General features: G+C 60.9%; 48 protein-coding genes (1 of these 48 running past the window's edge). 34 read left to right on the forward strand and 14 right to left on the reverse strand.

The window, feature by feature from the left end:
* On the reverse strand, positions 1-403 hold a 403-nt coding region (locus BZK31_RS15855; RefSeq protein ID WP_083183966.1), incomplete at its 3' end, for a TadE/TadG family type IV pilus assembly protein.
* A gap of 74 nt (positions 404-477) precedes the next feature.
* Here BZK31_RS15855 and BZK31_RS15860 point away from each other — a divergent pair.
* Positions 478-948, forward strand: coding sequence for a prepilin peptidase (locus BZK31_RS15860; protein ID WP_083183907.1), 471 nt, complete (start codon positions 478-480; stop codon positions 946-948).
* A gap of 158 nt (positions 949-1,106) precedes the next feature.
* A complete protein-coding gene (locus BZK31_RS15865; protein ID WP_083183908.1) occupies positions 1,107-1,877 on the forward strand; it encodes a response regulator transcription factor in 771 nt (256 codons plus the stop codon).
* 2 nt (positions 1,878-1,879) lie between these two features.
* Here BZK31_RS15865 and BZK31_RS15870 read toward each other — a convergent pair whose 3' ends face one another.
* Entirely contained in the window at positions 1,880-3,535 is a 1,656-nt protein-coding gene (locus BZK31_RS15870; RefSeq protein ID WP_083183909.1) for a response regulator, read from the reverse strand.
* A 334-nt stretch (positions 3,536-3,869) separates the two neighbouring features.
* On the opposite strand from BZK31_RS15870, the gene BZK31_RS15875 reads away from it, so the two are divergent.
* The 6 genes from BZK31_RS15875 (at position 3,870) to BZK31_RS15900 (ending at position 10,654) form a co-directional block, all read left to right on the forward strand.
* Positions 3,870-4,949 (forward strand): DUF2333 family protein, encoded by a 1,080-nt coding sequence (locus tag BZK31_RS15875; protein ID WP_083183910.1) that lies wholly within the window; start codon positions 3,870-3,872, stop codon positions 4,947-4,949.
* Positions 4,949-5,494, forward strand: a complete 546-nt coding sequence (locus BZK31_RS15880; protein WP_083183911.1) for an NUDIX hydrolase — start codon at positions 4,949-4,951, stop codon at positions 5,492-5,494. Before BZK31_RS15875 ends, BZK31_RS15880 begins: the two co-directional genes overlap by 1 nt.
* 172 nt (positions 5,495-5,666) lie before the next feature.
* A complete protein-coding gene (locus tag BZK31_RS15885; RefSeq protein ID WP_083183912.1) occupies positions 5,667-6,038 on the forward strand; it encodes a translation initiation factor Sui1 in 372 nt (123 codons plus the stop codon).
* A gap of 87 nt (positions 6,039-6,125) precedes the next feature.
* Positions 6,126-8,039 carry an arginine decarboxylase gene (gene speA, locus BZK31_RS15890; RefSeq protein WP_083183913.1) on the forward strand — a complete coding sequence of 638 codons (1,914 nt, stop codon included), beginning with the start codon at positions 6,126-6,128 and terminating at the stop codon, positions 8,037-8,039.
* A gap of 202 nt (positions 8,040-8,241) precedes the next feature.
* The gene (locus tag BZK31_RS15895) at positions 8,242-9,678 is read left to right on the forward strand and encodes a type VI secretion system Vgr family protein (protein ID WP_083183914.1); all 1,437 of its coding nucleotides are present in this window, start codon (positions 8,242-8,244) and stop codon (positions 9,676-9,678) included.
* 91 nt (positions 9,679-9,769) lie between these two features.
* On the forward strand, positions 9,770-10,654 hold the full coding sequence (locus BZK31_RS15900; protein ID WP_083183915.1) for an alpha/beta hydrolase: 885 nt from the start codon (positions 9,770-9,772) through the stop codon (positions 10,652-10,654).
* A 7-nt stretch (positions 10,655-10,661) separates the two neighbouring features.
* Here BZK31_RS15900 and BZK31_RS15905 read toward each other — a convergent pair whose 3' ends face one another.
* The gene (locus tag BZK31_RS15905) at positions 10,662-12,002 is read right to left on the reverse strand and encodes an MATE family efflux transporter (protein ID WP_083183916.1); all 1,341 of its coding nucleotides are present in this window, start codon (positions 12,000-12,002) and stop codon (positions 10,662-10,664) included.
* A gap of 861 nt (positions 12,003-12,863) precedes the next feature.
* Here BZK31_RS15905 and BZK31_RS15910 point away from each other — a divergent pair.
* The 3 genes from BZK31_RS15910 (at position 12,864) to BZK31_RS15920 (ending at position 21,075) form a co-directional block, all read left to right on the forward strand.
* The gene (locus tag BZK31_RS15910) at positions 12,864-14,552 is read left to right on the forward strand and encodes an NAD(P)/FAD-dependent oxidoreductase (RefSeq protein ID WP_083183917.1); all 1,689 of its coding nucleotides are present in this window, start codon (positions 12,864-12,866) and stop codon (positions 14,550-14,552) included.
* Between the two features lie 34 nt (positions 14,553-14,586).
* Entirely contained in the window at positions 14,587-15,927 is a 1,341-nt protein-coding gene (locus BZK31_RS15915; RefSeq protein WP_083183918.1) for an amidase family protein, read from the forward strand.
* A gap of 198 nt (positions 15,928-16,125) precedes the next feature.
* The gene (locus tag BZK31_RS15920) at positions 16,126-21,075 is read left to right on the forward strand and encodes an alpha-2-macroglobulin family protein (protein WP_083183919.1); all 4,950 of its coding nucleotides are present in this window, start codon (positions 16,126-16,128) and stop codon (positions 21,073-21,075) included.
* Positions 21,076-21,128: 53 nt separating this feature from the next.
* Here the strand turns inward: BZK31_RS15920 and BZK31_RS15925 are convergent, their stop codons facing one another.
* A complete protein-coding gene (locus tag BZK31_RS15925; protein WP_083183920.1) occupies positions 21,129-21,422 on the reverse strand; it encodes a hypothetical protein in 294 nt (97 codons plus the stop codon).
* Between the two features lie 212 nt (positions 21,423-21,634).
* On the opposite strand from BZK31_RS15925, the gene pbpC reads away from it, so the two are divergent.
* The gene (gene pbpC / locus BZK31_RS15930) at positions 21,635-23,947 is read left to right on the forward strand and encodes a peptidoglycan glycosyltransferase PbpC (protein WP_083183921.1); all 2,313 of its coding nucleotides are present in this window, start codon (positions 21,635-21,637) and stop codon (positions 23,945-23,947) included.
* Positions 23,948-23,965: 18 nt separating this feature from the next.
* Here pbpC and BZK31_RS15935 read toward each other — a convergent pair whose 3' ends face one another.
* Positions 23,966-24,373 carry a response regulator gene (locus BZK31_RS15935; protein WP_083183922.1) on the reverse strand — a complete coding sequence of 136 codons (408 nt, stop codon included), beginning with the start codon at positions 24,371-24,373 and terminating at the stop codon, positions 23,966-23,968.
* An 85-nt stretch (positions 24,374-24,458) separates the two neighbouring features.
* Complete coding sequence (locus BZK31_RS15940) at positions 24,459-24,647, reverse strand: Flp family type IVb pilin (RefSeq protein WP_083183923.1); 189 nt, start codon at positions 24,645-24,647, stop codon at positions 24,459-24,461.
* A 359-nt stretch (positions 24,648-25,006) separates the two neighbouring features.
* Between BZK31_RS15940 and cpaB the strand changes: the two genes are divergently transcribed.
* From cpaB to BZK31_RS16040, 20 genes are all read left to right on the forward strand, one after another.
* Complete coding sequence (gene cpaB, locus BZK31_RS15945) at positions 25,007-25,975, forward strand: Flp pilus assembly protein CpaB (protein WP_083183967.1); 969 nt, start codon at positions 25,007-25,009, stop codon at positions 25,973-25,975.
* Between the two features lie 20 nt (positions 25,976-25,995).
* Positions 25,996-27,246: a type II and III secretion system protein family protein gene (locus BZK31_RS15950; protein WP_083183924.1), complete on the forward strand. Its 1,251-nt coding sequence runs from the start codon at positions 25,996-25,998 to the stop codon at positions 27,244-27,246.
* The gene (locus BZK31_RS15955; protein WP_083183925.1) at positions 27,243-28,433 is read left to right on the forward strand and encodes a CpaE/TadZ family protein; all 1,191 of its coding nucleotides are present in this window, start codon (positions 27,243-27,245) and stop codon (positions 28,431-28,433) included. Before BZK31_RS15950 ends, BZK31_RS15955 begins: the two co-directional genes overlap by 4 nt.
* Positions 28,433-29,689, forward strand: a complete 1,257-nt coding sequence (locus tag BZK31_RS15960) for a TadA family conjugal transfer-associated ATPase (protein ID WP_083183926.1) — start codon at positions 28,433-28,435, stop codon at positions 29,687-29,689. The genes BZK31_RS15955 and BZK31_RS15960 overlap by 1 nt, the downstream gene beginning before the upstream one ends.
* An 18-nt stretch (positions 29,690-29,707) precedes the next feature.
* Positions 29,708-30,592, forward strand: a complete 885-nt coding sequence (locus BZK31_RS15965) for a type II secretion system F family protein (protein ID WP_083183927.1) — start codon at positions 29,708-29,710, stop codon at positions 30,590-30,592.
* A gap of 1 nt (position 30,593) precedes the next feature.
* Positions 30,594-31,478 carry a type II secretion system F family protein gene (locus BZK31_RS15970; RefSeq protein WP_083183928.1) on the forward strand — a complete coding sequence of 295 codons (885 nt, stop codon included), beginning with the start codon at positions 30,594-30,596 and terminating at the stop codon, positions 31,476-31,478.
* A 28-nt stretch (positions 31,479-31,506) separates the two neighbouring features.
* The gene (locus BZK31_RS15975; RefSeq protein WP_083183929.1) at positions 31,507-32,247 is read left to right on the forward strand and encodes a tetratricopeptide repeat protein; all 741 of its coding nucleotides are present in this window, start codon (positions 31,507-31,509) and stop codon (positions 32,245-32,247) included.
* Positions 32,244-32,519 (forward strand): DUF3613 domain-containing protein, encoded by a 276-nt coding sequence (locus BZK31_RS15980; RefSeq protein WP_083183930.1) that lies wholly within the window; start codon positions 32,244-32,246, stop codon positions 32,517-32,519. Before BZK31_RS15975 ends, BZK31_RS15980 begins: the two co-directional genes overlap by 4 nt.
* Positions 32,520-32,632: 113 nt before the next feature.
* Positions 32,633-34,417, forward strand: coding sequence for a protein-disulfide reductase DsbD (locus BZK31_RS15985; protein WP_083183931.1), 1,785 nt, complete (start codon positions 32,633-32,635; stop codon positions 34,415-34,417).
* Between the two features lie 128 nt (positions 34,418-34,545).
* Positions 34,546-34,998 (forward strand): type II 3-dehydroquinate dehydratase, encoded by a 453-nt coding sequence (aroQ, locus tag BZK31_RS15990; RefSeq protein ID WP_083183932.1) that lies wholly within the window; start codon positions 34,546-34,548, stop codon positions 34,996-34,998.
* 80 nt (positions 34,999-35,078) lie between these two features.
* Positions 35,079-35,540, forward strand: a complete 462-nt coding sequence (accB, locus tag BZK31_RS15995) for an acetyl-CoA carboxylase biotin carboxyl carrier protein (RefSeq protein ID WP_083183933.1) — start codon at positions 35,079-35,081, stop codon at positions 35,538-35,540.
* Positions 35,541-35,557: 17 nt separating this feature from the next.
* Positions 35,558-36,901, forward strand: coding sequence for an acetyl-CoA carboxylase biotin carboxylase subunit (accC, locus tag BZK31_RS16000; RefSeq protein ID WP_083183934.1), 1,344 nt, complete (start codon positions 35,558-35,560; stop codon positions 36,899-36,901).
* A 125-nt stretch (positions 36,902-37,026) separates the two neighbouring features.
* Positions 37,027-37,905, forward strand: a complete 879-nt coding sequence (gene prmA / locus BZK31_RS16005; RefSeq protein WP_083183935.1) for a 50S ribosomal protein L11 methyltransferase — start codon at positions 37,027-37,029, stop codon at positions 37,903-37,905.
* A 24-nt stretch (positions 37,906-37,929) separates the two neighbouring features.
* Complete coding sequence (locus BZK31_RS16010; RefSeq protein ID WP_083183936.1) at positions 37,930-39,279, forward strand: DUF3426 domain-containing protein; 1,350 nt, start codon at positions 37,930-37,932, stop codon at positions 39,277-39,279.
* Between the two features lie 317 nt (positions 39,280-39,596).
* Positions 39,597-40,610, forward strand: a complete 1,014-nt coding sequence (dusB, locus tag BZK31_RS16015) for a tRNA dihydrouridine synthase DusB (RefSeq protein WP_083183937.1) — start codon at positions 39,597-39,599, stop codon at positions 40,608-40,610.
* Positions 40,607-40,927, forward strand: a complete 321-nt coding sequence (gene fis, locus BZK31_RS16020; protein WP_002555375.1) for a DNA-binding transcriptional regulator Fis — start codon at positions 40,607-40,609, stop codon at positions 40,925-40,927. Before dusB ends, fis begins: the two co-directional genes overlap by 4 nt.
* A gap of 81 nt (positions 40,928-41,008) precedes the next feature.
* A complete protein-coding gene (gene purH, locus BZK31_RS16025) occupies positions 41,009-42,613 on the forward strand; it encodes a bifunctional phosphoribosylaminoimidazolecarboxamide formyltransferase/IMP cyclohydrolase (protein WP_083183938.1) in 1,605 nt (534 codons plus the stop codon).
* A gap of 149 nt (positions 42,614-42,762) precedes the next feature.
* Positions 42,763-44,058: a phosphoribosylamine--glycine ligase gene (gene purD, locus BZK31_RS16030; protein WP_083183939.1), complete on the forward strand. Its 1,296-nt coding sequence runs from the start codon at positions 42,763-42,765 to the stop codon at positions 44,056-44,058.
* Between the two features lie 91 nt (positions 44,059-44,149).
* Complete coding sequence (gene retS / locus BZK31_RS16035) at positions 44,150-46,939, forward strand: hybrid sensor histidine kinase/response regulator RetS (protein ID WP_083183968.1); 2,790 nt, start codon at positions 44,150-44,152, stop codon at positions 46,937-46,939.
* Positions 46,940-47,010: 71 nt separating this feature from the next.
* Entirely contained in the window at positions 47,011-47,607 is a 597-nt protein-coding gene (locus BZK31_RS16040) for a MarC family protein (protein ID WP_083183940.1), read from the forward strand.
* Positions 47,608-47,612: 5 nt separating this feature from the next.
* Here the strand turns inward: BZK31_RS16040 and BZK31_RS16045 are convergent, their stop codons facing one another.
* The 8 genes from BZK31_RS16045 to cobG all read right to left on the reverse strand — a co-directional run bounded on the left by BZK31_RS16045 (position 47,613) and on the right by cobG (position 55,259).
* Positions 47,613-48,248 carry a hypothetical protein gene (locus BZK31_RS16045; protein WP_083183941.1) on the reverse strand — a complete coding sequence of 212 codons (636 nt, stop codon included), beginning with the start codon at positions 48,246-48,248 and terminating at the stop codon, positions 47,613-47,615.
* 24 nt (positions 48,249-48,272) lie between these two features.
* The gene (locus BZK31_RS16050; protein ID WP_083183942.1) at positions 48,273-48,908 is read right to left on the reverse strand and encodes a hypothetical protein; all 636 of its coding nucleotides are present in this window, start codon (positions 48,906-48,908) and stop codon (positions 48,273-48,275) included.
* Positions 48,898-49,626 carry a hypothetical protein gene (locus BZK31_RS16055; RefSeq protein ID WP_083183943.1) on the reverse strand — a complete coding sequence of 243 codons (729 nt, stop codon included), beginning with the start codon at positions 49,624-49,626 and terminating at the stop codon, positions 48,898-48,900. The genes BZK31_RS16050 and BZK31_RS16055 overlap by 11 nt, the downstream gene beginning before the upstream one ends.
* A 58-nt stretch (positions 49,627-49,684) precedes the next feature.
* Positions 49,685-50,518 (reverse strand): hypothetical protein, encoded by an 834-nt coding sequence (locus tag BZK31_RS16060; protein WP_083183944.1) that lies wholly within the window; start codon positions 50,516-50,518, stop codon positions 49,685-49,687.
* Positions 50,519-50,864: 346 nt separating this feature from the next.
* Positions 50,865-52,565, reverse strand: coding sequence for a precorrin-3B C(17)-methyltransferase (gene cobJ / locus BZK31_RS16065; RefSeq protein ID WP_083183945.1), 1,701 nt, complete (start codon positions 52,563-52,565; stop codon positions 50,865-50,867).
* A complete protein-coding gene (locus BZK31_RS16070; protein ID WP_083183969.1) occupies positions 52,565-53,296 on the reverse strand; it encodes a precorrin-2 C(20)-methyltransferase in 732 nt (243 codons plus the stop codon). Before BZK31_RS16070 ends, cobJ begins: the two co-directional genes overlap by 1 nt.
* Positions 53,296-53,922: a precorrin-8X methylmutase gene (locus tag BZK31_RS16075; RefSeq protein ID WP_083183946.1), complete on the reverse strand. Its 627-nt coding sequence runs from the start codon at positions 53,920-53,922 to the stop codon at positions 53,296-53,298. The genes BZK31_RS16070 and BZK31_RS16075 overlap by 1 nt, the downstream gene beginning before the upstream one ends.
* Positions 53,919-55,259, reverse strand: a complete 1,341-nt coding sequence (gene cobG / locus BZK31_RS16080) for a precorrin-3B synthase (protein ID WP_083183947.1) — start codon at positions 55,257-55,259, stop codon at positions 53,919-53,921. Before cobG ends, BZK31_RS16075 begins: the two co-directional genes overlap by 4 nt.
* A gap of 135 nt (positions 55,260-55,394) precedes the next feature.
* Here cobG and cbiE point away from each other — a divergent pair, with 135 nt between their 5' ends.
* Together cbiE and BZK31_RS16090 are read left to right on the forward strand one after the other, a co-directional pair.
* A complete protein-coding gene (cbiE, locus tag BZK31_RS16085) occupies positions 55,395-56,597 on the forward strand; it encodes a precorrin-6y C5,15-methyltransferase (decarboxylating) subunit CbiE (RefSeq protein WP_083183948.1) in 1,203 nt (400 codons plus the stop codon).
* A protein-coding gene (locus BZK31_RS16090) for a cobalt-precorrin-5B (C(1))-methyltransferase (RefSeq protein ID WP_083183949.1) crosses the window boundary here: on the forward strand, positions 56,597-57,671 show its 5' portion. Its footprint extends 38 nt past the window's final position; only the first 1,075 of its 1,113 coding nucleotides appear in the window; it begins with the start codon at positions 56,597-56,599; its stop codon lies off the right edge, out of view. Before cbiE ends, BZK31_RS16090 begins: the two co-directional genes overlap by 1 nt.

Below are 57,671 nucleotides of genomic sequence, written 5' to 3' on the forward strand. Positions count from 1 at the left end.
GTATCTGGCCGATACCCGGCAGCGTCAGGAACGGCAGAACCTGGGCCAGTCTGGACTTGGGGTAACTGATGTTGGCCGTCAGCACCCCGGCTGTGTAGGTCACGCGAACGTTGGAGCTGTTGAACCCCAGCGATGCGGGCATCCATGCCAACTGGTTCATGACCACGCTTTCAGCCTGCGTCACGATCAACTGGTTGTAGTTGGCCGCCGTCGGGCTGAGCGCAACACTGCGACGCACCGCTTCACTGGCAGCCGCGTTGAAAGACTGCACCATCAGCAGCGGCAGGCTATAACTTACAACGCCATAGAACACCGCAAAAAAGATAACGAACACCGCCGCAAACTCAATGGCTGCGGCGCCTCGTTGTCTACGTGGCGAACGAAGATGCGGGATGACGGGCATGTCAACGTCTACTCTGACAGTACGACCTGACAACAGCATAGTTTCTTTCAGGAAAACAGGACGCTTTTTACCGAATGGATTTATTTTTTCTACTGGTATGGTTCGCGGCCTGCGCCGAACAGGATGCACGACAGCGGGAAATTTCCAACTGGCTGACCATGGGCGTCGCCTTATTGGCTGGCGGCTACCTGGCTTATTCGGGTCACACCTGGCTGGGCGCTGCCCCCGACGAAGCCGGCTGGGCGTTGTTGATCGCTCTGGCACTGACGTTGCCGGGCTATGCACTGGGCAGGCTGGGAGCCGGCGATGTCAAACTTTTGGTGGCACTTGCGCTCGCGACTGACAGTGTCTACTTGCTGGGTACTTTTATTGGCGCAGGCCTCGCCATTGCGCTGTGGAGCCTGTCGGACACTAAAGTCTGGCCCCTTGTAAACCAGCACTTTACGCGCCGTTACTTGTACTTGGGGCCGCCGATGACAAATAAATACCCCTTCTCGCCGTTCCTGTTTATCGGACTTCTGTTAACCGTGTTAATTATCCACTGATCGAAGCGCGCACTATGGCCATGTACATAATCACAAAGTACGACTACGGTAAGTATCAGGCGCGTATCGGCTTCAAAGAGCATTGCGTGCCGCACCTTATTGGCTGAATGGATTCAGGCTTCAGTTTTTAAAAGTTGCCGACCAGCATGGAGTAGCGCGTGAATACATATTCTTCGGTAAAAATCCTGGTGGTGGACGACCAGCCTCTCGTTGTCGAAGAACTGAGCGAGTTTCTCGAAAACAGCGGTTATCCCTGCATACCCTGCCTGTCCAGTGGCGAAGCCATGGAGCATTTCACTCAGGATGACAGCATCGGCATTGTTCTGTGTGACCTGGACATGCCGGACATGAACGGCATCGAGATGGTCGAAGCCATGAAACGCATCGGCGGCAGAAAGCATCTGTTCGAAGCCATCATGCTGACCGGCAAGGCCGAGAAAAAGGACGTCATCAAGGCGTTGCGCGCAGGCGTCGCCGATTACTATCAGAAGCCCGTCGATCTGGACGAAGTGCTGGAAGGCGTGCAGCGTCAGATCGAAGCGCTGAGCGAGCGACGCAGAAATCTTCAGCAACTGGGCCTGCTCAACGAAAAGCTCCAGTACCTCGCCGCGTCCATCGACGACCTGTATCAGAATCTCGATCAGACCCGAGGCACGCCGCCCGAGCGCAAGGCCGAGACGACGGTCGATAACGATCACATGCCCGAAGTGTTCGCCAAGCTGTCGCCGCGCCAACTCGACGTGGCCAGGCTGGTCAGCACCGGGCAGACCAATTACCAGATCGCGTGCGAACTGGGCATCACTGAAAACACCGTCAAACTGTACGTTTCGCAAGTGCTGCGTCTGACGCGCATGCACAACCGCACGCAGCTGGCGCTGGCCCTGTCACCCGGCAACCTCGGCGGACGGCAGCGCGCAACAGCGACCTGAGGTCAGCTTTGTGTTTCCGGCAGAACAACGTGATACGGCGCTTCAACCAGCGCCGAATGCACCTGATTGCGGCCGGCATGCTTGGCGCGGTACAGCGCACTGTCAGCCTGGGACGCCAGACTCAGGCTGTCATCGTTCGCCCCCAGCGATACCACGCCTGCGCTGAACGTGCAGAACAGGTCCGCGGGCTGGGCCGGATAATGAATCTCCGCGAAGCGGTAACGGATTTCCTCGAGCACTTTATGCGCACTCTGGATGTCGGTGTCCGGCATGACGATGGCAAATTCTTCACCACCGTAACGACCGATGAAGTCGGTCTTGCGCAGCCGTTGTTTGAGAAACAGCGCCAGGCTCTTGATCACCCGGTCGCCCATCGGATGCCCGTGGCTGTCGTTGACCCGCTTGAAATGGTCGATATCGAGCATGGCGAAGCATAACGGCTTGCCTTCGCGACGCGAGCGAAAGCTGCAGTCTTCCAGCAGTTGCAGGATGTGGGTGTGGTTATAAAGGCCGGTCAGACTGTCGCGAACCATGCGCGCCTTGAGGTTGCGCGCCCGTGCGGCGCGGTTGCGCACCGTGGTGATCAGGTGGCGCGGCTTGATCGGCTTGGTCAGAAAGTCATCGCCGCCCTCACTCATGGCGTCCAGTTGCTTGTCCTGATCGTCTTCGGCAGACAGGTAGATGATCGGCACGCTGACATAACGGTCGTTGTGGCGGATGACTTTGGCCAGTTCCGTCCCGGTGCAGCCCGGCATATACATGTCGAGAATGATCAGGTCCGGCTGAAAGTCAGCCAGTTCGGACATCGCCTGGATTGGGTCGAGCAAGGTGCGCGTGACGATCCCGGCCGCGTTGAGCACGCGCTCGGTGTGCGTGGCCTGTGCCCGTGAGTCATCGATGATCAGCACCTTGTAAGGCTCGTATTGCGCCACACAGGTCAGTATCTCGATCTTCTCCAGCAGGCTCGACGCCTCCAGCGCGCCGGTCAGAAACTCCTGACCTCCCGCGCGCACCGCCGCCAGCCGGGTCGGGGTGTCGGTTTCGTGCAGGCTGAAAAATAACAGCGGCAACTTCTGCTCCAGCCCTTCCTGAGCCTGTGAGGCCAGCTTCAGGCCTTGCCCGGGGCCGCTGAAATCGACGTCCATGACAATCGCCGCCGGGTGGCGTTGGGTCATGGCAGTCTGAAATTCCAGAACACTGTGCAGCGACAGCGCGGACAGACCGAAGAATTCCAGCTGCTTGGCCAGTCGCTCGGCACGGTCATGATCCTGCAGGACCACATACACCGGCTTGCGCAACGGTGGCAGCGAGGTCTGCTCCAGCCGGTCGCCGTGACGCAGGCCCGTACGTGACAGCCGCTGCATCAAGCGGTTGAGTTCGGTGATGACGGTGCTGTTCAGACGCCCGCGATTGGCTTCGACGGCGTCCAGCGCCTGATCGATTTCACGCGCCAACGCGACGTGCTCGGTCTGCTCGAAACGCTCGGCGAAGCGCAACAGGCGCAACGTGGAGTCCTTCAGCTCGGCCATGTCGCTGGCCGACCATTCGGTTTTCTGCAGCCGCTGCCAGGTCTCAAGTATCTGACGTGCCTGATGAATGACCCTTTGGGCAAAATGATGCTTTAAACGATCGCGGCTGGGATCTTCGGGCTCGGTCATATCAAGACTACTGTGAGTTCGCTGAGGCGAAACGGGTGATGGCGCTATGCTAGCACCTTCGATACGTCCGAAGAGTGCCGTAAGTCACTTATTTGACAACAAATACATGGCGCTCTGCCATTACGTATAACTATGCCTGTATAGCCAATGGCTATCGCTGCTTTTTCAGGCCGCATTTCCGCCATCGGTAAAGCGCTCACAAGGGTCGACTGCTTGACCTGTCGGACAGCTTCTCAATCAATTACAAAGCCGATGTGCTCGCTGATTGCACCTTGAGGTAAGGTTACGGTCGAACGCCTCGTAGCATTCAACTCAAGATCGAAAGGACCCTACCATGCTGGATTGGAAGAACCGCGCAGGCAGCGCGGGTGAGCGTACCGCTGACACTGCATCGGTCAAACGACGCGGCTATCTGGGCAACCTGTTCTATAGCCGTGCGCTGGGTGCCTTGGTCTTGATCTATCTGCTCGTCGCGCTGGTGGTCGGCTGGTACTGGAGCAAGGAGCCTGCGCTGTTTCCAGTGCAGCAGAATGCCCAGGCAGCCGCCGAGCGTGAAGGCAAACAGATGGTCATCGGCTACACCACGGTCGAGACCCTGAAAAGCGTTGCTCAGACCCTGCTCGACAAGCGCGGTGGCTATCTGTCCAATGACCGCATGCCGCCCGGTCTGTGGCTGGACAACATCCCAAGCTGGGAGTACGGCGTGCTGGTTCAGGTTCGCGACCTGAGCCGTGCGCTGCGCAAAGATTTCGCCCGTTCACAGTCGCAATCGGCTGAAGACGGTGATCTGGCCCGCGCCGAGCCGTTGTTCAACTTCAACAATCGCAGCTGGATCCTGCCTTCCAGCGAATCGCAATACACCGACGGGATCAATGCGCTGAGCCGCTATCAGGCGCGTCTGTCCGATCCCAACCAGAAAGGCGCCCTGTTCTATGCCCGCGCCGACAACCTGAACAACTGGCTGGGCGATGTCGGCACCCGTCTGGGCTCGCTGTCGCAGCGCCTGTCGGCCAGCGTGGGTCGGGTCAAGCTCAACAGCACGCTGAAAACCGAAGCCATTGCCTCGGTCAAGCCGGGTGAAGTGCCGCAGGTTGACGAGGAAATCGTCGAGACTCCGTGGCTGGAAGTAGACAACGTGTTCTACGAAGCACGCGGTCAGGCCTGGGCGCTTTCGCACCTGCTGCGCGCCATCGAAGTCGACTTCGCCGACGTACTGGCCAAGAAGAACGCGACGGTCAGCGTGCGCCAGATCATTCGTGAACTGGAAGCCTCGCAGGAACCGCTGTGGAGCCCGATGATCCTGAACGGCAGCCCGTTCGGCGTGTTCGCCAACCATTCGCTGGTCATGGCCAACTACATCTCGCGGGCCAACGCGGCCGTCATTGACCTTCGCCAGTTGCTGAATCAGGGCTGATGCCGATTTCTTCGCACGAGGCCGCGCACCGCGCCGCCTCGGACGCCGAGCAGATCGCCTGGGTCGACGAGCATGATCAGTTGCAAGGTTCGCTGCCGCGCGCCGAGGTCCGCGCACGCGGCCTGATCGGACGCGCCACCTATATTCTGCTGTTCAACTGCGCAGGCGAATTGTGCGTGCACCGGCGAACGCTGAGCAAGGCCATCTATCCCGGTTACTGGGACGTGGCGGCCGGCGGCATGGTCCAGGCACACGAGAGTTATGCCGAATCCGCCGCCCGTGAATTGAAAGAAGAACTGGGTGTGCAGGGCGTGACGCTCGAGGCGCACGAACGGTTTTTCTTCGATCAGCCGGACAACCGGATCTGGTGCGCGGTGTTTTCCGCCGTGTGGGATGGCGAACTGACGTTACAGCCGGAAGAAGTCATGGAAGCGTGCTTCATGCCCATCGCAGAGGTGTTGCGTCAGGCCGAGCGAACGCCTTATTGCCCGGACTCCCTGGCAGCACTGAAACGCTATCTGGAGCAGGTCGCAAATGATCAGTAAATTGGCGCATTCCACCCCTTAGCAATTGGCTGTTTTGCCGTTACACTGCGCGACCTTTTCAAACTGGACCGGCCTTGCCGCTTCAGTAGCGCTGCCCCTGCCAGAGTGGGGCTTCGCGGTCGAAGGCTCCAGGAGCCCGACCCATCGTCAGTCCTCAACAAGAGGATTTCCCGTGGCTAAAAAAGCCGCTTCCCTCGCTGCCCTGGGCGGCCTGGTATTTTCAACCGACTCAGGGCGTCACTGCCCCGACTGTCGCCAGCCTGTCGCCGATTGCACCTGCAAGCAGACCGCCATTCCCGAAGGGGACGGCATTGCCCGCGTTCGTCGCGAAAGCAAGGGGCGCGGTGGCAAGACCGTCACCACGATCACCGGCGTGCCGCTGGCCGAAGACGCACTCAAGGAACTGGCCAAGGCGCTGAAGCAGCGCTGCGGCACGGGCGGAGCGCTCAAGGACGGTGTGATCGAGATTCAGGGCGATCATGTCGAACTGTTGCTGGCCGAGCTGATCAAGAAAGGCTTCAAGGCCAAAAAATCGGGCGGCTGACAGGCGCATCAAAACCGTCACCTGCACTCTTTACACTGCGCCGAGCCGACTATGGTTGGCGCTACGACTTCTTTATAGGGGACTTCGATGTCCGTACGACGTACACGCAAAGACGATGGCAGCCAATGGACCGTTGCGGACAGCCGCAGCGTTTACGGCATTCGCCATTGGGGTGCCGGTTATTTTGCAATCAATGAAGCCGGTCGCGTTGAAGTTCGTCCCAACGGGGCTGGCAGCTCGCCGATCGACCTCTACGAGCAGGTCGATGACTTGCGCAAGAGCGGTCTTTCCCTGCCGTTGCTGGTGCGTTTTCCCGACATCCTGCAGGACCGCGTGCGCCAGTTGACCGGTGCGTTCGACAGCAACATCGCCCGCCTGGAATACCAGAGCCAGTACACCGCGCTCTACCCGATCAAGGTCAACCAGCAAGAAGCGGTGGTCGAGAACATCATCGCTACACAGAATGTGTCCATCGGTCTGGAAGCGGGCTCCAAGCCCGAGCTGATGGCCGTTCTGGCACTGGCTCCGAAAGGCGGCACCATCGTCTGCAACGGTTACAAGGACCGTGAGTTCATCCGTCTGGCGCTGATGGGCCAGAAACTGGGCCACAACGTCTTCATCGTCATCGAGAAAGAATCCGAAGTCGAACTGGTCATCGAAGAAGCCGCCGAACTGAAGGTCGCGCCGCAGGTGGGCCTGCGCGTGCGCCTGTCCTCACTGGCGTCGAGCAAGTGGGCGGACACTGGCGGCGAGAAGTCCAAGTTCGGTTTGTCTGCCGCGCAACTGTTGTCGGTGGTCGAGCGCTTCCGCAAGGCGGGCCTGGATCAGGGCATTCGCCTGCTGCACTTCCACATGGGCTCGCAGATCGCCAACCTGGCCGACTACCAGCACGGCTTCAAGGAAGCGATCCGCTACTACGGCGAGCTGCGCAACCTCGGCCTGCCGGTGGACCACATCGATGTGGGCGGCGGTCTGGGCGTGGACTACGACGGCACCCACTCGCGCAACGCCAGTTCCATCAACTACGACATGGACGATTACGCCGGTGTCGTGGTCGGCATGCTCAAGGAGTTCTGCGACGCGCAGGGCCTGCCGCATCCGCACATCTTCTCGGAAAGCGGCCGTTCGCTGACCGCCCACCACGCCATGCTGGTGGTGCAGGTCACCGACGTCGAGAAACATAACGACGAAGTGCCGGAAATCGCCGACAAGGACAGCCTGCCGGAAACCGTGCAGTGGCTGGTGGACCTGCTGGGTCCGACCGACATCGAGATGGTCACCGAAACCTACTGGCGCGCCACGCACTACATGAGCGACATCGCGACCCAGTACGCCGACGGCAAGATCACCCTGGCGCAGAAAGCGTTGGGCGAGCAGTGCTACTTCGCGGTCTGCCGCCGCCTGCACAATTCGTTGAAAGCACGCCAGCGCTCGCACCGTCAGGTGCTGGACGAACTCAACGACAAGCTGGCCGACAAGTACATCTGCAATTTCTCGGTGTTCCAGAGCCTGCCGGACACCTGGGCCATCGGCCAGGTGCTGCCGATCCTGCCGCTGCATCGCCTGGGCGAAGAGCCGGTGCGCCGCGCCGTGCTGCAAGACCTGACCTGTGACTCCGACGGCAAGATCAAGCAGTACGTCGACGAGCAGAGCATCGAGACCAGCATGCCGGTCCACCCGCTGAACGAAGGCGAGGACTACCTGCTAGGGATCTTCCTGGTGGGCGCGTATCAGGAAATTCTGGGCGACATGCACAACCTGTTCGGTGATACCGACTCGGTGAACATCTACCAGAACCCGGACGGCAGCGTTTACCACGCCGGGATCGAAACCCACGACACCATCGAAGACATGCTGCGCTACGTACACTTGTCGCCGGAAGAACTGATGACCCATTACCGGGACAAGGTCGCCAGCGCCAAGATCACCCCGCGCGAACGCACCTACTTCCTCGACGCCCTGCGTCTGGGGCTGACGCGCTCGTCGTACCTGTCGTCCTGACCCGAAACGGACTGGGAGGTGTTGCCCGCGTTATGCGGAGCGACACCTTTCGGGACGCAGCATCGACCGGTCACTGCCACAACTTGACGTAAGGACTGAACCTTACTCTGTGTAGGCAACTTCCTTTTCTGCCTTACCCCCCTTTACCCCGCAGCCTTCTCCGCCAGAATCGCCGACCGCCATTTCGGTAGAGACATTTTCCATGCCCGACCCTGCCAGCGAGCCCTTCTTTCGTCTGGAAATCGCACGCCTGAATTGCCATTTCAATGTGCTGTCCTTCACTGCCGTCGAGGCGATCAGCCAGCCTTACAGGTTCGAGCTGGAGGTCAGCGGGAATGAAACCGACCTGGGAAGCCTGATGCTCAAACCCGCCTTTCTGAGTTTCAACGGCGGTCCGCAGGGTTTTCACGGCCAGGTGCATGGCGCCACCCGAATGCATTACCGACCGGGCCCGGCGTGCTACCGGCTGACCGTCGGCCCACGTCTGGCCTGCCTTGGCCAGCGCTATCACCAGCGCGTGTTCGAGGGGCTGAGTGCAACGCAGATCATCGCCCTCGTTCTCAAGGAGCACGGAATCAAGGAGAACTACCGCTTCGACCTCAGAAAGCAGTGCCACCTGCGGGACACCTGCTTTCAGCATGACGAGTCCGACCTGCTGTTCATCGAGCGGCTGTGCGCCGAAGAAAACATTCACTATCACTTCCAGCACTCACGTCGTCGCCACGAGCTGGTTTTCAGCGAAGGACTGCGCGGTTTTCGGCGTGCACCGATCGCCGCCTGGCGGCAATTTGAACAGCAACCTGGCGTCACGCGGTTTGCCGTGACCTGTGAGGACACCGACAAGCCGGACAGTCGGGCGCAGCAACGGGCGCAAGGCGAGAGCACCCTGCCGTTCGTGAGCTGCGGGCTGTTGCTGCCGCTGGCCGGACTTCCCGAGCGGGACTGGAACCACATGTGGCTGATCACTCGGGTCGAGCACCGCTTCGAAGGTCGCACTGCGCAAGGCCATCCGGCAGCGACGCGCTATGTGAACCATTTTCAGGCGGTCCCCTGGGAAGTCGGCTTCTGCACACCGCCGCCCTCGCCTAGGCCCGAAGTTCCCAGGTTGCAGTGCGCCTGGATCACAGGCCAGCCTGGCGAACTGCAGCAACGCGACCCGGCGGGTAGAGTGCAGGTGCAATTCGAGTGGGCGCAACAAGGTCCCGAGGCGCGTCATACCACATGCTGGCTGCCGGTTGCCCCGACGCTGCGTTTTCGCTGTCAGGGTGGACTGCAGGTGGTGGTGCGATTCAACCCGGACGATCTGGATCAACCCATGATCGTCGCCACCTTGCATACCGGCTCCGCAACGCCGCTGGTGCTTATCGGCCGGGAAGAGACCGCGCCCAAGCCTGCGCCGGTCCGTATGCAGTTCGATGGGCTAGTGATGCCGGGGGATTCGCAATGCCTCGATCTGAGTGATGGGTCAAGACTTTGCGTTGAACACGGCAGCGATCTGCTGCTGCAAGTCGGCGACAGCCAGGTCAGGTTCAATTCGCAGGCCATGACCCTGGTCAGCCCGCGCATCGTGCTCGACAGTGAACTACCGCCCTTCGATGCCAATGCCAATGCCCCGAGCGATCCGGACCCGGCACATTAAAGTAACTTCACTCTGTAACTATGCACGGTTATCCCAGTCAGACCTTGGGCTGCTTTTTCCGCCTGCAACCCTCCTGATCGAGACCTGCGCCATGAAACGAGCGATTTTCCGTACGCTTATAACCGGTGCCCTGCTGACGTTCCTGTCGGGTTGCTCGGTGTTCAACGTGCTGAACACCTTGACTCCGGCCAGTGGTGTGCATGAGACGCCCGACCAGGCGTACGGCCCGGATCCGCGCAACCGGCTGGACATCTTCATGCCCAAATCGCGGCCTGAGCACGCGCCGGTGGTGGTGTTTTTCTATGGGGGCAGCTGGACTCACGGTGAAAGAGCCAACTACGCCTTTGTAGGCCGGGCGCTGGCTGAACGAGGGATCGTGGCCGTCGTCGCTGACTACCGACTTTATCCACAGGCCAGCTACCCGGGCTTTCTCGAAGATTCGGCCAAGGCACTGGCCTGGACCCGCAAGCATATCAGCACCTATGGCGGCGACCCTGAGCGGCTCTATGTGATGGGCCACAGCGCAGGCGCCTATAACGCCGCAATGCTGGCGCTCGATCCCCGCTGGCTGGCCAGGGAAGGCGAATCACCCAGTATCATCAGCGGCTGGATCGGTCTGGCCGGCCCTTATGATTTCCTGCCGATCAAAGATCCCGAAATCCAGCGCGCCTTTCTGTTCCCCAATACGCCCCGTGACTCGCAGCCAATCAACCATATCAGCGCAGGCGCGCCACCGGCCCTATTGATGGCGTCCAACAAAGACAAAGAGGTAGACCCCAAGCGCAACACTGGCGGTCTGGCTCTCAAACTGCGTGAAGCCGGTCTGCCGGTTCGCGAATTGTATTTTTCCCGCACCAATCACGGTTCCCTGATCGGTGCATTTGCCCGACCGTTACGCAGTCTGGCACCGGTAATCGATGAGGTGGTGATGTTCGTCAACAGCCCACACCCGGACTCGGTCGTCGCTCGACCGTAAGCAGGGTTTAGCGAACGAACCAGCCGTCCGTGCGCGTCAGGCGCCAGGCAATGATGCCCAGGCTGACGCCGCGCACGAGGGTGAACGCCAGAAAGGTCAGCCATAGCGCGTGATTGCCATGACTGGCCGCCAGACAGGCCACCGGCGCAATGGCCGCTGCGCTGATGAGCATCGCGTTGCGCATTTCGCGGGCACGCGTCGCGCCGATGAACAGGCCGTCGAGCAAGTAGCTCCAGACCGCCAGCAGCGGCATCAGCGCCAGATAAGGCAGGTACACCATCGCCGTTTCGCGCACCTGCGCAATGTCGGTCTGCATGCCAATGAACCCATGACCGCCAAACAGAAAAAACACCGCGAAACCCAGGCTGGCAATCAGCGACCAGCCACCCGCCACGACCAGCGAACGACGTAGGGTCGCCCGGTCCCTGGCGCCGATCGCATGGCCGCACAAGGCTTCCACCGCGTGCGCCAGCCCGTCCAGTGCATGCGAGGTCAACAGCAGGCCATTGAGCAGCAGCGCGTTGGCCGCTACTGTGGCATCGCCCAGCCGAGCGCCCTGCACGGTGATCAGGAACATCACCGATTGCAGCGCCAGGGTGCGCAGAAAAATGTCGCGATTGACCGCCAGCAACGGTCGCCAGTTGCTCCACAGCCTCAATGCCGACCAGACGATCTGCCCGGACCAGGCACGCAGCGTCTTGCGCGCCAGTAACAGGCCGAGCACCACGCCCGTCCATTCCGCCAGCACCGAGGCCCGCGCCGAACCGACCACGCCCCAGTCCAGGCCGATCACGAACCACAGGTTGAGCACGATATTGACCAGATTGGTAATCAGCAGAATCGCCAGCGGCGCTCGTGCGTTCTGCGTGCCCAGAAACCAGCCCACCAGCGCATAGCTGGCGAGGGCCGCAGGCAGACCGAACAGCCGCGTGTGAAAGAAATCCAGGGTCATTTGTTGCAGATCGGCAGAGGGCTGCATCAGCGTCAGCGCCAACCGACTGAACGGCACGGCGATCACACCCAGGAGTACGGCCAGCCCGACAGCCAACAGCAAACCCTGCAGCAGAATCCGCCGCAACGCCGCGCCATCCGAGCGCCCCGCCGCCTGCGCGGCAAAACCGGTCGTGCCCATGCGCAAAAAGCCCATCGCCCAGGCCAGAAAAGTGTACAGCGTCGCGCCCACGGCAACGGCGCCCAACTGATGCGCATGCGGCAAATGGCCGATGACCGCGCTGTCGACCAGCGCAACCAGCGGTACAGAGATATTGGAGAGAATCATCGGCGCGGCCAGCGCCCAGACACGACGGTGGGTGGGGCGATGGCGCCAATCGCTGAACAACGTGGACATGAGAACTCCTGGCAAGGCGCGCATTGTAGCCAGCGCTGAACGCTTTGCCGAGTAAGCAGCGGTGCATGGGCTCGATCCGAAGCAACCAGGCATTGAGATAACGGCACGCCTGAGTGGGCTGAGGACAAAAAAACACCCTCTGAATGAAAACGATTGCACTTACCTTTATGTTTCCACTTTCAAATACAGGCGCACTTAGTTGTCCGTCATGCGACATCTTTAATCACGATATCAAATGACAAACGACAGATCAGATACTGCCAGCCTTAATACGACCCGAGACTATCGTTATACGATTAAACAACGCAGCTTTATCAAAAAAACCCTTGACTCGTTTTTTAAGCAAGAATAAAGTTCATCTCAGTAACTAATTCATGGATCCAATGCTGGACCCTGAGCTTCGACAGAAGCGGGAGTATCAAAACACACACCTACATTGACAAGCGCATCGGCGTAATGGATTCGCGTGCTCGGCCGAATAACGCTTATAACTTCCCGAGCAATCGAATGGGCTTGATCAATATCAATCGTTAGGGCAACGGCGCTCTAATCTTCCCGACTTCACCGTAAGCACGGTTATTTACCGGATGACTTGTTCCTGCGTTTATAACGCGTGTGATTGAGCCTTCCGTTATGCACGGTGCACCACACGATCACGTGGCCATTTAATCGCTGTACACCGTCAATGCGTTAATGCCTTGATACGTACAACGCGTTCGTGTGGTCCTTAAAAATTCCAGCCTGTGTGTATCAAGCGCCAGGATTTGCTCGCCTCTTTAAAACGCCTCTTCAGAGAGCGCAGGCGTATGGCCGTTACACATTAGATAACTAAAATTAAAAAGCGAGAGCGTTGGGTAAGTGATGAGTGACGATATTCTTTTTTCCGAGAGCCTGTCGCCAGGTATTGATCTTCTCTACGACTATGCCCCTTTTCTGGCTCACAGTGAGAGCACAGGGGGCATTGGACACTACCCGCCCGGCACGCCGCCGCCAAGCGTGGCAATCGTGGGGGCTGGTATCAGCGGGCTGGTCGCAGCGACCGAGCTGCTGCGTGCCGGCGTAAAGGACATTACGTTGTATGAGTCCCGCGACCGGATAGGTGGACGGGCCTGGTCACAGGCATTCGATCCGGACTTCCCGCAATTCATCGCCGAAATGGGCGCGATGCGCTTTCCTCCCAATGGAACGGGGCTTTTCCACTATTTGCGTAAACATGACATCCCCACGAGCACGACTTTTCCCGACCCCGGCGTCGTGGACACCGAGTTGCACTACCGCGGCGGGCGTCATATATGGCCTGCCGGCCAGAAACCGCCTGCGCTGTTCAGGCGAGTGTACGAAGGGTGGCAAGCCTTGCTCTGCGAAGGCTATAAGACACCGGAAACAATATTGATTGCACCGCTGACTATCAGCGCACTATTAAAAGCAGGCAAGTTTGAACCGGCGTCCGTCGCCTGGCAGGGCTGGCTTGATTCCTTTCGTGACTGTTCATTTTATACCGCCGTCGTGTCTATGTTCAGCGGTCCTTCTGCGCCGGGTGGAGAACAATGGGAACGGCCCGAAGACTTTGAACTGTTTGGTTCACTCGGCATAGGCTCCGGTGGCTTCCTGCCAGTCTTTCAGGCAGGGTTTACTGAAATCCTGCGGATGGTTATCAACGGGTATCAAACCGATCAACGCCTCATTCCCAACGGAATATCCAGCTTGGCTGCACGGCTCGCTCATCAGCGCTTTCATGATAAAGCGCTGATCGATCACGTCAGCTACCGCCGAGTCAGCCGTATCAACAAGCAGGACGAAAAGATAAGAGTCTGTCTGGGTAACGGCGAGTTTCGTGACGTTGACCGGGTAATAGTGACCAGTAACAACCGGGCCATGCAAATGGTTCACTGGCTGACCGACGATGAAACGTTTCTGGACCGGAACGTATCGCGCGCCGTCAGGGAAACGCACCTGACCGGCTCATCAAAACTTTTCATACTGACCCGGAACAAGTTCTGGCTTAAGGAAAAACTGCCGGTCACGATCCAGTCAGATGGCCTGGTACGCGGCGTGTATTGCCTCGATTATCAGCCTGATGCCCCCGATAGTTTTGGTGTCGTTCTACTGAGTTATACATGGGAAGACGATGCCCAAAAAATGTTGGCGATCTCCAGCAAGAAAAAACGTTGCGAGATTCTCGTCAATGACCTCGCAGCCATACACCCGCAATTCGCACGTCATCTGATTCCGGCCGGCGGCGATTACGAACGTTATGTGCTGCAGCACGACTGGCTGACCGATCCTCATTCAGCAGGTGCTTTCAAGCTCAACTACCCCGGTGAAGACAGCTACTCGCAACGGCTTTTCTTTCAACCCATGACAGCGAATAACCCGGCGCTGGATAAAGGCTTGTACCTGGCGGGGTGCAGTTGCTCCTTTGCCGGAGGCTGGATCGAAGGCGCCATTCAAACGGCGATCAACAGCGCGTGCGCAGTTTTACGCAGTACCGGAGGAACGCTTCTGGCGGGGAATCCGCTGGATAGCATCAACGTAAATTATCGTTACTGACGTTTTGAAACCCTGCCGTTCTGGAGGCCAGGTTATGCATGAGAAGCTCACATTGGAATCACTGTGCAGCGCGTTGAGCAGTGGCGACATTTCAGCTGCTGAAGTACGTGAGCAAGCGCTAATGGTTGAGTCGCAGGTCGCCGGACTCAACTGTTTCATACGCGATGGGGACGCCGGACAACACTTCGGCAAGGCCGATGTTGCCCTCAAAGGGTCGCCACTCTGGGGCGTACCCATTTCCTTCAAGGACGCTATCTGTGTGGCAGGATTACCGGTCACTGCCGGCACACCCGCACTGTCAGGTTTCATGGCCAGACACGACGCCGCTATCGTTCGAGAGCTGAAAGCGCTCGGTGCAGTCGTTGCGGGTAAAAACAACATGCACGAACTGAGTTTTGGCGTCACCTCAGTGAATCCTCATTGGGGAACGGTAGGCAATCCCGCTGTCCCAGGGTATTGCGCTGGCGGCAGCAGTGGAGGCAGCGCCGCTGCAGTGGCATCCGGAATTGTCCCTGTCTCCGTCGGCACTGATACGGGCGGATCGGTAAGGATACCTGCGGCGTTTTGCGGTATTGCAGGCTTCAGACCCTCGACCGGCCGCTGGTCATGCGAAGGCGTCATTCCCGTTTCCCATACCAAAGATTCTGTCGGGCTACTTACCGCTTCAGCGGCCGATGCGGCTTATCTCTATGGCCTGATGGCAGGAAGTCAGAAACCACTTTTCGAACGGGCAGATCGTCGATGCCGAATAGGCCTTCCCGCGTCCATGTGGCTCGGCCTGGCTGAACAGGTTGAAAAACACTGCATGGCCGCAATTACCAGACTCCAGCATGCCGGATTCGAATGTGTCGCAATTGATGACGCGCAGATCGATGCACTGAACAGGACGTTGACCTTCACGGTTCCGCTCTACGAGTTTTTTACTGATTTTCCCCGGACCTTATTTTCGCTGGGTTGGGAGGACAGCATAAGTTCGATCTTCGATAAGATTCGGGACACCAGCGTTAGCGATATCATCAATACGCACTCGCAAGGCGGGCTGATCACGCCGGCCGACTACAGTTCGGCGATGTACAACTTCATCAGATTACGTTCAACCGTAGAAACAGTGTTCAAACGTCACGCTGTCGATCTGTTGGCATACCCTACAGTCCCCTGTGCGGTTCCTCATCTGAACGATGCCGATCATCCCGAGCTGTTCAGTCAGGTCATTCGGAATACGGATCTGGCAAGTAACGCCGGAATGCCTTCGATAACGCTACCGGTCGCGCCAAAAGGAATGCTTCCAGTCGGTTTGAGCCTTGATTCTCCAAGAGGCACGGACACCTTTCTTCTGAGCAAGGCGGCAGCCATCGAAGATGTATTAAAAGGCTGACGTCGATAATCAAACGTCCCTCATCCTGCTACTCTCCTGCCCCCTGTGAGGCGATAACTCCAGGGGCCTTCAGACCCATCACCTGCGAACAACGTCTCAATCCCGGAGTCTATTCGCGCGCGTTGTCATATTTGTAACAGGACTGCTATATAGTCACGCCTGTTACCCCCCTCTCAATTGCCCTCGACGAGTGCCCAAATGTTCAACAAAGGACTGTTTTTGGCTTGCGCGCTTGCGCTGCTGAGCGCCTGTGATTCCTCCACGTCCGACAAACCAGCGCCCGCTGCGGCGTCTGCGACCCAGGCCACGACCACCGAAACCCGGCCCAAGCCGGCGGTAGATCTGGCGGCGCTGAGCAAGCGCTATGCGGGTCGCGAGCTGACGGTGATCGACGTGTCGGAGATTCAGGTGGAAGGCGCCAGCACCTTGTCGGTGAGCTTTTCAGTCCCGCTGGACCCGGAGCAGAAATTCGGCGAAAAACTGCATCTGGTGGACAGCAAGAATGGCAAGGTCGATGGTGCCTGGGAACTGTCCGACAACCTGATGGAGCTGCGGCTGCGTCATCTGGAACCTCAACGCAAACTGGTCCTGACCGTCGATGCCGGGTTACTGGCCGTCAACAAGGCCAAACTGGCGGCCGAGTACATCAGCCGTCTGGAAACCCGCGACCTGCAACCCTCGGTCGGTTTCGCCAGCCGTGGCAGCCTGCTGCCGACCCGTCTGGCCGAAGGCCTGCCGGTGATTGCGTTGAACGTCGATAAAGTCGATGTCGAATTCTTCCGCATCAAACCCGACTCGATGCCCGACTTCCTCGCCAAATGGGACGGCGCCTCCAGCCTGTCCAGCTACAGTTCCGAGGAACTGCTGCCCATGGCCGATCTGGTGTACGGCGGGCGCTTCGACCTCAAGCCGGCTCGCAATACCCGTGAAACCCTGTTGCTGCCGATTACCGGCATCAAGGCCCTGCAACAACCGGGCGTCTATCTGGCAGTCATGCGCGCGTCGGGCACTTACAGTTATTCCCAACCTGCAACCCTGCTCACGCTTAGCGACATCGGCCTGTCGGTGCACCGCTACAGCAACCGTCTGGATGTGTTCACCCAGGCGCTGGAAGGCGGCAAAGCCATTGGCGATGTGAGCATCGATGTCTACGACGACAACGGCAAGGTGGTCGCCCAGGGCAAGACCGAAAGCGACGGCCACACGCAACTGCCCTTGCCTGCCAAGGCTGCGGTGGTGCTGGCGCACAAGGATGAACAGACCAGCATGCTGCGCCTGAACAGCTCGGCACTGGATCTGGCCGAGTTCGACATCTCCGGCCCGCAGGCCCATCCACTGCAATTCTTCATCTTCGGTCCGCGTGACCTGTATCGCCCCGGCGAAACTGTGCTGCTCAACGGTTTGCTGCGCGACAGCGACGGCAAAAACGTCAAGCCGCAGCCGATCAGCGTCGAAGTGCGCCGCCCTGACGATCAGGTCAGCCGCAAGTTCGTCTGGGAGGCCGACAAGGACGGCTTCTATCAGTATCAATTGCAGCTCGCCGATGAAGCCCCGACCGGGCGCTGGCAACTGGTGTTCGACCTGGGTGACGGCAAGCCGCAGCTCTACGAATTCAAGGTCGAGGATTTCCTGCCGGAACGCCTGGCGCTGGAACTCAAAGGCAGCGATGAACCGGTCGCACCTGCCGACAACCCGCAGTTCGACATCACCGGTCGATACCTTTACGGCGCTCCGGCGTCGGGTAATACCCTGACCGGTCAGGTCTATGTGCGCCCGCTGCGTGAAGCGGTGCCCAGGCTGCCGGGTTACCAGTTCGGCTCGATCACCGAGGAAGACCTCAAGCACGATGTCGACCTTGAGCCGGTCACGCTCGATCCCAACGGCCACACCACCCTGGATGTCGAAACGCGGTGGGCCGAAGCCAAATCTCCGCTGCAACTGATTTTGCAGGCCAGCCTGCAGGAATCCGGAGGCCGTCCGATCACGCGCCGCCTGGTGCAGCCGATCTGGCCTGCCGAGCAATTGCCCGGCGTGCGGGCGTTGTTCGGCAGCAGCACCGGCGACGATGAGTACGGCGAAGAGTCCGGCAAAGGCGAAGCACAGACCGATGGCGACGGCCCGGCCGAATTCGAAATCGTCATGGCAGATGCGGCCGGCCACAAGCTGGCGGCCGACAACGTCAAGGTGCGCCTGATTCGTGAACGACGCGATTACTACTGGAACTACTCGGCCAGCGATGGATGGAGCTATCACTTCAACGAGAAGTTTCTCAACCTGAACGAAGAAACGGTCAGTATCAAGCAGGACTCGACCGCGAAGATCAGCTTCCCGGTCGAGTGGGGCCCGTACCGCGTCGAGGTGGAAGACCCGTCCACCGGCATGGTCAGCAGCCTGCGTTTCTGGGCCGGTTATCGCTGGCAGGACAATACCGACGGCGGCGCGGTACGCCCCGATCAGGTCAAACTGGCGCTGGACAAACCGGCCTATAACGATGGCGACACCGCAAAGATCACGGTGACGCCGCCTGCTGCGGGCAAGGGTTATCTGCTGGTTGAATCCAGCGAAGGTCCGCTGTGGTGGAAGGAAATCGACGTACCGGCCGAAGGCAAATCGTTCGACGTTCCGCTGGACAAAGCCTGGGCGCGTCACGACCTGTACGTCACCGCGCTGGTGGTGCGTCCCGGCGAGCGCAAGGCCAATGTCACCCCCAAGCGGGCCGTGGGGGTGCTGCACCTGCCGCTGGACCGCTCGCAACGCAAGCTGGCGCTGACCGTCACCGCGCCGGAAAAGATGCGTCCCAAGCAGCCGCTCAAACTCAAGGTCGCGGCGAAGAACGCCGACGGCAGCGTGCCGAAACAGGTGCATGTTCTGGTCTCGGCAGTCGATGTCGGTATTCTCAATATCACGAGCTATGCAACCCCGGATCCGTTCGCCAGTCTGTTCGGTCGCAAGGAGTACGGTGCTGACCAACTGGACATCTATGGCCAGTTGATCGAAGCCGGTCAGGGTCGTCTGGCCAGCCTGGCGTTCGGCGGCGATGCCTTGGCCAAGGGCGGCAAGCGTCCCGACACCAGCGTCACCATCGTCGCATTGCAAAGTGCGCCCGTGACGCTGAACGACGCCGGTGAAGGCGAAGTCAGCGTGGACATTCCGGACTTCAACGGCGAGCTGCGCGTCATGGCGCAAGCCTGGACCGAGGACCGCTATGGCATGGCCGAAGCGAAAACCGTGGTTGCCGCGCCGATCATTGCCGAACTGTCGACGCCGCGTTTCCTGGCCGGTGGCGATCAGACCAGCGTGGCGCTGGATGTTTCCAACCTCTCGGGTGCCGCTCAGAAGCTGGACGTGAAAGTCAGCGCCGAAGGTCAGTTGAGCATTCCCGGCGGCGATCAGCTCAAGCCGCTGCAACTCAAGCAAGGCCAGCGCGTCACCCTGAAAATCCCGGTGCTGGCGCAAGGCGGTCTGGGTCAGGGCAGGATTAAAGTGCAGGTCGAAGGACTGAGCCTGCCGGGCGAAGACTTGCCTGCGTTCTCGCGGGAATGGACCGTCGGCGTACGTCCGGCCTACCCGGCGGTGCTCAAGCACTTGCGCGCCACTCTGAACGATCAGGTCTGGAGCCTGCCGGATGGCGTGCTGGACACCTTCGAACCGGCGGGCCGCGAAGCCATGCTGTCGCTGTCCAGTCGTCCGCCGTTGAACCTGGGCGAACAGATTCGTGCGTTGAAAGCCTACCCTTATGGCTGCCTGGAACAGACCGCGAGTGGCTTGTATCCATCGCTGTACGCCGACGCTGCCACGCTCAAGCGTCTGGGCCTGACCGGCGAGCCGGATGCCGAACGCAAACGCAAGGTCGAGATCGGTATCGAGCGTCTGCTGGGCATGCAACGCTACAACGGCAGCTTCGGCCTGTGGGGCTCGGACAGCGAAGAGGAATACTGGCTGACCGCCTACGTCACCGACTTCCTGCTGCGGGCGCGTGATCAGGGCTTCGCGGTGCCGCCCGATGCATTGAAGAAAGCCAACGAGCGTCTGTTGCGCTACGTGCAGGATGCCGGTCAGATCCAGGTCAACTACAGCCAGAACGCCGAGCACACCCGCTTCGCGGTTCAGGCTTATGCCGGGCTGGTTCTGTCACGCAGCCAGCAGGCACCGCTGGCCGCACTGCGCAGCCTGTTCGACCGCCGCAGCGATGCACGCTCGGGCCTGCCGCTGGTGCAACTGGCGATTGCGCTGGAGAAGATGGGCGACAAGCCGCGTGCCGATCTGGCCCTGACCGCCGGACTGGCGATCAGTCGCAAGAACGAATGGCTCGCCGACTATGGCAGCTCGCTGCGCGATCAGGCGCTGATTCTCGCGCTGCTGGAAGAAAACGACATGGCCAGGGACAAGCGTGATGATCGCCTCTTCGCCCTGGCCGATGAAGTGGCTGCCAACCGCTATCTGTCCACCCAGGAAAGCAACTCGCTGTTCCTTGCCGGCCGCAATCTGTTGAACAAGCCGGACAAGGATTGGGCCGCGAAACTCACCAGCGGCACCGAGACGCGTGACCTGAGCAATAAACAACCAGCGCTCAAACTGGACGGTCCGTTGTTGACCGCCCCTCTTTCCGTCCACAACGAAGGCAGCGAGCCGCTGTATCAGCAACTGACCGTGTCGGGTTATCCGACGCAGGCCCCGGCCGCAGGCGGCGAGAATCTCGGAATCCGTCGTGAGTACCTGAGCCTTAGCGGCGCGCCGCTGAATGTCGGCGCGTTGAAAACCGGTCAACTGGTGCTGGTGCATCTGGAAGTGAACGCCCGCCAGCGGGTGCCGGATGCGCTGGTGGTGGACCTGCTGCCGGCAGGTCTGGAGCTGGAAAACCAGAACCTGGCACAGAGTTCGGCCAGCCTGGCAGATGCCAGTGAAGAGGTGAAGACGCTCCGCGAGTCGATGGAAAATGCCGGCATCAAGCATCAGGAATACCGCGGCGATCGTTACGTGGCCGCACTGGACATCGACAGCGGCACCAGCGTGCATCTGTTGTATCTGGCCCGCGCCGTGACGCCGGGAACCTATCGGGTGCCGCCGCCGCAAGTGGAGTCGATGTACCGCCCGAACTGGCAGGCCCTGGGTGATGCGCCTGCGCAGATGATCGTGAAAGGCAAGTGATCCGCCGTAAGTGCCCGCTTGCACAGGGGCACGTTACAGCCTGGTTCGATGAGTCAGTGGATGATCCAGCTCAGCAGCCACAGGCCCAGTGCCAGCCAGATGATCCCGAGGATGATCGACGCACGCATGAAGGCGCGAATGGCCGAGTACAGCAGCATCAGCCCGATGATCAGTGCGACGATGCTGATCAGCGAGGTGTCCATGCCCAACGTACGCGACAGACCATCGACGAAATTGCCGCCCGCATGGGTGAATCCATTGAACAACCACGCCAGGCCATCGACGAAGAAGCGAATCACCGCTCCGATTGCCTGCCCTAGCCATTCAAAAAAGCCTTCTACCTGCATATGTCCATCCTGATTGGGGCCATGAATAAAAAGATCTGTGCGCTTTGGCTGTCGCCAGGCGTGTCAGGTTCCGTGGATCATAAAGGCTCTTTGCATTGAAACCTGAATTTCTTGTGCGCCTTGCACAGAACCTCAAGCACCGGACACACGCCGTTGTTACGGCCAGAACGTCCAGACAGGGTTCGTCACGCGGTTCACGGCTCTACCGGGGTTTGCGCTGGGCCGCCTGTTCGCTGTTGCTGGTGATCGCCCTGCTCTGGCTGGCCGACCGTATCTGGCCGTTGCCGCTGCCCAAGGATGACCTCGCTCGCGTGGTACTGGCCGAGGACGGCACGCCCTTGTGGCGCTTTGCCGACGCCAACGGTGTGTGGCGCTACCCGGTCAGCAATGAACAGGTGTCGCCGTATTACCTCGAGGCGCTGCTGACGTACGAAGATCGCTGGTTCTACAGCCACCCCGGCGTCAACCCGCTGGCACTGGTGCGCGCCACCTGGCAGAACCTCAGCGGCGCACGAGTGGTATCGGGCGGCAGCACGCTGTCGATGCAAGTGGCGCGCTTGCTTGATCCGCACTCGCGCACCCTGCCCGGCAAGCTGCGTCAGCTGTGGCGCACCGCGCAGTTGGAATGGCATCTGTCCAAGGACCAGATCCTCGGCATCTACCTCAATCGCGCTCCGTTCGGCGGCACGCTGCAAGGTGTGGCGGCCGCCAGTTGGGCGTATCTGGGCAAATCACCGCACAATCTCACTCGTGCCGAAGCCGCGCTGCTGGCGGTGTTGCCGCAGGCGCCGAGCCGTCTGCGTCCGGATCGACACCCGCAACGGGCACAGGTCGCCCGGGACAAGGTACTCAGGCGTCTGGCCGACTTTCAGGTCTGGCCGCAAGGCCGCGTAAATGAAGCGCTGGAGGAACCGCTGTGGCTGGCACCGCGTCAGGAACCCAGCCTGGCCCCGCTGCTGGCCCGCCGCCTGAACCGACCGAACAGCCCGCCGCTGATCCGCACCACGCTGGACGCCAGTCTGCAACGGCGCATGGAGGACTTGCTGATGGGCTGGCGGGCGCGTCTGCCGGAGCGCACCTCGGCCGCCATTCTGGTGGTCGAGGCCGACACCATGGCAGTGCGTGCCTACGTCGGCTCGGTGGACATCAACGACGCCAGGCGCTTCGGCCATGTAGACATGGTCACGGCGATGCGCTCACCGGGCTCGACGCTCAAGCCATTTTTGTACGGCATGGCGATGGACGCCGGTTTGATCCACTCCGAATCGCTGCTGCAAGACGTACCGCGTCGCTATGGCGACTACCGGCCGGGCAACTTTTCGACCGGTTTCGGTGGGCCGGTAGCGGCCAGCTCGGCGCTGTCGATGTCGCTCAATCTGCCTGCGGTGCAACTGCTGGAAGTCTACGGCCCCAAACGCTTCGCCGCCGAGTTGCGCAACGGCGGCGTACCGCTGACTCTGCCGCCCCTGGCCGAACCCAGTCTGGCGCTGATTCTCGGTGGCGCGGGCAGTCGTCTGGAAGATCTGGTCGCCGGTTACAGCGCTTTCGCCCGCGGCGGGCGCAGTGCCGACGTGCGCCTGCAACCGCAGGACCGGTTGCGCGAACGGCGGATGATGTCGCCGGGGGCTGCGTGGATCATTCGGCGAATCCTCAGCGGTCAGTCACGGCCCGACATCGACCCGCGTGCCGAGCTGGTGCAGCGCCCGCAACTGGCCTGGAAGACTGGCACCAGCTACGGCTTCCGAGACGCCTGGGCAATCGGCGTCGGACCGCGCTTTCTGGTGGGTGTGTGGATTGGCAGGCCGGATGGTACGCCGGTGCCGGGGCAATTCGGGCTGGCCTCGGCCGCGCCCTTGATGCTGCAAGTGCACGACGTGCTGGTCAATCGCGACAGCCAGCGTGGTATCGCAGCGCCAGTGCAGCCAGTGCCGGTGAATGTGGGCGTGGCCGCCATCTGCTGGCCGTTGGGTCAGCCGATGAGCAAGAACGACTCGAACTGCCGTCGCCAACGCTTTGCCTGGACGCTTGACGGCACCACGCCGCCCACGCTGCAAGCCGCCGACCAGCCACTGGGGCTGGGGTTGCAGGAGCGCGTCTGGATCAATGCCAAAGGACTGCGCGTGGCGGCCGGTTGCCCGGATGCGCAATCGCACGACATCGCCCTGTGGCCCGCGCCACTGGAGCCCTGGTTGCCACGGGCCGAACGGCGTGAGGCGCGCCTGCCTGCCGCCGACCCGCACTGCCCGCCGCAGAACCTGAATCTGGCACCGCCGTTGAGCATTGTGGGCGTGCGCGAAGGCGACAATCTGCGCCTGCCCGCAGCCAGCCGTCAGGCGCTGCGACTCAGGCTGTCGGCGCTCGGTGGCAGTGGTCGGCGCTGGTGGTTCATCGATGGCACGCAGGTCGCCGACACCGACAATCAACAGGACTTCACCCCGACGTTGAGCAAAACGGGACGCTATCAACTGAGCGTTCTGGACGAGAGCGGTCAGACCGCACGCCTGGAATTCAGCGTGGTGGATTGAGCGATTGCTCAGCGATGGCTACTGAACCTGGAAGACTTTCGGCTCTGGAAACAGGTTGTTGAGGGTTTCCAGCAGGCGAACGTGGTAGATGGGTTTGCGAAACAGGTCCAGCACCTGCAGTCGCAGCATGTCACTGACGTCATCCATATCGGCATGGCCTGAAGTCACGATCACGGGCAGATGCTGGCGCGAGGTGTGATCGCGCAGGTGGCGGATCAGCTGGATACCGCTTTCCTCCGGCATGCGCAGGTCGGTAATCACCAACGCAATATCCGGGTGCAGGGTCAATTGCTGCAGGGCCATTTTGACCGACGACGCCGTGAAGCAGCAGAACCCCTCGCCTTCGAGCAGTTCTGCCAACTCTTCATTGGCGTCCTCTTCGTCATCGACCAGAAGCAACTGTTGGCGGGTAGGCTGGACGGCCATCATGGATACCTTTGACCATTAATCATTGTGAGCAGGATATCCAGATTTTACCGTGCGAAAAAGGGCCTGGCGGACAAAGCCAGGGTCACAGCGCGCCCTGGATATTAGTAAACATTGTGGTGATCCTGCCGCTAATGCCGGGCACAAACGCCACCAGTGCCACGGCCACCATCGCCGCCAGCAGCGCGTACTCGATACCTGAAGCCGCTTCTTTGTCCTTGATAAAGGATCTGACGCGGGTGAAACACTCAACATACAGCGCTATAAGGAACATCTTATTTCTCCTTGCGCCATTAAAAGGCGCGACATGCGCAACACATGTGAAACCGGCTGCACCTACAGCATTGTCTCCATTCCCTTAACTCACAATCGTAATAAAGCATTAGTCGCAAAGTAATAAGCCCTGCGTGAGTCCAGCGCTTGACGATGCCTGTACGCGCTGGCACACCAACCCCGTAAAAAGCCTCAGGAACACAATAAGACGAAGGTGGTGGCAATTTCCTACATTACCGAATGGCGTTTTAAGTGCGTTGGGCTACTTTCATAGAACGAATGGATGAGTTCATCCTTGCCCTCTTGCGCCGTTCACGCAGTGGTTCGAGGTTGTTGCGCGATGACAAAGGGAACGTTGCCATGAGCAGTCGCATCACCATGGTGCTCGCTGTGCTGTTTTTGCTCGGCGCCATCATTGCCGGGTATCTGGGGATCATCGTCAGCAGGCAGCCCGAAGCGCCGCCACCCGAAGCCGCACCGGCGTCTACTCCGGAAGCTGTGGCATCCACCGTTCAAGCGCGTGCGCCAACGCCCGTTCCGGTGGAAGACGCCATGCGCCAGAGCGTTGTGGTGTTGGCCCGCGATATACCCGCGTACACGCCTGTCACCGCCGAAGACCTGACGGTTGAACGTCTCAAGGTCGCGCCGGTGGGCAGCTTCAATTCGATCGACCAAGTCGTGGGTCGCACCGGTTGGCGCACGCTGAAAGCAGGCACCTGGTTGAACGAAGACAGTTTCGACGCCGGTGGCACACTGGCGCGCATGATCCGCCCACAGGAACGCGCGCTGGCGTTGTCAGTGGATGAAGTGATCGGCGCGGCAGGCCAGTTGAGCCCCGGCGATTATGTGGATGTGCTGCTGTACCTGCCCAACGACGCCGACAACCTTCATCGCTCCAGCCAGGTGGCCGTACCCGCACTGCGCGTCCTGAGCGTGGGTGAGCTGTTGGGACCGGATCGCGATGGCAACCCGGTCAACGCCGTCAGCGCCGACGAGCGCATCAAACAGGAAGAACGTCGCGCCACGGCCCGAACGGTGGTGGTGGCCGTACCGCAAACGCTGCTCGGCCGCCTGATGCTTGCCACCCAGAGCGGCGTCCTGCGTCTGGCCGTGCGCAGCGCCTCGGAAGGCAACCTGCAGGATTACTGGACCAGCGACAGCACCCGCAATGCGGTGGCTGAACGACTTGATTCAGCGAACCGCCAGATGGTCAGTTTCAGCCAGTTGAGCCTGACCCCGGCGGTCGCCCCCACACAGGTCGGCGCTTCCCGCGGGACACGTCCTGTCGAGGTGATACGCGGCAACCAGACCACGCAACAAACTCCCTGATCGAGCAAGGATTGCCTTTGATGAGCTGTTGTTCCGTGCCAGTTACAAAATGCAGGTTGCTGGCTTTGCTAGTGACGGCCCTGTCCACCCAAACGGTCTGGGCCGCGTCCGGCAAGTGCGCCGGGCTTGCCGCGCTGCCTGCCGTGGTGGAAGTCAGCCAGGGCGTGCAACAGAACGTCCAGTCGACGATGGCCATCACGCGCATTGCCGTGGGCGACCCGAAGATCGCTGACGTGCATGTGAGCAGCAACGACGGCTTTCTGCTCACCGGCGTCGCACCGGGCACGACCAGCCTGATGGTCTGGACGGACTGCTCCACGACACCCCGGCAGAGCATGGTGTTCGTGCGTGGCCGGGCGACGGCGTCCATGGTGGACGCCTCGCCGCTACCCTCTGGCGAGGCGCAACTGCCCAGCCAGGTGCAAACCGACATTCGCTTCGTTGAAGTCAGGCGCAGCAAGCTCAAGGAAGCCAGCACTTCGATCTTCGGCAAAGGCTCGAACAACTTTCTGTTCGGCGCCCCCGGCACGGTAGCGGGCATAAACGTCACGCCCGGAACCGTAAGCGCCACACGGCCGAGCATCCCGCTGAACAACGACACTTTCAACATCGTCTGGGGCGGCGGCAGCAGCAAAGTGCTGGGCATGATCAACGCCATGGAAAACAGCGGCTTTGCTTACACCCTGGCACGCCCCAGCCTGGTGGCACTGAACGGACAGAGCGCGAGCTTTCTGGCCGGTGGCGAATTCCCGGTGCCGGTGCCCAATGGCGAAGGCAATGGTATCTCCATCGAATACAAGGAATTCGGCGTGCGTCTGACCCTGACGCCCACAGTGGTCGGCCGCGACCGGATAGTGCTCAAGGTCGCCCCGGAAGTCAGCGAGCTGGATTTCACCGCTGGCATCACCATCGCAGGCACTGCTGTGCCCGCTCTCAATGTTCGCCGCACCGACACCAGCATCTCGCTGGCCGACGGGGAAAGCTTCGTGGTCAGCGGCCTGATCAGTTCCAGCAATGTATCATCGGTGGACAAGTTTCCCGGACTGGGCGACATCCCGATTCTGGGCGCGTTCTTTCGCAACTCGCAGATCCAGCGCGATGAGCGCGAACTGTTGATGATTGTCACCCCGCACCTGATTCAACCGCTGGCCGCCGACGCCCAATTGCCCTCCCTGCCCGGCGAAGGCCTGCGCAACTACGACCCCAGCTTTCTGCGCATGTATTTCCTGGAGAACGGCGACTTCGACCGCCGTGGCGGGTTGTCCCAATGAGCCAGAGCCTGAGCCAGACATTTCTGGCAATCACCCGCAACACCACCGACCTGGAATGGCTGCAAGGCGCGCTGGGTTCGCTGGGCCAGGTGGTCAGCGCCGGCAGCGGCAGCCTGGACGACCTGCTGGCGCTGGTCGACGTTACGTTCGCCAGCGTGGTGTTCGTGGGGCTGGATCGCGAGCACCTCATGAACCAGAGCGCGTTGATCGAAGGCGCGCTGGAAGCCAAACCGATGCTGGCGATCGTTGCACTGGGCGACGGCATGGACAACCAGTTGGTGCTCAATGCCATGCGCGCCGGAGCGCGGGATTTTGTCGCCTACGGCTCGCGTTCCAGTGAAGTGGCCGGTCTGGTGCGACGCTTGAGCAAACGCCTGCCCGCCGTTGCGCCGAACCCCAACATGAGCGGGCTGTCGGTGCTCTACGGCGCACAAAGTGATGGGGACGGCGCCTTGATTGCCACGCACCTGGCCATGGTCGTGCAGAAGGCCGGGCAACGCACCCTGTTGCTGGATTTGGGTTTGCCGCGTGGCGACAGCCTGGCGATGCTGGGTCTGGAATCGTCGTTCAGCTTTGGCGATGCCCTGCGCCACCTGCGCCGCCTCGACGCGACGCTGATCGACAGCGCTTTCACCACCCATGAGAGCGGCCTGCGAATACTGGCCTACACCGAAGCCGACGATCATCTGGAACAATCCAGCGCCGCCGAGCTGTACATGTTGCTCAGTGCGCTGCGTCAGCACTTTCAACACGTGATCGTGAACCTGGTCGGTCAGCCCGACAGCGAGGCATTGCGTACGCTGGTCAGCCACTGTGACCAGTTGCTGTGGTACGCGGACCAGAGCGTGCTGGGCTGTCGACGCAATTTGAACACGCTCAGTCTGTGGCGCGAAAAAGGCATGAAGCTTCAGCACGCCGGGCTGCTGGTCGACCGCTATCTGCGCTCGGTCGCGCCCAATTCGGACACCATCGGCAAGACCTTCGGCCTGCCGGTCCGCGCTGTGCTGCCTTACGCGCCGGAACTGCGCCTCAACGCCAAGAATCAAGGCGTGACGCTTTTCGAACTGGCCTCACGCGACTCGCTGTGTTCCGGTTTGCGCAGACTGGGCGAGCACCTGGCACACCATTCCGAAGCCCAGGACAGACCCGATCAGGGCTGGCTGGCCCGACTGTGGGAGAACAGGTAATGCCGGAAAAACTGTTTGGCATCTCGTCACGCTCGCAAAGCAGCGCCGACGACGGGCAAGGCCTGAAACTGGTGCTGCACCGCTACATCATCGACGGCATTGAAGAGAGCGGCAAAAACCTGCTGGAAGGCTCGCGGCCGGTGCTGGCGCAATTCGTCATCGACAAGGTGGCCGAGTACGTCGCAAGGCTGAGACTGGCCATTTCACGTTATGAAATGGAGCGTCTGGCGGAAGAACTGGTCGACGAACTGACCGGTTTCGGCCCGCTGGAAGTGCTGCTGCGTGACGACTCGGTGACGGAAATTCTGGTCAACGGGCCGAGCAAAGTGTTCGTGGAGCGCGACGGCGTGCTGCATCACACCGACCTGCGCTTCATCGATTCCCACCACGTCGAGCGCGTCATGCAGCGCATTCTCGCGCCGCTCGGACGCAGGCTCGACGAATCTTCGCCGATGGTGGATGCACGTCTGCCCGATGGCAGCCGGGTCAACGCCATCATTCCGCCGATTGCGCTGGACGGGCCTTGCCTGTCGATCCGGAAGTTTCGCCGCGAGATGTTCAAAAGCGCCGACCTGGTGGCGATGCAGACCATCGATCAGCCGATCTTTGATTTCTTCGCCGAAGCCGTGGGCAAGCGTTGCAACGTGCTGGTCAGCGGCGGCACCGGCACCGGCAAGACTACGATGCTCAACGTGCTCAGCCAGTTGATCGACACCCATCAGCGTCTGGTAACCATCGAGGACGTCGCCGAACTGCAGCTCAATCACCCGCACGTCGTGCGCCTGGAAACCCGTCCGCCCAATGCCGAAGGCCACGGCGAGGTGCGCGCCAGCGACCTGATCCGCAACTCGCTGCGGATGCGCCCCGACCGCATCATTCTCGGCGAGATCCGTGGCGTCGAAGTGCTGGACGTGCTCACGGCCATGAACACTGGCCACGATGGCTCGATGAGCACCGTGCACGCCAACAATGCCCAGGATGCCCTGCTGCGTCTGGAAACCCTGGTGGGCCTGACCGGACGGCAGATTCCGGAAAAGACCCTCAGGCAGATGATCTGCGCAGCGCTCGACGTGATCATCCAGTTGACCCGCCTGCCAGATGGCCGCCGTGCGGTCAGCGAGGTGGTGGAAGTGGTCGGCATCCGCGATGACGTCTACGTCACCAACACCCTGTTCCGACTGGATCGGCGTACCGGTATCGGCTTTCAGCGCGAGGCGATCCATGCCGCCGGTGAAAAACTGCGACCCGGTTATTGAGGATCAGGAGGCCGTGACATGAGCGCATCATTATGGCTGGCAATCATCGCCGTGCTGCTGCTCGGCGCTGCGGCCTGGCTGTTCCTCCTGGCGCTGAGCCGGGGCGACAGCGAGCGCGTGATGCAACGCCTGATCGCAGGCCAGGTCCAGCCAGTCGTGGAAAAACCCGGCTGGACGTACCTGGATCGGGCCTTTCTGCGCGCCGGGCTTGGCCATCCCACCGAACGGTATGGCCTGGCGCTGACGATTTGGGCAGTGATGATGCTGATCGGTTACCTCGGTTTCGACTGGCTGGGCGCCGTGACCGTGCTGATCGGCGTGCCCTTGCTACTGCGCCTGTTCGTTTCATGGCGCTACAAGAAACGGGTGCGGCGCATGGTCGAGCAATTGCCGCAGTTGCTCGATCACACGGTGCGCAGCCTCAAGTCCGGCAGAACCCTGGCCGACGCAGTGCTGCACGGCATCGAGGCCGCCGACCAGCCGCTACGCGACGGCATGCTCCGTATCGAGCGTAACGTGCAACTGGGCATCGGCCTGCCGGACGCCGCGCAGGATTTCGCCGAGTTGTATGAGCGCGACGAGTTTCACCTGTTTGCACTGGGCTTGCGGGTCAACCACCGTTACGGCGGCAACGCCAGTGAACTGATGGAAAACCTGATCCGGCTGATTCGCGAGCGGGAACAGGCCAGCCGCCAGCTGCGCGCCATGACCGGGGAAACGCGCATGACCTCGGTGGTACTGGCGCTGCTGCCGGTGGGCATGGCCGGGTACTTTCTGGCAGTCAACCCGACTTACCTGATTCACATGTGGAACGATGGCGGCGGCCGGGTCATGTTGCTGGCGGCGTTCATCCTGCAGGTGGTCGGCTGCCTGGTGCTGTGGCGCATGCTGCGGAGTATCTGAAATGGCCATATTTTTCTGCGCATTGATGCTCCTGACCGCGGCGCTGCTGGTGCTCTCCAACATCGCCCGCCAGCGCCGCAGCGAGCGTCTGGTGGCCCAGCGTCTCAAAGGCAAGATCGTGCGCGAAAGCCGGATCGGCAGTTGGCTGCGGCTGTTGGGTGACACGCGGCTGGGCCAGCGCAGTGTCAGTCTGGACAGCGAGACACAACTGCTGCTCAACCGCATCGGTTGGCGGCGAGCCAGCAAGCGCTCCCTGTACGCCGCCTGCCAGATTGGCGTGCCTATCGGTCTGGTCACGGTGGTCGTGCTGGCTCAGACGCTGTTCTTCAAAGAAGTCACGCAACCGCTGGTCGCCCCCATGTTCGCGCTGTGCATCGGCTACCTGCTACCGAAAAGAATCCTGGCCGCTTATGCCAAGGCCCGTCAGAAACGCGTGGTGGTGGAAATTTCGACGTTCATTCCGCTGCTGCGCATTCTGTTCGAATCCGGCATGGCGGTGGAGCAGGCATTGCGCGTGCTCAGCAGCGAGGGCAAGGACCTGCTGCCGGTGTTGTCCGAAGAGATCCGCGTGATCCTGATCCGGGTCGACTCAGGCCTGGAACTGGGCGAGGAGCTGCGCAAGGCCTCGGTCCTGCTGGCGGTGGACGAGTTCAGCGATACCTGCGTGATCCTCAACCAGTTGATTCATCAGGGCGGCGGAGCGTTGAAATCACTGCTGGCCCTAAAACAATTGATTGACGACCGCCGCCTGACCCGCCTGCAGGAGTACATTTCCAAACTGTCGGCGAAGATGTCGGTGGTCATGATGGTCTTTCTGTTCCCGGCCCTGCTGATCGTGCTGGCGGGCCCAAGCTTCATCGCCCTGAGCCGTGCCCTCGGTGGTTGACGCTCATGCTGTTCAAGGAAGAAACACAATGAAAGCAGTCATTACATTAATCGGTATGTTGGTGCTCGGCGGTTGCGCCAGTGACGGCAGCGCGCTGTGGATGCAGGGCTCGAACCAGATCGCCAGTTGCCCCAAGCTGACTTCGGATCAGGAGTTCGCCCTGAATCTGGCCCAGAACATGGCTGACGAGGGGCGCCTGCACGCCAGCCTCGCCAATCTGGAAGGCCTGCCGGACACTCTGGGAGAAGTGCGTCTGCGCAAGGCCCGCGTATTGCGATTGTTGGGCAGCAACGAAGCCGAGCCCTTGTACCGCAGCCTGCTCGGCACCTGCCGGGCCGCACAGGGTGAGCACGGACTGGGCCAGTTGGCGGCGGCGCGTGGCGACAATGTCCAGGCGCAAGAGCATTTGCTGCGGGCCAGCAAGCTGGAACCCACCGACGAAAAAATCCGCAATGACCTGGGCGTGGTCTATCTGAATCAGCTGAAGCTCGAACAGGCACGATTCCAGTTCCTGACCGCCATGGAACTCAAACAGTCCGACACACTGGCAGCGGTGAATCTGGTCACCCTGCTGATCTATCAGGACAACTGGACCAAAGCCGCCGAACTGGCGTCCCGCGCAGGCCTTACGCCTGAGCAGATCACCGGCGCCACTGCCCGCGCAGAAAAGCTCAAGGTCGCCGCCAACCGGCCTGCGGTCTTGAAGAAACCCCAGGTCGCAGCGGTGCTCGACCAAGACGAACGTCCAGCCAGTGGAGTACGCCCATGAAAAACCTTGTGATGTGCGCCGCCCTGCTGGCGGCACTGGCGTCAGACGCGCTGGCCACAGATGCCCGCGGTGCCGCCGACCAGCCTCGTCAGACTCAAACCGAAACCTGGCTGCAATTGCAGGCCAAGGGCTCGGCGGCCTCGAGCATTCCTCAGACCAGCACGCCAGCCGAGCGCGACCTCAGCCTGCAGCGGTGGCTTGACAGCTACAAGCACGAAATACCGCCGTTCTATGACCAGGAGGCAGGTGGCAAGATTTCTTCCGGCAAGTAGGCTGCGTCCTTCAGCACGGTCCTGAAACTGGCTCTTACAAACCTGACTGCAGCACCCGGTCAAGCACTCCGTTATCATGCGCGGACTTTCGAGCTCCGAGATTCTGGACTGCCATGCGCCGTTTGCTATGCCTGATGCTGTTGATTCTGACCTTGCCTGCCTTTGGCGCGGGCCTGCTGGAAAATCGTCCGGCCGCCACGCTGGGCGGCGCGAGCCTCGATAACAGCAAGGATTTCCTGCCCGTCCGTCAGGCCTTCCAGTTGAGCCTGATCGAGACCACTGCGCAATCGATCAAGCTGCGCTTCGTCGCCACTGAAGGCTATTACCTGTACCGCCATCGTTTTCAGTTCCGCACCGAGCCGTCCGACATCGGCCTGGGCGCAGCGCAGTTGCCTGAAGGCGAGAAGAAACACGACGAGTACTTCGGTGACGTGGAGGTCTATCACGGCATTCTGGACATCGACCTGCCGCGTAAGCCCGGCGAGGAACGCCCTTTCACTCTCGCAGTGACCTATCAGGGCTGCGCCGATAAAGGCCTGTGCTACCCGCCTGAAACCGAACGCATCGATATCGGCGACGTGGCCGCCGGCCCGGCGCCCTCCACCCCGGTTGCCGTCGGCAAAACCGAATGGAGCTGGAAAGAGCTGGCGTTGTTCTTCCTCGCGGGTGTGGGCCTGACCTTCACCCCTTGCGTGCTGCCGATGCTGCCAATTCTGTCCGGCGTGGTCCTGCGCGGTCAGGTCGGCGGACTGCGCGGTTTGAGCCTTTCATTGGCTTACGTGCTACCGATGGCCGTCTGCTTTGCCTTGCTCGGCGCCCTGATGGGCATGTTCGGCGCCAGCCTCAACCTGCAGGCACGCCTGCAATCGGCATGGGTGCTGGTGCCGTTTTCGGCTTTCTTCGTCGTCTTCGCCATCGCCATGTTCGGGCTGTTCGAACTGCGTCTGCCGCAAGGCCTGAGCAATCGGCTGGACCGCATTGCAGGTAAGACCGAAGGCGGTTCGTTGTGGGGTGCTGCGGTTCTGGGCGTGGTGTCCAGCCTGCTGGTTTCGCCATGCGTTTCGGCTCCGCTGGCCGGTGCATTGCTTTACATCAGTGCCAGCGGCGATGCGCTGGGCGGTGCCTTGAAACTGTTCGCGCTGGGCCTGGGCATGGGCGCGCCACTGCTGCTGGTTGCCACGGGCGGCGCGGCCTGGCTGCCGAAAAGCGGTCCCTGGCTGGTCACGGTAAAAAACGCCATCGGCGTACTGCTGCTGGCTCTGGCCATCGGCTTGCTGAGCCGCATTCTGCCGGGACAGATCACCTTGCTGCTGGTCGGTTTGTTGAGTGCCGGCGTAGCGCTGTTCATGGGCACCCTGGAATTCACCGACAAAACGCCCCGTCAAAAGCTCGCTCAGCTCATCGGTCTGGTTCTATTGGTCTACGCTCTGGCATGCTGGTACGGCGCAATGACCGGCCAGACCGACCCCACACGTCCGTTGGGCCGCGCGCAAGCGACGGTCAGCAATGGTGCGGTAGCGTTGACGAGCAGTCAGTGGCAGACCGTCACCACCCCGGCGGAACTGGACCGGGCGTTCGACGAAGCAAAGCGCAATGGCAAGCCCCTGCTGATCGACTGGTACGCCGACTGGTGTATCAGCTGCAAAGTCATCGAACACGAAGTCTTGCCGGATCCCGGCGTGGTGCAACGGTTATCAGGCTACAGCCTGATCAAATTCGACATGACCGACAGCAACGCGCAACAACGCGCCCTGCTGGACCGCTACAAACTGTTCGGCCCGCCAGCGTTGCTGTTTTTCAATAAAAACGGCGAAGAACTGCAGGATGTTCGGGTCGTGGGGGAAATCGACGCTGCGGCGCTGATCGAACGCCTGAATGATGCAAATGACCAAATCTAGCCCCTGAGTCACAAACTTTGCGCGAATATCGCTCATCGTGCTGGCTACTGTTGTTAACTGGACAGTCCATTGCCCTTCCGGCATAGTCGCCGGGCGTAACCGCTCGCAGACAATAAAAGGACTACACAATGGCGACCCTTCTGGTTCTTCACGGACCTAACCTGAATCTGCTGGGCACTCGTGAACCGGGTGTCTATGGCACCGTCACCCTGCCCCAGATCAACCAGGACCTGGAACAGCGCGCCCGCGATGCCGGCCACCATCTGATGTACCTGCAAAGCAATGCCGAATACGAACTGATCGACCGCATTCACGCGGCACGCGATGAAGGCGTGGACTTTATTTTGATCAATCCGGCGGCTTTTACGCATACAAGTGTGGCAATACGTGACGCGCTGATGGGAGTGAGCATCCCATTCATCGAAGTGCATTTGTCAAACGTGCACAAACGCGAACCTTTCCGCCATCACTCCTACTTTTCAGATGTTGCTGTGGGAGTGATCTGCGGCCTTGGCGCCAGCGGTTACCGACTGGCCCTGGAGGCCGCCCTGGAACAATTGGCCGTTAGCTCCAGGCCATGAACGGTGCAGCCAGAAGCTGACCTCATGGCTTTGAACCGGCTGCCGAACTGACTTACAGACCCCTTGGGAGTTGATGATTGATGGATATTCGCAAAGTCAAGAAACTGATCGAATTGCTGGAAGAGTCTGGCATCGACGAACTGGAAATTCGTGAAGGCGAAGAGTCCGTACGAATCAGCCGTCACAGCAAGACGCCTGCACAGCAGTATTACGCGCCTGCCCCGGCACCCGCTCCGGTTGCTGCGCCAGTCGCTCCTGCTGCCGCTGCTCCAGCCGCTGCCGAGGCACCATCGGCCCCCGCGCTGAATGGCCACGTCGTCAAATCGCCAATGGTCGGTACGTTCTATCGCACCCCTGCGCCGACTTCGCCTGCATTCGTTGAAGTGGGCAAGACCGTCAAGGTCGGCGACACCATCTGCATCGTCGAAGCGATGAAAATGATGAACCACATCACGGCTGAAAAAGCCGGTGTGATCGAATCCATCCTGGTAGAAAACGGTCAGCCGGTTGAATTTGACCAGCCGCTGTTCACTATCGTTTGAACCGGGGAGAGCCTGCGATGTTGGAAAAAGTTCTGATCGCCAACCGCGGCGAAATTGCCTTGCGCATCTTGCGTGCCTGTAAGGAACTGGGCATCAAGACCGTCGCTGTACATTCCACGGCAGATCGCGAGTTGATGCACCTGGGCCTGGCGGACGAAACCGTCTGCATCGGTCCGGCACCCGCCAACCTGTCCTACCTGCACATCCCGGCCATCATCGCGGCAGCCGAAGTGACCGGCGCCACGGCGATTCACCCCGGCTACGGCTTCCTCGCGGAAAACGCCGACTTTGCCGAGCAGGTCGAGAAATCCGGTTTTGCCTTCATCGGCCCAAAAGCCGACACCATTCGCCTGATGGGCGACAAGGTATCGGCCAAGGACGCCATGAAGCGCGCCAAAGTGCCAACCGTTCCCGGTTCTGACGGCCCGCTGCCTGAAGACGAAGAAACGGCGCTGCGCATCGGCCGTGAAGTGGGCTATCCGGTGATCATCAAAGCCGCCGGTGGCGGTGGTGGTCGCGGCATGCGCGTGGTTCACAAGGAAGAAGACCTGATCGAAGCCGCCAGCCAGACCCGCGCCGAAGCGGCTGCCTGGTTCAGCAACCCGATGGTCTACCTGGAAAAGTACCTGACCAACCCACGCCACGTGGAAGTCCAGGTCATTTCCGACGGCCAGGGCCAGGCGATCCACCTTGGTGATCGCGACTGCTCGCTGCAACGCCGTCACCAGAAAGTTCTGGAAGAAGCGCCAGCGCCGTTCATCGACGAACAGGCACGCAAGGACGTCTTTGCCGCCTGCGTGAAGGCGTGTATCGACATCGGCTATCGCGGTGCGGGCACGTTCGAGTTCCTGTACGAAAACGGCCGCTTCTACTTCATCGAAATGAACACCCGTGTTCAGGTGGAGCACCCGGTTTCGGAAATGGTCACCGGCATCGACATCGTCAAGGAGATGCTCAGCATCGCCGCCGGCAACAAACTGTCGTACACCCAGGATGACGTCGTCATCACAGGGCATGCGCTGGAATGCCGGATCAATGCCGAAGACCCGAAAACCTTCATTCCGAGCCCAGGTCTGGTCAAGCACTTCCACGCTCCGGGCGGCAACGGCATTCGTGTCGATTCGCACCTGTACAGCGGCTACAAGGTGCCTTCAAACTACGACTCGCTGATCGGCAAGCTGATCACTTGGGGTGCAACCCGCGAAGAAGCCATGGCTCGCATGCGCAATGCCCTGGATGAAATCGTGGTTGACGGGATCAAGACCAACATCCCGCTGCACCGTGACCTGACCCGTGATGAAGGCTTCTGCGAAGGCGGTGTCAACATTCACTACCTCGAGCACAAACTGGCCAATCAATAAGCCAGTGTATTTCAGAACGACGAAGCCGCAGTGATGCGGCTTTGTTGTTTGCACCGCTTGGAAGTAAACTTGCCCGCTTCTCGCGGCCAAGCCCGCACTTATTTTTGAATCGAAGGTAATCCGCCATGCCTTGGCTGCAAGTCCGTCTCGCCATCAGCCCAGAACAAGCCGAAACCTACGAAGACGCTCTTCTCGAAGTCGGCGCCGTGTCCGTGACCTTCATGGACGCTGAAGACCAGCCGATTTTCGAACCCGAACTCAACACCACGCCGCTGTGGACACACACCCACCTGCTGGCGTTGTTCGAAGCCGATACAGACGCCGAGATGGCCCTGGCGCACCTGCGCCTGCTGACCGACGCCGAACTGCCCGAACACACGGCCGAAGTCATCGAGGACCAGGACTGGGAACGCAGCTGGATGGACAACTTCCAGCCGATGCGTTTCGGCCAGCGCCTGTGGATCGTTCCGAGCTGGCATGCCGCCCCCGAGCCCGACGCAGTGAACCTGCTGCTCGATCCCGGCCTGGCATTCGGTACCGGCACGCACCCCACCACGGCCCTGTGCCTCGAATGGCTGGACGGTCAGGACCTCAAAGACTGCAACGTACTGGATTTCGGCTGCGGATCGGGCATTCTGGCCATCGCCGCACTGCTGTTGGGCGCCGGGCAGGCCGTCGGCACCGACATCGATGTGCAGGCACTGGAAGCGTCGCGTGACAACGCCGGACGCAACCACATCGCTGAAGAACGCTTCCCGCTGTATCTGCCCGAAGACCTGCCCCGCGAACCTGCCGACGTGCTGGTCGCCAACATTCTGGCCGGACCACTGGTTTCGCTGGCACCTGAGCTGGCAGAACTGGTCAAGCCGGGCGGACGTCTTGCACTGTCCGGCATTCTTGCCGAACAGGGAGAGGAAGTTGCCGCAGCCTATGCTGCTACATTCGATCTGGACCCGATCGCGAACCGTGATGGCTGGGTACGCATCACGGGCCGTCGCCGTTAACCGCCGCCTGAACCGGACCGCCGCATGACCGACAGCTTCGTCACCCAGTGCCCGCACTGCCAAACCAGTTTCAGAGTCAGCCACGCACAATTGAGCGTGGCGCGCGGCGTGGTGCGCTGCGGTGCCTGCCTGCAAGTCTTCAACGCAGCCCGGCAATTGCTGGAGCAGCGCACCGGCGACGAGCCTGAAACGCCCACGCAGGCCAGCGCGCCAGTGGTCGCCGAGCCACTCCGGCCTGCCCCGGCCGAGGCGCGGATACCGACAGCAGAGCCGCCGTCGCAGCCGCGTATCGAACAGGCCAAGGCCGTAGAGGAAGACGACGATCCATGGCAGGTCAGCGAAATGGACCTGGACAATCTGAACCTGGACGAAGAGCTGGCTCGCCTGGAAAAACGCGACAAGCCGCGAGCGGATAATTTCGAGCGTCAGGCTCATGAGGTCGAGCGTGACGATGACAGCCGACTGACAGCCCATCGCGACAGCGCTCAGAACGACGATGCGGTCTGGGTCGACACCCTGCACAACGACGACGTGAGTCATCTGCCCGAACTGCAGGCCGAAGTGGTCGATGAGCCTGAGCATTCTCCGGCCTCCGAACCCCCCTCGGGCAACGATCGCACCGAACCTTCCCTGTCGGCCGGACATCATCTGGACGACGATGACGAGCCCATGGCGCCAACCGTCAGCCTGCGCAAGCAGCCAGCGCCTGAAAAGACCGAGCGCTGGTCAGCGGTCGACGATGATGACCTGCATGACAATGCCGACGCGGATGACGAGCCGGAACCCGACCCGCGCAGCAAGCGCACCCGTAACGAACCCGCGGTGCGTGACCAGTCCCTGCTGGACCTGAGCGACGATCCGCTGCAACTGGACTGGCAACGACCCAAACCACGCTGGGGACGTCGCCTGGCCTGGAGCCTGCTGGTTATGCTGGCCCTCGCCGGCCTGGCAGGGCAATACATCTGGTATCACTTCGATCAGTTGGCGCGTCAGGATCAGTATCGCCCGTGGTTCCAGCAACTGTGCCCGCAGATCGGCTGCAAGGTGCCGTCGAAAGTCGACATCTCTCAACTCAAAAGCAGCAACCTTGTGGTGCGCAGTCACCCGGAGTTTCAGGGCGCGCTGGTGGTCGATGCGATCATTTACAACCGTGCCTCTTTTTCTCAGCCCTTCCCACTGCTGGAGCTGCGTTTTTCCGATACCAGTGGTCAGCTGATTGCCAGTCGTCGGTTCAAGCCAGGCGAATACCTGAGCGGCGAAATGGCCGGCAAGGAAGAGATGCCGCCACAGACTCCGATCCATATTGCGCTGGATATCCTCGATCCGGGTGCCAAGGCCGTGAATTACAGCCTCAACTTCCGCTCGCCCGAATAGCCATTCCAAATGACGCAGCCGTCTCGTGGCGGCTCGTCATGCAACCGCTTTGCACCGAAGAACGCAGCAGAATCGCGGAAGTTAACGGGTTAATCGCTCCAAAACCCGACTCTCGACGACCAAAAAGCAACTGTTCAGATTTTATCCAATTCAGCCTTTATCCAGTCATCGAGAGCGGGTATCATGCCAACCCTTTTTCAAACTCTCGGCTCGGCCTGACGGTTGCACAAGCAGCTGACTGGACGACCTGTTGTAGACCGTGTGAAACGGTTTTTTACACGGCCTGCGGATGATTCGGCCCCACTATAGGTAAGGCTATGTCGGCGGTACGCATCGGCCCATATACATTGCAGAACGGCTTGATTCTCGCCCCGATGGCGGGCGTCACTGACCAGCCTTTCCGTCAGCTGTGCCGCCAACTGGGCGCGGGGCTGGTGGTGTCGGAAATGGTGACCAGTGACATGAGCCTGTGGAACAGCCGCAAATCGCGGCTGCGCATGATCCACGAAGGTGATCCCGAGCCGCGCTCGGTGCAGATCGCCGGTGGAGATCCGCAGATGCTGGCGGATGCGGCGCGTGCCAATGTCGAACTGGGTGCCCAGATTATCGACATCAACATGGGCTGCCCGGCCAAGAAGGTATGCAACAAGGCAGCGGGTTCAGCGCTGTTGAAAGACGAACAGTTGGTGACCGAAATCCTGCACGCCGTCGTGGCTGCGGTCGATGTGCCGGTCACGCTGAAGATACGGACCGGCTGGGACCGGGAGAACAAGAACGGGCTCACGGTTGCGAAAATCGCCGAGCAGGCGGGCATTCAGGCGCTGGCAGTCCATGGACGAACCCGTGCCGATCTTTACACCGGCGAGGCCGAGTACGACACCATTGCCGCCATCAAGCAGGCCGTGTCGATCCCGGTGTTTGCCAATGGCGACATCGTTTCACCCGAAAAGGCCCGGTACGTGCTACAGGCTACCGGAGCGGACGGATTACTGATTGGCAGGGCTGCCCAAGGGCGGCCGTGGATTTTTCGCGAGATAGAACACTACCTGCGCACCGGAGAAAAACTCCCGGCTCTGCAGCTTGGCGAAGTGGAACGCATTCTGCTGGAACATCTGGCAGCGCTTCACCTGTTCTATGGCGACGTGATGGGCGTGCGAATTGCACGCAAACATGTCGGCTGGTATCTCGCAACCTTGCCGGGCGCCAGGGAGTTTCGCGCCCGATTCAATCGTTTGGAAGAGACGGAAGCACAGTGCGCCAACGTTCGGGAGTTCTTCAGCCAAGGCTGCAAGGGCCCGGATAACCAGAATGATAACGAGGTGGCCGCATGACGATGATGACCGAGACTTTAGTGAGTGGAACAACACCCGTGAGCGACAACGTCAATTTGAAACAGCACCTGAACACGCCGAGCGAAGAGGGCCAGACCCTGCGCGGGAGTGTCGAAAAGGCGTTGCACAATTATTTCGCCCACCTCGAAGGCGCATCCGTCACTGACGTCTACAACCTGGTGTTGTCGGAAGTCGAGGCTCCGCTTCTCGAAAGCGTGATGAATTACGTCAAGGGCAACCAGACCAAGGCCTCCGAGCTTCTGGGCCTCAATCGCGGCACGCTGCGCAAGAAACTCAAACAGTACGATCTGCTTTAAGCATTCAAAACAGAAAAGGCGACCCACCTGACCGCGGTCGCCTTTTTTTGCTGACTTCTTTTGCTTTTGATGGAAACCGAGATGACCGACCAGACTACCCGCCTGCCGATCCGCCGCGCTTTGATCAGCGTATCCGACAAGACCGGAATCCTCGAATTCGCCCGTGAGCTCGAAGCGCTCGGCGTCGAGATCCTGTCCACTGGCGGGACCTTCAAACTGCTCAAGGACAACGGCGTCGCGGCAGTTGAAGTGGCCGACTACACCGGCTTCGCCGAAATGATGGATGGCCGGGTCAAGACCCTGCACCCCAAGATCCACGGCGGCATTCTGGGACGTCGCGGCATCGACGACGCCATCATGAACGAACACGGTATCAACCCGATCGATCTGGTGGCGGTCAACCTCTATCCGTTCGAAGCGACCGTTTCCAGGCCCGGATGCGATCTGCCGACCGCGATTGAAAACATCGACATCGGCGGCCCGACCATGGTCCGCTCCGCCGCCAAGAACCACAAAGACGTCGCCATCGTGGTCAACGCCAGCGATTACGGTCAGGTGCTGGAAAACCTCAAAGCCGGCGGTCTGACCTACGCCCAGCGTTTCGACCTGATGCTCAAAGCCTTCGAGCACACCGCCGCCTACGACGGCATGATCGCCAACTACCTGGGCGGCATCGACCAGACCGCACAGACTCTGAGCACCGAAGGCCGCAGCCAGTTCCCGCGCACCTTCAACACCCAGTTCGTCAAGGCTCAGGAAATGCGCTACGGCGAGAATCCACACCAGAGCGCGGCCTTCTACGTTGAAGCCAAGCCTGCCGAAGTCGGCATCGCGACCGCTACCCAGTTGCAAGGCAAAGAACTGTCGTTCAACAACGTGGCCGACACCGATGCCGCGCTGGAATGCGTCAAGAGCTTCGTCAAGCCGGCCTGCGTGATAGTCAAGCACGCCAACCCGTGCGGTGTTTCGGTCTGCCCGGATGATGAAGGCGGCATTCGCCAGGCGTACGAGCTGGCCTATGCCACCGACGCCGAGTCGGCCTTTGGTGGCATCATTGCGTTCAACCGCGAGCTGGACGCCGAAACGGCCAAGGCCATCGTCGAGCGTCAGTTCGTTGAAGTGATCATTGCCCCAAGCGTCAGCGCTGAAGCGCAGGCCATCGTGGCCAGCAAAGCCAATGTACGCCTGCTGACCTGCGGTCAATGGAACGAGCGCGTGCCTGCCTGGGACTACAAGCGCGTCAACGGCGGCCTGCTGGTGCAGAGCCGCGACATCGGCATGATCACTGCCGATGACCTCAAGGTCGTGACCAAGCGCGCGCCGACCGAGCACGAGATCCACGACCTGATCTTTGCCTGGAAAGTCGCCAAGTACGTCAAATCCAACGCCATCGTCTACGCCAAGAACCGCCAGACCATCGGTGTCGGCGCAGGCCAGATGAGCCGCGTGAATTCCGCGCGCATTGCGGCCATCAAGGCCGAGCACGCCGGTTTGCAGGTGCAGGGTGCCGTCATGGCATCGGACGCGTTCTTCCCGTTCCGTGACGGCATCGACAATGCAGCCAAGGTCGGTATCACTGCGGTGATCCAGCCGGGCGGTTCGATGCGCGATGCAGAAGTTATCGCGGCCGCCGACGAAGCCGGCATTGCGATGGTCTTCACCGGCATGCGTCACTTCAGGCATTGATCGGGGCTGATTGACCTGCACCGTGGGAACGAATTGTCCGCGAAAACTGCATTCCAGGCCCGGCAGATGCTGCGGATGCAATTGCTCTTCGCGGACAAATCCGCTCCCACCCGGTATTCCACAGAATTAGCGTCATCGAGGTTTTTGACATGAATGTTTTGATCATCGGCAGTGGCGGTCGTGAACACGCCCTGGCATGGAAAGTCGCTCAGGATCCACGAGTGGAAAAAGTCTTCGTCGCGCCCGGCAACGCTGGCACCGCGATTGAAGCCAAGTGTGAAAACGTCGCTATCGACGTGCTGGCACTCGAGCAACTGGCGGATTTCGCCGAGCAGAACGTTTCGCTGACCATCGTCGGCCCGGAAGTGCCGCTGGTAGCGGGCGTTGTGGACCTGTTCCGCAGCCGGGATCTGGACTGCTTCGGCCCAACCGCCGGTGCCGCTCAGCTCGAAGGCTCCAAGGCGTTCACCAAAGACTTCCTGGCGCGTCACAAGATCCCGACCGCCGATTACCAGAACTTCACCGAAATCGAGCCAGCCCTTGCGTATCTGCGCGAAAAAGGCGCACCGATCGTGATCAAGGCCGACGGTCTGGCAGCTGGTAAAGGCGTCATTGTCGCAATGACCCTGACCGAAGCCGAAGACGCCGTACGCGACATGCTGGCTGGCAACGCATTCGGCGATGCCGGGTCGCGCGTGGTGATCGAAGAATTCCTCGATGGCGAGGAAGCCAGCTTCATCGTCATGGTCGACGGCAAGAACGTGCTGCCCATGGCCACCAGTCAGGACCACAAACGCGTCGGTGACGGCGACAGCGGCCCGAACACCGGCGGCATGGGCGCCTATTCGCCCGCGCCAGTGGTCACCGCCGAGGTTCATCAGCGTGTCATGGATCAGGTTATCTGGCCGACCGTCCGTGGCATGGCCGAGGAAGGCAACGTTTACACCGGTTTCCTCTATGCTGGTTTGATGATCGACAAGGCAGGCAACCCCAAGGTCATCGAATTCAATTGCCGTTTCGGCGACCCGGAAACCCAGCCTGTCATGCTGCGCCTGCAATCGAGCCTGGTCCTGCTGATCGAAGCGGCTCTGGCGCAGGCGCTGGACAAGATCGAAGCGCAATGGGATCCACGTCCAAGCCTTGGCATCGTCCTGGCCGCGGGCGGCTATCCTGGCGACTACGCCAAGGGCGCTGCGATCAACGGTCTGGATGATGCGGCGAAACTGGACGGCAAGGTTTTCCACGCAGGCACCGCTCTGCAGGATGGCCGTGTCGTGACCAGCGGCGGTCGTGTACTGTGTGCGACAGCGCTGGGCGACAGCGTGGGCACCGCGCAGGAAAATGCCTACGCGCTGGCGGCGAAAATTGATTGGGAAGGTTGTTTCTACCGCAAGGACATTGGCTATCGCGCCATTGCCCGTGAGCGTGGTGAGAGCCAGGAATAAGCGACCGGGTCGGCCTCTGCTGCAGGAGGCTGGCCGGTTACCCTGGCGCTACGCAGTTTTACCAGGCATTCACTCACGAAGGGATTTGATTGTGCGCTGGCTCAGGATTGCCATAGCCTCAACCGTCGGGTTGATGACCTTGCTCTTCATGCTCTCGGCTCAAGCCGATCATGGATCGGGCTGGTCAACGTTGCTCGACGAAAAGGCAAGCCTGGATCTGGATGAGATCCGTTCGGCGCGTTATCAGAATCAGTTCAGCCCCGTGGAGCTCGAACGGGTCACCGCCGCCGGGCGACACAGTGCGGTCTGGCTGCATTACCGGCAACACCCTACCCAGCATGAACAATTGCTGCGCATTTTCGCGCCCGATCTGGCCACCGCAGACATGTATGTCATGGACGGTGACCGCATGGTCGATTACATGCGCACCGGCAACGAGGTGCCCAAGCAGGATCAGCGACTGCCGTCCAATGACTTCCTGCTGACGATACCGCAGAGCGCTGCTCCGCTGGACATCTACCTCAGGCTGGTTTCAACCCAGCAAATGCGCCCCAGCATTACACTTGAGCCGGCGATCGAAAGCGCCGCAGATGAAACCGAACCCTTCCTGTTCGGCCTGCTGTTCGGCGCGCTGGCGATGCTCATCGTCCAGAACCTGACCCGCTACGGACACACCCGCTCACGCAGCAACCTGTGGCTGGCTGCCTGCGAAGCGTTGCTGGCGCTCAGCGCACTGTTGCTGCTTAACCTGCTCAGTCCGCTCGAGTCGTGGAACATTTCCCAGACGCCCGGTGCTCATATCGCCCTGCTGCTGGCCGCCATCGCCGGGCTGATCTACACCTACTGCTTCTTCGTTCATCGCAACGTGAAAGTGCTGGACCGGCTGTTGCTCGGCAATGCGGTGCTCATGGCCATCGGCGCGCTGCTGGTGGTGCTCGACGACAACCTGCCGATCAACATCCTGACGTTCGTGCTGGTGTCCATGACCACTCTGAGCATCCTGGCGGTTTCGGTGTGGCACTGGCAGAAAGGTTACCGCTCGGCACGTCTGTTCGTGCTGGGCATGATCACCTTCAATATCGGCTACATGGTGGTACTGCCCGGCCTGCTGTGGCTGAGTCTGGTTCCTCCGCAATGGCTGATCCTGGCGCTGCTGTGTGTGTTCTGCATCAGCGGGCTGCTGATGAGCATCGCCTTGAGCGAGCGTCATCGCAGCATCACCGAGGACCGGTTCAGCATCAGCCGGGATCAGGCCGCCAGTACCGCCGAAATCAATGCCAAGGCCGAGTTTCTGGCCAAGATCAGCCACGAAATCCGCACGCCCATGAATGGCGTGCTGGGCATGACCGAGCTGCTGCTGGGCACGCCGCTCTCGGTCAAGCAACGCGACTACGTGCAGACCATTCACAGCGCAGGCAACGAACTGCTCACGCTGATCAACGAAATTCTCGACATTACCAAGCTGGAATCGGGACAGATCGAACTGGACGACGTGCAGTTCGACATCAGTGCCTTGATCGAAGACTGTCTGAACATTTTCCGCGCCAAGGCCGAGCAGCAACAGGTCGAGCTGATCAGCCTGATTCAGCCGCAGGTACCACGAGTGATTGGTGGCGACCCGACCCGGTTGCGTCAGACGTTGCTGAGTCTGCTGGAAAACGCCCTGAAGAAAACCGAGGAAGGCGAAATCCTCCTCGCCGTGGCGCTGGATACCGCAAAGTCCGGCAAGCCGCGCCTGCGCATCTCCGTGCAGGACAGCGGCGAGTCGCTGTCGGATGAGGAACGTGACGCACTGCTGCATGCCGAACTGCACAGCAAGAACTTCCTGGCCAGCAGCAAGCTCGGCGGCCACTTGGGGCTGGTAATCGCCCGACAGTTGATCGTATTGATGGACGGCGAATTCGGCATCCAGAACAGTGGCACGCCCGGTAATACCCTGTGGCTGACGCTGCCGCTTGACGAAAAACTGCTCGAACAACCCACTATCGATCTCGACAGCCCATTGAAAGACGCCAGGGTGCTGGTGGTCGATGACAATGACACCTGTCGCAAGGTGCTGGTCCAGCAATGCAGCGCCTGGGGCTTGAATGTCAGTGCTGTGGCGTCCGGCAAGGAAGCGCTGGCCCTGCTGCGCACCAAGGCCCACCTGCGTGACTATTTCGACGTGGTTCTGCTGGATCAGAACATGCCGGGCATGACGGGAATGCAGCTGTCGGCCAAGATCAAGGAAGACCCGAGCCTGAACCACGACATCCTGCTGATCATGCTCACCGGCATCAGCAACGCGCCAAGCAAGATCATCGCCCGCAACGCCGGTATCAAACGCATTCTGGCCAAGCCTGTGGCCGGTTACACGCTCAAGACTACGCTGGCCGATGAATTGACCCAATTGAACAAGGGCGTCACACCGATCAGCCCGGCGCCGGTGCTGAACATGCCGGTGTGTGTGCCAAGCGATTTCCGGATTCTGGTTGCCGAGGACAACACGATCTCGACCAAGGTGATCCGCGGCATGCTGGGTAAGCTCAATCTGCATCCCGACACCGCCAGCAATGGCGAAGAGGCCCTGCGCGCCATGAAGGCGCAGCGTTACGACCTGGTGCTGATGGACTGCGAAATGCCGATACTCGACGGCTTCTCGGCCACCGAACAGTTGCGCGCCTGGGAAGTGGGCAACCAGCGAGTGCGCACACCGGTCGTGGCGTTGACCGCGCATATTCTGACCGAACACAAGGATCGCGCCCGTCAGGCAGGCATGGACGGGCACATGGCCAAGCCTATCGAGCTGTCTCAATTGCGTGAGCTGGTCGAGCACTGGGTTGAGCAACGCGACAAGGTGCGCGGGCTCACATCGGCTGGCGAACTTTACCAGCAAAACTGACAACGCCGGGTCAGTCGGGCCAGTGCCTGATAGACTCCGGTGGCCGTCTCCTGCCGCCAAGAGCCCACGCCATGCTCCATGTGTTGTCCAGCGTTTACCTGAAGATGCTGGTGCTTTACAGCCCGTTCTTCGTCCTGTCCTGCTTCATCGGCCTGACCCGTGGCCATTCGCGCAAGGAGCAGAGGCGCCTGGCCTGGAAGGTCGCGCTGGCAACGCTGGTCTCAAGCGTATTGCTGTACCTGTTCGGACGCGTGATCTTCGACGTCTTCGGCATCACGGTCGATGCGTTTCGCATCGGTGCGGGCACGGTGCTGTTCATCTCGGCGCTGGGCATGGCGCAGGGAAAATCGGCGGTACAGGCCGACAATATCCAACAGGATGTCACCATCGTGCCACTGACCATCCCCATCACCGTCGGACCCGGCACCATTGGTGCACTGCTGGTCATGGGTGTCAGCCAGCCGCACTGGGACGACAAGATCGCCGCCATCGTGAGCATCGCGCTGGCCAGTTTCACGGTAGGCGTCGTGCTGTTCCTTTCCAACCGTATCGAGCGCATCCTCGGTGATCAGGGCCTGCAGATCGTCAGTCGGCTGATGGGGCTCTTCGTCTGCGCCCTGGCAGCGCAGATCATCTTCACCGGCGTCAGGGGTTATCTGGTCCCCTGACGCAGTCAGATGGACGTTTCCCTGATCAGGTTCCTGGCCTTGCCACCCAGATAACGCTTCACGTCATCACGATGGGCAGCATAGGCCTGGGTATCGAAGGCATAACTGCCGCCCTTGAAAAAAAACAGCAGCCGTCGAGCGCCACCTGAATGCTCATCGACACTCAGGCGCAAACTGCAAAGCAGCATCGATACCCGCTTATCGTCGAGCCGTTCGCAGGGCACGATCTGGAAACTGCCCAAGCGGCCCTGATCGACACCGTGCTGGAAATAAGCCTCTGCGGCCTGCTCGATGCCCAAAGCACTGAAGGCGCGTTGCACCATGCCGCCCAAACGTTCACGACTTGCCGAACCGGTCACTTTGAACGTTGCCTCAAACAGGTCCTCCGTCGAGCTCAAGACCCTGGAGTCACCCACCACCAGACCTTCCTGTTGCAATCCGCGCATGCCGAGCCGATGGCGGTAGTAGTGCATCCAGTTGGCCCACTGCTCATCGAAATCATTCAACCTGTCAGCGAACAGCTGTGCGTCCAGCAGGACATCCTGAACATCCTCGCGTGCCTGGCGCGAAAGTCCTGGGAGAAAGGCAACCAGACTGGGTCTGTTGCCCAGATAGCTGGCGTTGCCTGTGTGGCTGGTCATCACGGTCTTCCCTCCCGAAATCGTCTAGAGATACATGACTTGCCGGGCCGCGTTCGCCACGAGCGTCTCTTGGACGACCTTACGGAACGGCTCGTACCTGTCGCGGCTGAATCTGAATGCCATACACACGGCGCGCACCTGCATTTCACCACCGATTATTTGCCAGAAGAAAAACCCCGGCCTGAGTGCCATGGTCGTCATTTCCAGGCCGCACATCAGGATCACGGCCTCCTTTTCGTCCTGCATCGCACACGGCACCACCTGAAAGCTTTCAGAGCGCCCGGAGCTGAACCATGAACCGAAAAACAGCTGCGCATGCTCACTGTCGAGAAGCTTCTCGACCGATCGGCTGTATAACTGAATCAACTGTTGAGCGTTCGGCACAGCCGGGACCTTCAACCGACGAATGTCCCTGAAGCTATAGAGTTTAAGTCGCTGGTCTGGAAGGCTCATGAAGCTCGCCGCCCCCGCGCTGGCCATCGATTGCTGATAGGTGCTCAACCAGGCACGCCAGTTCTGCCGAGAGGAATAGAGCGCGTCTGCGCAGATATTCGCGTAGCGCAAGCACTCGATAATGTCCTGACGCAATTCGGGGGCAACATCGCTCGCGAACGACACCAGGTTCGAGCCTGCCAGCAAGCCGTCATGATCACCGGACATGGGGCGTCTCCCCGAACGACTTGAGCAACGCGCCGCGTCTGTGCGCAAGCGCCTGATCGAACGCACTGCGAAACGGCGTATAGAGTTGCTCCACTAGTTGCAGCGAGTAGAACGTCAGCGCGACGTTGCCCTCCATCAAATCGGGGTCGAGGGTGTCGAACAGAAACCCTGACGTCAGTGACTGACGGGTAACCAGACGGATCTGGGTCAGGGCCACATTGCGATCAGCACGGACGAAGCCAATCTGCAGTGACACAACGGTTTTCAGGCAATGGTCATCCGTGACGGGAGTTGCCATGTCCGCCAAAGCAGCTTCGCGGTGCAATGTTTCACGGGCCAACAGCACCATCGCCTCATGCACGGGAACCTGTGCACAGATCGTGCGACTCCAGGACTGAGCAACACTTGACATGGCCGGTGACACGGACGTCTCGGCCAGATGACTGGCGAGGCTCCACAATGTCTGGGCATTGCCATGCGGTAAAGGCGCACTGATACGCTCGCTGGCTTTCAATGCCCAGCCGAAATCCAGTGCGGCCTCACGCCAGATGTCACTCCATCGGCTGTCCGCTACGAACTTCGGGGACTGCTTCGAAGCGGCCAACTGGATGTACAACAGCGCGTCGAGCACATCCGCTTTTCCGGCAACATCCTGATCGTCGGAAAAGAACAACAGACAGCCTGCATCGACCACTGCATCCTTTAATTTCTGCTCCATGGAAAAATCCTTTTATCCAGAGCACGGAGGCGAATGACGCCTCCGTAAACAAGGGGGTTCAGAGCGTGTATTTGTCGATTGCCTTCTTGGCGTTGCTCCCCAGCTTTTCCTGGATATCGCTGCGGATTTCCTTGTAGAACCGGGTGTTGAATACCAGACTGCTCTCGCCCTGCCAGGTATGGACCTGAGTGTTCTGCCACTCCCAGAACAGGACATTGGTGACGTCGGTATCGGCCTGAAAGCTGACTGCACCCATGGCCAGATTGACAGTGCCGTCGTCCGCTTCGAAGCAGGAGGCAATGCGGAAATTGCCGCCACGGTGCGTCTTGGCCTGGCTTTCGAACAGGCGCAGAGGCTCTTCCTTTGCCCTCAGCGTGGCCACTGCGTCTCCAGCGACTTTCAGCATCGCCAGCGAAGCTGGCCCAGGCAAGGCCGCAGCAGCAATGGCCGAGCTCAAAATTTCAAGCCCGATTTCGTCCATGGTGAAGCGCTGCTGTACACCGCGGAAGCGCGCATAGTTCCATTGCGTGGGAAGCCAGCCGAGATTGGAGAGCACTTCCTTGAACAGGTCATTCCACTGATCACTCTGCGTTTCGGGGTTGAACGCCTTGTTGGCCACCAGAGTGGCGAACAGGAAGGAATCCATGACGTCGTCCTTGTTCTGCCGCGATACGCCATCGGCAAATGCGACCAGATTGCTAGCCACGACGGCGGCTTCCTTGATTTTGTCACCAGCATCCTGCGTCAGGGCTTGTGGCACGGCGGCGGCCAGAGCCGAAGGCCCGCCCATGACGGCGTAGACGTTCGCCGAAGCAGCACAATGATCAGCCAGCTCACAGGCAGCGATGTAATTCAGGGTTTCGTGGATGTTCATGAGGGTTTCCTTTTCCATTTCATTAATCCGTTAATTCATGAGTCCCGTTGGACTGAAACGAGACTAGCGAATTTGTCGAAACGGATTAACCCCGCAACCACTGGCGCTGAACAGCCCTGTCGTGGATGACAGCAAGCGCTGAATTACAGAGCGACAGCATTTGAGAGCTGGCCATCCTCCCGGCACAGCGGAGTCGGCGGAAAGTACTGAGGCGCTAGCTAGAAAAGAACTACGCACGATGCAGTTCAACTGGCTGAAATTCGTGGTGTGCGAGAGACGAAGCGTCGATTGACGTTCAACTTGTCGGCGGCAACTTTAAGCGCTTTCCTACGTCCTTGCGGGAAAGCGCCCAAATGCGCCTACTTCATTTCTGAGGTTTTGCGCCGTACCAACGTGGCGTGTAGACCCACTGACCGCCCTCGTTGCGAGGAAATGTGCAGGTCAGCGACGAGCCGATCAGCACCATGGTCCGCATGTCCACTTGCTCCGGCGTTAACTCGCCGAGGGTGATGATGCGCAGGGTCTGCCCCGGTCGACCGATGTCACGGCCCAGCGTGACGGGCGTTTGCGGAGTGCGATGCTGACGAACGATTTCCAGCGCCCGTCCCAGTTGCCAGGGGCGTGAGCGAGAGATCGGGTTATAGAACGCCAGCGCCAGATCGGCCTGGCACGCCAGATCCAGACGCTTTTCGATGACCTCCCAAGGCTTGAGGTTGTCCGACAGCGACAATACGCAGAAGTCATGCCCCAGCGGCGCACCGGCCTGTGCTGCCGTGGCCAGCGATGCGGAAACACCAGGCAGGATTTCCAGCTCGACCGCGTGCCACTGTGGGTCCTCGGACTCATGCAAGGCTTCGAGCACTGCCGACGCCATGGCGAACACGCCGGGGTCGCCAGACGAGACCACGACCACCGAACGACCTTGTGCGGCCAGTTCGAAGGCGTGACGCGCGCGCATCATTTCCTCCCGATTATCGGTGCAATGCAGCACCTGATCGGAGCGGAACGGGCCGGCCATACGCACATAGGTCTCGTAACCCAGCACGTCGTTGGCACGCGACAGTTCGGCCTTGACCGCTGGCACCATCAGGTCTGCGGCACCCGGCCCCAGGCCGATGACGGCAAGACGACCACGTCCGCGTCCGATCAGGTTCACGTCCAGCGGTTGCGCGGCGACCGCAATCGCCAGCCCTGCGCCGCTCACGGGTGGCAGCAGTTGCGGCACGGCGCGCGTTGCCATGTCGCTGGCCGAACCGGCAGTGACGAACCGAACCGGCACGTCCAGCTCGGCTGCGGCCCGATGCAGCAATGCGTTGGCCAGATGCTGCTCACCCGCCAGCAGGCAGGCAAGGGATGGCCCGGCGATGCGGGCCTCCTGCAAGGCAGCACGGATCCGGACGGCGAGCCCGTCGGCGATATCGTCCACGGCCACCAGCACGTTGCGCGGATAGATCAACAGCTCGCTGGCCGAAGGCTCACGCAACGCGGACCCCACATGAATCGCCAGCTCGGCCTGCGGATCCTCGGGCAATTGTGCCTGGGCCAGCCACGGCGCGTCGCCTTCGATGCGTACCGGCTCGCCGGACAGCAGATCGGAAACGAACCGCTTGCCCAATTCCAGATCACCCAAGGCATAGCCGCTGGGCGGATTGAGCAGGCAGGTGCCGAATCGCAGCTCGCCACTGGTGGTAATCGCCGGATTGACCGCCAGCCCGGCCGCAATGGCGCGGGCCATGACGTTGACGCCACCCAGCCCGCCCAGCAACGGCACCACGGCGCTGCCATCTTCGGCCACGGCCAGAACCGGCGGCTCGGCTCCTTTCTCCAGCAGCAGCGGCGCCAGGGTGCGAATCACGATGCCCGCCGCGCACAGCGCAATGATCGGGGTGTTCTGCTGATAAAACTGGCGCAAGGTCGCGCCGAATTCGCTGTAGGTTCTGTCGGCACCTTGAACGCGCTCGACCAGCCCGTGAATCGAGGCATCGGGGTACAGGCATTGAATGCGCCTTGCGGTGGCAAGGCTGCCATTGCCAAGGATAACGATGGCCGGAATGTCGTGTGCCATCAGCCTTGCCACCTGTCACCGGGAACGATGATCAGCGAAAAATACGGTGAAGACATCGGATCGACCTCATCCATCGGCACGATCTTCTGGTTGGCCATGGTTGCCCGCTCGACGTACAGCGCGCGTCCGGCCATGCCCAGTTCGGTCAGCACTTCGCGCACTTTGTGGAAGTTGCGGCCCAGCTTCATGATCACCGCGGCATCGGCATCGGCCAGCTTGCGCTTCAAGTCTTCATGGGACAGCACGCCAGAGAGCACCGAAAGGCTCTGATTACGGTAGACCAGCGGCGCGCCCAACACCGAAGCGCCGCCCAGCATCGAGCAGACGCCCGGAATGACCTCGGCTTCGTAACGCTCGGCCAGGCGATCGTGCAGGTACATGTAGGAGCCGTAGAAGAACGGATCGCCTTCGCAGATCACCGCCACGTCGCGACCGGCATCCAGGTGCGCAGCGACCAACAGGCTCGACTCATCGTAAAAGTCGCTGATGACTTTTTCGTACGACAGCGGCGCGGGCAGCGCCTCGGTGGTCACCGGGTACACCAGTGGCATCAGGGTCTGCACGTCCTGCAGATGAGCCTCGATGATGCCAAACGCATTGCCTTTCTTGCCCTTGGCCACGAAATACGCCACCACCGGCGATTCGCGCAGCAGGCGCAACGCCTTGACGGTAATCAGCTCCGGGTCGCCGGGACCGACGCCCAGGCCAATCAATCGACCGCGTGCCTGCATCATTCGATCTCCGTGGCCAGTGCGTTGACGGCGGCAACGGCCATGGCGCTGCCGCCACGACGGCCCTGCATGATCACGAACGGCACACCACGGCTGTCGGCGGCAAGCATGGCCTTGGATTCGGCGGCACCGACGAAACCGACCGGGAAGCCGAGAATCAGTGCAGGTTTCGGTGCGCCAGCGTCCAGCATTTCCAACAGATAGAACAACGCCGTCGGTGCATTGCCGATCACCACAACGCTGCCCTCCAGATACGGACGCCACAGCTCCAGCGCCACGGCGGATCGGGTGTTGCCCAGCTCCAGGGCCATTTCCCGCACGCCTTCGTCGTGCAGGGTGCAAATGATTTCGTTGTGGGCAGGCAAACGGGTGCGGGTGATGCCTTCGGAAACCATGCGTGCGTCGCACAGGATCGGCGCGCCCGCAGCCAGCGCGTTGCGTCCGGCAGCGCCCGCGCCCGGCGAGAAGCGCAGGTCTTCGATGACTTCGACCATTCCGCAGGCGTGGATCACACGCACGGCGAGTTTTTCCAGGTCGGCAGGGATCGTGTCCAGGCGCGCTTCAGCGCGAATGATCGAGAAGGAGTTGCGATAAATCTCCTGACCATCGCGGATGTAATCAATCATGCAGTGTTGCTCCGTGAGTCGGCGTTCAACTGCGCACCGACTGCTTCAATAGTAAGGTCACGCGCGCGCAGTACACCGAAACCGGGATGGGCTGCGTCGCGAAAATAAAGGTCGTAGCGGCCGGGTGAGACGGCCAGCAAAGTCACCGGTGCCACATGCGCCGCCGCGCAGGAGCGTCGGCAACCTGTGAGGTGCACCGCCTGGCTGTCATGCAAGTGTGCCGCCAGTTGTCGGGCATCGGCCTTGGTGTCGGCCAGCCCCTTGGCGCAACCGGCCGAGCCGGTACAGGCCACGATCTGCGCCAGCGGCTGCCCGACGCAGCCAATCAGCCCTGCTGCCTGCAAGGCGGCAAGCACCGCAGGCGCACGTTCTGTCGGCACATTGGGCAGCAACAGGCTCTGCCAGGGTGTCAGGTGCAAGGTGCCATCGCCCTGATCCAGTGCCAATTGCGCGATCGCCGAGAGCGTCTCGCCATCCAGACGCCCGAGCGGCACCACAGCTCCCACCGCGACCAGCCCAGGCTGAGCCTGTGGATAAATCCCGATGTGCCGATTGCGTGGAGACGTCGAGCGCTGCCTGTTTATTATGGCGGGGTCAACGCACACAACGACGTCCAGACGCGTCGCCAACTGGCGCAGGATTTCGTCTGTCGGCGTCTCGGCCAGCAGGTGCCGCATGCGGGTGTGTTCCGGCCGGGCCAGTTCGAGAAACAGCTCGAGAAGCGCGACCACCAAGGCCTGCCCGTGCGCCAGCGGCACGACGCCCAGAGGACGGTCGTGCGCCGGGCAGCCCGCCAGCCCGAACGCCAGCATCACCTCGCCATCGACTTTCACGGCTGACAACCACAGGTCATGAGGATGTTCCAGCATCACCAGCGCTTCGCCCGCATCCAGAGAAATCGCGAATTTGGGCGACAGCTCGTGAAAACGCGGATGACTTTCCAGCGTCGCCAGAATCTGAGCAGCCAGTGGCCGGGCGTCGAACAGCATCTGCGCGTCCAGCCCGGCAACCGGGCTGAGCATCAGATTGCGCACGTCATCGCTGTCAGGGTTTGCCGGGCCAAGGCCTGCGTTCATCAGGGCTTGAATCAACCCGTCGTGATCATCGCCCACGCCGCGAATCTGCAGATTGGAGCGGTTGGTGGCCTCAATCACGCCGTGCGCACAGGCCTGCGCCGCCCGCGCCACGGCCATGGCCTGTTCGGCGAGAATGACTCCGCCGGGCAGTTTGATCCGGCAAATGCCACCGTCCAGCGCCGGGACGATACGCAGCAACCCCGGACAGGCCGAGGGGCGTAGCGTTGCGCTGGATATGCGAGCGGACTTCTGCTCGTTCAATGGATCACCTGGCAGGAACTGGCTGGAACCGTACGTGGATTAGAGCACGTGTACCCCGTCGGGCGCGGTATTATGCCTGCTTTGTCCGCAGGCATGAAAAGGCGCTCTGTCGGAAGTTCGTATTGAGGGGTGTGCATGTCGCCTTGGCTGACAGTCGTGGGGATCGGGGAAGACGGTTACAAAGGCCTGGGCAAAAATGCCCGGCATGCGCTGCTGCGCGCCGATCAGGTGTTCGGTGGTCCGCGTCAACTGGCCTTGCTGCCGCCCTGTATTCGCGCTGAACGCCGCGCCTGGCCGAGCCCTTTTTCGCTCAGTCCGGTGCTGGAGCAGCGTGGGGCCGAAGTTTGTGTGCTGGCCAGTGGTGATCCGATGCTGTACGGCGTCGGCGCCAGCCTGAGCCGTGTGGTGCCCATCGAAGAAATGCGCGTCATTCCTGCGCCCTCCTCTTATTCTCTGGCAGCGGCAAGACTGGGCTGGCCGTTGCAGGACGCGGTCACACTGTCCGTGGTGGCCCGTCCCGTCGCCGCGCTAAATGCCCACATTCATCACGGCGTGCGCCTGTTGGTGCTGAGCAACGATGGCAGCAGTCCGGCGATCATTGCCGGTCTGTTGCGTGAAAGAGGCTTTGGCCCCAGCCGTATGACCGTGCTGGAACATCTGGGTGGCGAGGCCGAGCGTCGCGTCGACGGTCTGGCCAGCGAGTGGGGCAATCCTGAGATCGCGGCGTTGAATCTGGTCGCCATCGACTGCCGCGCCGATGCCGGTGCCACGCGCCTGACCACTCTGGCCGGTCTGCCGGACAGCGCCTTCGAGCACGACGGCCAGCTCACCAAGCGTGATGTCAGAGCGATCACGCTTTCCCGTCTGGCCCCGGTACCCGGCGAACTGCTCTGGGATGTCGGGGCAGGCTGCGGCTCGATCGGCATCGAATGGATGCGCGCTCATCCGACCTGCCGCACCCTGGCTATCGAAGCGGACGAGGGTCGCCAGCAACTGATCGAATTCAATCGCGATGCGCTGGGCGTTCCCGGCCTGCAACTGGTGCGGGGCAGTGCGCCGCAGGCCCTGAACGGTCTTGAGCGTCCGGACGCGATTTTCATTGGCGGCGGCGTCACCCGTCCCGGCGTGCTCGACACCTGCTGGGAGCACTTGCGCTCCGGCGGCAGGCTGGTCGCCAATGCGGTCACCCTGCAAAGCGAAGCGACACTGATGGCCTGGCGGGAAAGACACGGCGGCGAGTTGACCCGCATCCACATCGCCCACGCGCAGCCGCTGGGTGACTTCGATACCTGGCGCCAGGCCTTGCCGATCACTCTGCTGGATGTGGTCAAACCCTGATGCGTGACGAAACCGCTGAACAGCCAGCGCCTCTGCGCAGCGGCCTGACGACGGGCAGCTGTGCAACCGCGACCAGCCTTGCGGCGGCCAGACTGCTGCTGTGCGGGCAAGTGAGCGATGCGGTGCAGATCGTGCTGCCCAAGGGCAAGCAGGTGCAGATGCGTCTGGAGTTCTGCCGTCATGTGGGTAACTACGCCGAAGCGGGCACGCTGAAGGACGCCGGGGATGATCCCGACGTGACCCACGGCGCACTGGTGTTCGCGCGCGTCAGGCTCGAATCGGCCCCCGGCGTACGCTTCGTCGCAGGCCCCGGCGTCGGCACCGTGACGCGGCCCGGCCTGGTGCTGGGCGTCGGTGAGCCAGCCATCAATCCCGTTCCACGGCGCATGATGACCGAGCACTTGCTGAATCTGGCCACAACACAGGATTACGGCGGCGGTTTCGAAGTGACGATTGGCGTCGAGGGCGGCGAGGCGCTGGCGCTCAAGACCATGAACCCCCGGTTGGGGATTCTCGGCGGGCTGTCGATTCTGGGCACCAGCGGTATCGTGCGGCCGTTCTCCTGCGCCGCCTATATCGCTTCGATCCATCAAGGCATCGACGTGGCCTTCACCAACGGTTACCTGCACATCGCCGCCTGTACCGGCAACGCGAGCGAAGACACCATGCGCCGGGTCTACGGCATCCCGGACATCGCCCTGATCGAAATGGGCGACTTCGTCGGTGCCGTGCTCAAGCACCTGCGCAAAGTACCTGTGCACAAGCTCAGTCTCTGTGGCGGATTCGGAAAGATCAGCAAGCTGGCGGCCGGTCACATGGACCTGCACAGCCGCCACTCCAGCATCGACCTGCCACAACTGGCGCACTGGGCAGCGGACGTGGGTGCGGATGCCGCCCTGCAACAGCAGATACGCGACGCCAACACCAGCCAGCAGGCCTTGGCGATGAGCGCTGCGGTGGGGGTGCCGCTGGGTGATGCGGTCTGCCAACACGCGTTGAATTTCGCCCGTAGCGTGGTGCCCGCCAGCGTTCAGGTCGAAGTCTTTGCCATCGATCGGCAGGGCGGGATCGTCG

The organism is Pseudomonas floridensis (assembly GCF_002087235.1).
Taxonomy (GTDB): domain Bacteria; phylum Pseudomonadota; class Gammaproteobacteria; order Pseudomonadales; family Pseudomonadaceae; genus Aquipseudomonas; species Aquipseudomonas floridensis.

Excerpts from the sequence above, each read along its gene's own strand:
- BZK31_RS16075 (WP_083183946.1), bottom strand. The coding sequence starts at position 53,922 with ATGATTGATTACATCCGCGATGGTCAGGAGATTTATCGCAACTCCTTC.
- BZK31_RS16010 (WP_083183936.1), top strand. The coding sequence starts at position 37,930 with ATGACCGACAGCTTCGTCACCCAGTGCCCGCACTGCCAAACCAGTTTC.
- BZK31_RS15900 (WP_083183915.1), top strand. The coding sequence starts at position 9,770 with ATGAAACGAGCGATTTTCCGTACGCTTATAACCGGTGCCCTGCTGACG.
- BZK31_RS15955 (WP_083183925.1), top strand. The coding sequence starts at position 27,243 with ATGAGCCAGAGCCTGAGCCAGACATTTCTGGCAATCACCCGCAACACC.
- BZK31_RS15935 (WP_083183922.1), bottom strand. The coding sequence starts at position 24,373 with ATGGCCGTCCAGCCTACCCGCCAACAGTTGCTTCTGGTCGATGACGAA.
- BZK31_RS15860 (WP_083183907.1), top strand. The coding sequence starts at position 478 with ATGGATTTATTTTTTCTACTGGTATGGTTCGCGGCCTGCGCCGAACAG.
- purH (WP_083183938.1), top strand. The coding sequence starts at position 41,009 with ATGACCGACCAGACTACCCGCCTGCCGATCCGCCGCGCTTTGATCAGC.
- BZK31_RS15970 (WP_083183928.1), top strand. The coding sequence starts at position 30,594 with ATGGCCATATTTTTCTGCGCATTGATGCTCCTGACCGCGGCGCTGCTG.
- BZK31_RS15905 (WP_083183916.1), bottom strand. The coding sequence starts at position 12,002 with ATGTCCACGTTGTTCAGCGATTGGCGCCATCGCCCCACCCACCGTCGT.
- BZK31_RS15895 (WP_083183914.1), top strand. The coding sequence starts at position 8,242 with ATGCCCGACCCTGCCAGCGAGCCCTTCTTTCGTCTGGAAATCGCACGC.
- cobJ (WP_083183945.1), bottom strand. The coding sequence starts at position 52,565 with ATGGCACACGACATTCCGGCCATCGTTATCCTTGGCAATGGCAGCCTT.
- BZK31_RS15965 (WP_083183927.1), top strand. The coding sequence starts at position 29,708 with ATGAGCGCATCATTATGGCTGGCAATCATCGCCGTGCTGCTGCTCGGC.
- BZK31_RS15975 (WP_083183929.1), top strand. The coding sequence starts at position 31,507 with ATGAAAGCAGTCATTACATTAATCGGTATGTTGGTGCTCGGCGGTTGC.
- fis (WP_002555375.1), top strand. The coding sequence starts at position 40,607 with ATGACGATGATGACCGAGACTTTAGTGAGTGGAACAACACCCGTGAGC.
- BZK31_RS15915 (WP_083183918.1), top strand. The coding sequence starts at position 14,587 with ATGCATGAGAAGCTCACATTGGAATCACTGTGCAGCGCGTTGAGCAGT.
- BZK31_RS15960 (WP_083183926.1), top strand. The coding sequence starts at position 28,433 with ATGCCGGAAAAACTGTTTGGCATCTCGTCACGCTCGCAAAGCAGCGCC.
- BZK31_RS15980 (WP_083183930.1), top strand. The coding sequence starts at position 32,244 with ATGAAAAACCTTGTGATGTGCGCCGCCCTGCTGGCGGCACTGGCGTCA.
- purD (WP_083183939.1), top strand. The coding sequence starts at position 42,763 with ATGAATGTTTTGATCATCGGCAGTGGCGGTCGTGAACACGCCCTGGCA.
- BZK31_RS15910 (WP_083183917.1), top strand. The coding sequence starts at position 12,864 with ATGAGTGACGATATTCTTTTTTCCGAGAGCCTGTCGCCAGGTATTGAT.
- BZK31_RS15940 (WP_083183923.1), bottom strand. The coding sequence starts at position 24,647 with ATGTTCCTTATAGCGCTGTATGTTGAGTGTTTCACCCGCGTCAGATCC.
- speA (WP_083183913.1), top strand. The coding sequence starts at position 6,126 with ATGTCCGTACGACGTACACGCAAAGACGATGGCAGCCAATGGACCGTT.
- BZK31_RS16070 (WP_083183969.1), bottom strand. The coding sequence starts at position 53,296 with ATGCAGGCACGCGGTCGATTGATTGGCCTGGGCGTCGGTCCCGGCGAC.
- prmA (WP_083183935.1), top strand. The coding sequence starts at position 37,027 with ATGCCTTGGCTGCAAGTCCGTCTCGCCATCAGCCCAGAACAAGCCGAA.
- BZK31_RS16045 (WP_083183941.1), bottom strand. The coding sequence starts at position 48,248 with ATGACCAGCCACACAGGCAACGCCAGCTATCTGGGCAACAGACCCAGT.
- cbiE (WP_083183948.1), top strand. The coding sequence starts at position 55,395 with ATGTCGCCTTGGCTGACAGTCGTGGGGATCGGGGAAGACGGTTACAAA.
- BZK31_RS16055 (WP_083183943.1), bottom strand. The coding sequence starts at position 49,626 with ATGGAGCAGAAATTAAAGGATGCAGTGGTCGATGCAGGCTGTCTGTTG.
- BZK31_RS16060 (WP_083183944.1), bottom strand. The coding sequence starts at position 50,518 with ATGGAAAAGGAAACCCTCATGAACATCCACGAAACCCTGAATTACATC.
- aroQ (WP_083183932.1), top strand. The coding sequence starts at position 34,546 with ATGGCGACCCTTCTGGTTCTTCACGGACCTAACCTGAATCTGCTGGGC.
- BZK31_RS15950 (WP_083183924.1), top strand. The coding sequence starts at position 25,996 with ATGAGCTGTTGTTCCGTGCCAGTTACAAAATGCAGGTTGCTGGCTTTG.
- BZK31_RS15925 (WP_083183920.1), bottom strand. The coding sequence starts at position 21,422 with ATGCAGGTAGAAGGCTTTTTTGAATGGCTAGGGCAGGCAATCGGAGCG.
- BZK31_RS15985 (WP_083183931.1), top strand. The coding sequence starts at position 32,633 with ATGCGCCGTTTGCTATGCCTGATGCTGTTGATTCTGACCTTGCCTGCC.
- BZK31_RS15875 (WP_083183910.1), top strand. The coding sequence starts at position 3,870 with ATGCTGGATTGGAAGAACCGCGCAGGCAGCGCGGGTGAGCGTACCGCT.
- dusB (WP_083183937.1), top strand. The coding sequence starts at position 39,597 with ATGTCGGCGGTACGCATCGGCCCATATACATTGCAGAACGGCTTGATT.
- BZK31_RS15870 (WP_083183909.1), bottom strand. The coding sequence starts at position 3,535 with ATGACCGAGCCCGAAGATCCCAGCCGCGATCGTTTAAAGCATCATTTT.
- cpaB (WP_083183967.1), top strand. The coding sequence starts at position 25,007 with ATGAGCAGTCGCATCACCATGGTGCTCGCTGTGCTGTTTTTGCTCGGC.
- accB (WP_083183933.1), top strand. The coding sequence starts at position 35,079 with ATGGATATTCGCAAAGTCAAGAAACTGATCGAATTGCTGGAAGAGTCT.
- BZK31_RS16050 (WP_083183942.1), bottom strand. The coding sequence starts at position 48,908 with ATGTCCGGTGATCATGACGGCTTGCTGGCAGGCTCGAACCTGGTGTCG.
- BZK31_RS15880 (WP_083183911.1), top strand. The coding sequence starts at position 4,949 with ATGCCGATTTCTTCGCACGAGGCCGCGCACCGCGCCGCCTCGGACGCC.
- BZK31_RS15920 (WP_083183919.1), top strand. The coding sequence starts at position 16,126 with ATGTTCAACAAAGGACTGTTTTTGGCTTGCGCGCTTGCGCTGCTGAGC.
- accC (WP_083183934.1), top strand. The coding sequence starts at position 35,558 with ATGTTGGAAAAAGTTCTGATCGCCAACCGCGGCGAAATTGCCTTGCGC.
- BZK31_RS16040 (WP_083183940.1), top strand. The coding sequence starts at position 47,011 with ATGCTCCATGTGTTGTCCAGCGTTTACCTGAAGATGCTGGTGCTTTAC.